38 protein-coding genes and 1 tRNA gene (1 of these 39 only partly in view) are annotated in these 45,020 nt (G+C 62.8%); 21 read left to right on the plus strand and 18 right to left on the minus strand.

Annotated features, from left to right (window positions below; genetic code table 11):
- Together AC1DZU_RS27000 and AC1DZU_RS27005 are read right to left on the minus strand one after the other, a co-directional pair.
- Positions 1-179, minus strand: the 5' end (the start) of a protein-coding gene (locus tag AC1DZU_RS27000) for an O-antigen ligase family protein (RefSeq protein WP_477289704.1). Its footprint begins 1,147 nt before the window's first position; the window shows 179 of its 1,326 coding nt (coding positions 1-179); its start codon is at positions 177-179; its stop codon lies beyond the left edge, outside the window.
- Entirely contained in the window at positions 148-1,146 is a 999-nt protein-coding gene (locus tag AC1DZU_RS27005; protein ID WP_477289705.1) for a glycosyltransferase family 2 protein, read from the minus strand. Before AC1DZU_RS27005 ends, AC1DZU_RS27000 begins: the two co-directional genes overlap by 32 nt.
- 171 nt (positions 1,147-1,317) lie before the next feature.
- On the opposite strand from AC1DZU_RS27005, the gene AC1DZU_RS27010 reads away from it, so the two are divergent.
- From AC1DZU_RS27010 to AC1DZU_RS27020, 3 genes are read left to right on the plus strand one after another with little or no spacing between them, the layout of a single operon-like run.
- Complete coding sequence (locus AC1DZU_RS27010; protein ID WP_477289706.1) at positions 1,318-2,490, plus strand: glycosyltransferase family 4 protein; 1,173 nt, start codon at positions 1,318-1,320, stop codon at positions 2,488-2,490.
- Positions 2,487-3,281, plus strand: coding sequence for a WecB/TagA/CpsF family glycosyltransferase (locus tag AC1DZU_RS27015; RefSeq protein WP_477289707.1), 795 nt, complete (start codon positions 2,487-2,489; stop codon positions 3,279-3,281). Before AC1DZU_RS27010 ends, AC1DZU_RS27015 begins: the two co-directional genes overlap by 4 nt.
- Positions 3,278-4,201 carry a DUF6492 family protein gene (locus tag AC1DZU_RS27020; RefSeq protein WP_477289708.1) on the plus strand — a complete coding sequence of 308 codons (924 nt, stop codon included), beginning with the start codon at positions 3,278-3,280 and terminating at the stop codon, positions 4,199-4,201. Before AC1DZU_RS27015 ends, AC1DZU_RS27020 begins: the two co-directional genes overlap by 4 nt.
- Before the next feature lie 62 nt (positions 4,202-4,263).
- On the opposite strand, the gene AC1DZU_RS27025 is transcribed toward AC1DZU_RS27020, so the two are convergent.
- A complete protein-coding gene (locus AC1DZU_RS27025; RefSeq protein ID WP_477289709.1) occupies positions 4,264-5,562 on the minus strand; it encodes a lipopolysaccharide biosynthesis protein in 1,299 nt (432 codons plus the stop codon).
- A 200-nt stretch (positions 5,563-5,762) separates the two neighbouring features.
- On the opposite strand from AC1DZU_RS27025, the gene AC1DZU_RS27030 reads away from it, so the two are divergent.
- From AC1DZU_RS27030 to AC1DZU_RS27045, 4 genes are all read left to right on the plus strand, one after another.
- A complete protein-coding gene (locus AC1DZU_RS27030) occupies positions 5,763-8,438 on the plus strand; it encodes a Wzz/FepE/Etk N-terminal domain-containing protein (RefSeq protein ID WP_477289710.1) in 2,676 nt (891 codons plus the stop codon).
- Positions 8,439-8,683: 245 nt separating this feature from the next.
- Entirely contained in the window at positions 8,684-9,583 is a 900-nt protein-coding gene (folD, locus tag AC1DZU_RS27035) for a bifunctional methylenetetrahydrofolate dehydrogenase/methenyltetrahydrofolate cyclohydrolase FolD (RefSeq protein WP_095088586.1), read from the plus strand.
- Positions 9,584-9,639: 56 nt separating this feature from the next.
- Positions 9,640-10,602 carry a GlxA family transcriptional regulator gene (locus AC1DZU_RS27040; protein ID WP_013530232.1) on the plus strand — a complete coding sequence of 321 codons (963 nt, stop codon included), beginning with the start codon at positions 9,640-9,642 and terminating at the stop codon, positions 10,600-10,602.
- A gap of 126 nt (positions 10,603-10,728) precedes the next feature.
- Entirely contained in the window at positions 10,729-12,399 is a 1,671-nt protein-coding gene (locus AC1DZU_RS27045) for a vWA domain-containing protein (protein WP_477289711.1), read from the plus strand.
- A 71-nt stretch (positions 12,400-12,470) separates the two neighbouring features.
- Here AC1DZU_RS27045 and edd read toward each other — a convergent pair whose 3' ends face one another.
- The 3 genes from edd to zwf all read right to left on the minus strand — a co-directional run bounded on the left by edd (position 12,471) and on the right by zwf (position 16,533).
- Positions 12,471-14,294 (minus strand): phosphogluconate dehydratase, encoded by a 1,824-nt coding sequence (gene edd, locus AC1DZU_RS27050; RefSeq protein ID WP_477289712.1) that lies wholly within the window; start codon positions 14,292-14,294, stop codon positions 12,471-12,473.
- A gap of 71 nt (positions 14,295-14,365) precedes the next feature.
- Entirely contained in the window at positions 14,366-15,082 is a 717-nt protein-coding gene (gene pgl / locus AC1DZU_RS27055; RefSeq protein WP_477289713.1) for a 6-phosphogluconolactonase, read from the minus strand.
- Positions 15,064-16,533, minus strand: coding sequence for a glucose-6-phosphate dehydrogenase (zwf, locus tag AC1DZU_RS27060; protein WP_477289714.1), 1,470 nt, complete (start codon positions 16,531-16,533; stop codon positions 15,064-15,066). The genes pgl and zwf overlap by 19 nt, the downstream gene beginning before the upstream one ends.
- Positions 16,534-16,859: 326 nt before the next feature.
- Between zwf and AC1DZU_RS27065 the strand changes: the two genes are divergently transcribed.
- Complete coding sequence (locus tag AC1DZU_RS27065) at positions 16,860-17,606, plus strand: SDR family oxidoreductase (RefSeq protein ID WP_477289715.1); 747 nt, start codon at positions 16,860-16,862, stop codon at positions 17,604-17,606.
- A 58-nt stretch (positions 17,607-17,664) separates the two neighbouring features.
- Here the strand turns inward: AC1DZU_RS27065 and AC1DZU_RS27070 are convergent, their stop codons facing one another.
- The 3 genes from AC1DZU_RS27070 to AC1DZU_RS27080 all read right to left on the minus strand — a co-directional run bounded on the left by AC1DZU_RS27070 (position 17,665) and on the right by AC1DZU_RS27080 (position 21,708).
- Positions 17,665-18,531, minus strand: coding sequence for an SH3 domain-containing protein (locus tag AC1DZU_RS27070; protein ID WP_477289716.1), 867 nt, complete (start codon positions 18,529-18,531; stop codon positions 17,665-17,667).
- A 362-nt stretch (positions 18,532-18,893) separates the two neighbouring features.
- A complete protein-coding gene (locus tag AC1DZU_RS27075) occupies positions 18,894-20,180 on the minus strand; it encodes an NAD(P)/FAD-dependent oxidoreductase (RefSeq protein WP_477289717.1) in 1,287 nt (428 codons plus the stop codon).
- Positions 20,181-20,271: 91 nt separating this feature from the next.
- On the minus strand, positions 20,272-21,708 hold the full coding sequence (locus AC1DZU_RS27080; RefSeq protein WP_477289718.1) for a glutamine synthetase family protein: 1,437 nt from the start codon (positions 21,706-21,708) through the stop codon (positions 20,272-20,274).
- A 164-nt stretch (positions 21,709-21,872) separates the two neighbouring features.
- Here AC1DZU_RS27080 and AC1DZU_RS27085 point away from each other — a divergent pair, with 164 nt between their 5' ends.
- Positions 21,873-22,589, plus strand: coding sequence for an HAD family hydrolase (locus tag AC1DZU_RS27085; protein WP_477289719.1), 717 nt, complete (start codon positions 21,873-21,875; stop codon positions 22,587-22,589).
- Positions 22,590-22,691: 102 nt separating this feature from the next.
- On the opposite strand, the gene AC1DZU_RS27090 is transcribed toward AC1DZU_RS27085, so the two are convergent.
- The 3 genes from AC1DZU_RS27090 to aceA form a co-directional block, all read right to left on the minus strand.
- Entirely contained in the window at positions 22,692-23,144 is a 453-nt protein-coding gene (locus AC1DZU_RS27090; protein WP_477289720.1) for an ANTAR domain-containing protein, read from the minus strand.
- A 229-nt stretch (positions 23,145-23,373) separates the two neighbouring features.
- Positions 23,374-23,616, minus strand: coding sequence for an SMc00767 family acetate metabolism repressor (locus AC1DZU_RS27095; protein ID WP_095088567.1), 243 nt, complete (start codon positions 23,614-23,616; stop codon positions 23,374-23,376).
- A 58-nt stretch (positions 23,617-23,674) separates the two neighbouring features.
- A complete protein-coding gene (gene aceA / locus AC1DZU_RS27100) occupies positions 23,675-24,964 on the minus strand; it encodes an isocitrate lyase (protein ID WP_477289721.1) in 1,290 nt (429 codons plus the stop codon).
- 237 nt (positions 24,965-25,201) lie between these two features.
- Here aceA and AC1DZU_RS27105 point away from each other — a divergent pair, with 237 nt between their 5' ends.
- The 6 genes from AC1DZU_RS27105 (at position 25,202) to AC1DZU_RS27130 (ending at position 32,213) form a co-directional block, all read left to right on the plus strand.
- Positions 25,202-26,644, plus strand: a complete 1,443-nt coding sequence (locus AC1DZU_RS27105) for a helix-turn-helix domain-containing protein (RefSeq protein WP_477289722.1) — start codon at positions 25,202-25,204, stop codon at positions 26,642-26,644.
- Between the two features lie 150 nt (positions 26,645-26,794).
- Positions 26,795-27,748 carry a DMT family transporter gene (locus AC1DZU_RS27110; protein WP_477289723.1) on the plus strand — a complete coding sequence of 318 codons (954 nt, stop codon included), beginning with the start codon at positions 26,795-26,797 and terminating at the stop codon, positions 27,746-27,748.
- A 350-nt stretch (positions 27,749-28,098) separates the two neighbouring features.
- Positions 28,099-29,196, plus strand: a complete 1,098-nt coding sequence (locus tag AC1DZU_RS27115) for a polyamine ABC transporter substrate-binding protein (protein WP_477289724.1) — start codon at positions 28,099-28,101, stop codon at positions 29,194-29,196.
- Between the two features lie 81 nt (positions 29,197-29,277).
- Entirely contained in the window at positions 29,278-30,417 is a 1,140-nt protein-coding gene (locus AC1DZU_RS27120) for an ABC transporter ATP-binding protein (RefSeq protein WP_477289725.1), read from the plus strand.
- 9 nt (positions 30,418-30,426) lie between these two features.
- Entirely contained in the window at positions 30,427-31,398 is a 972-nt protein-coding gene (locus AC1DZU_RS27125; RefSeq protein WP_477289726.1) for an ABC transporter permease subunit, read from the plus strand.
- A complete protein-coding gene (locus tag AC1DZU_RS27130; protein WP_095088554.1) occupies positions 31,395-32,213 on the plus strand; it encodes an ABC transporter permease in 819 nt (272 codons plus the stop codon). The genes AC1DZU_RS27125 and AC1DZU_RS27130 overlap by 4 nt, the downstream gene beginning before the upstream one ends.
- A gap of 95 nt (positions 32,214-32,308) precedes the next feature.
- Here AC1DZU_RS27130 and AC1DZU_RS27135 read toward each other — a convergent pair whose 3' ends face one another.
- Positions 32,309-34,162 carry an AsmA family protein gene (locus AC1DZU_RS27135; RefSeq protein ID WP_477289727.1) on the minus strand — a complete coding sequence of 618 codons (1,854 nt, stop codon included), beginning with the start codon at positions 34,160-34,162 and terminating at the stop codon, positions 32,309-32,311.
- A 200-nt stretch (positions 34,163-34,362) separates the two neighbouring features.
- Between AC1DZU_RS27135 and AC1DZU_RS27140 the strand changes: the two genes are divergently transcribed.
- Complete coding sequence (locus AC1DZU_RS27140; protein WP_477289728.1) at positions 34,363-36,321, plus strand: acetoacetate--CoA ligase; 1,959 nt, start codon at positions 34,363-34,365, stop codon at positions 36,319-36,321.
- 355 nt (positions 36,322-36,676) lie between these two features.
- On the opposite strand, the gene AC1DZU_RS27145 is transcribed toward AC1DZU_RS27140, so the two are convergent.
- Positions 36,677-40,651 carry a PAS domain S-box protein gene (locus AC1DZU_RS27145; protein WP_477289729.1) on the minus strand — a complete coding sequence of 1,325 codons (3,975 nt, stop codon included), beginning with the start codon at positions 40,649-40,651 and terminating at the stop codon, positions 36,677-36,679.
- 247 nt (positions 40,652-40,898) lie between these two features.
- On the opposite strand from AC1DZU_RS27145, the gene AC1DZU_RS27150 reads away from it, so the two are divergent.
- From AC1DZU_RS27150 to AC1DZU_RS27160, 3 genes are all read left to right on the plus strand, one after another.
- Positions 40,899-41,357 carry a phasin gene (locus AC1DZU_RS27150; protein WP_095088547.1) on the plus strand — a complete coding sequence of 153 codons (459 nt, stop codon included), beginning with the start codon at positions 40,899-40,901 and terminating at the stop codon, positions 41,355-41,357.
- A 347-nt stretch (positions 41,358-41,704) separates the two neighbouring features.
- A tRNA-His gene (locus tag AC1DZU_RS27155) sits at positions 41,705-41,781 on the plus strand.
- A 142-nt stretch (positions 41,782-41,923) separates the two neighbouring features.
- Positions 41,924-42,187: a hypothetical protein gene (locus AC1DZU_RS27160; protein WP_477289730.1), complete on the plus strand. Its 264-nt coding sequence runs from the start codon at positions 41,924-41,926 to the stop codon at positions 42,185-42,187.
- Between the two features lie 48 nt (positions 42,188-42,235).
- Here AC1DZU_RS27160 and AC1DZU_RS27165 read toward each other — a convergent pair whose 3' ends face one another.
- The 4 genes from AC1DZU_RS27165 to AC1DZU_RS27180 are packed head-to-tail and all read right to left on the minus strand — an operon-like array spanning position 42,236 to position 43,534.
- Positions 42,236-42,490, minus strand: a complete 255-nt coding sequence (locus tag AC1DZU_RS27165) for a hypothetical protein (protein ID WP_477289731.1) — start codon at positions 42,488-42,490, stop codon at positions 42,236-42,238.
- Positions 42,491-42,499: 9 nt separating this feature from the next.
- Positions 42,500-42,718 (minus strand): hypothetical protein, encoded by a 219-nt coding sequence (locus AC1DZU_RS27170; protein WP_477289732.1) that lies wholly within the window; start codon positions 42,716-42,718, stop codon positions 42,500-42,502.
- 43 nt (positions 42,719-42,761) lie between these two features.
- Entirely contained in the window at positions 42,762-42,887 is a 126-nt protein-coding gene (locus AC1DZU_RS27175; protein WP_477289733.1) for a hypothetical protein, read from the minus strand.
- Positions 42,884-43,534, minus strand: coding sequence for a hypothetical protein (locus tag AC1DZU_RS27180; RefSeq protein ID WP_477289734.1), 651 nt, complete (start codon positions 43,532-43,534; stop codon positions 42,884-42,886). Before AC1DZU_RS27180 ends, AC1DZU_RS27175 begins: the two co-directional genes overlap by 4 nt.
- Before the next feature lie 416 nt (positions 43,535-43,950).
- Between AC1DZU_RS27180 and AC1DZU_RS27185 the strand changes: the two genes are divergently transcribed.
- Positions 43,951-44,151, plus strand: coding sequence for a hypothetical protein (locus AC1DZU_RS27185; protein ID WP_477289735.1), 201 nt, complete (start codon positions 43,951-43,953; stop codon positions 44,149-44,151).
- A gap of 183 nt (positions 44,152-44,334) precedes the next feature.
- Positions 44,335-44,592, plus strand: coding sequence for a hypothetical protein (locus tag AC1DZU_RS27190; protein ID WP_477289736.1), 258 nt, complete (start codon positions 44,335-44,337; stop codon positions 44,590-44,592).
- Positions 44,593-45,020 lie beyond the last annotated feature (428 nt).

Below are 45,020 nucleotides of genomic sequence, written 5' to 3' on the forward strand. Positions count from 1 at the left end.
TGGTTGACGATGTCGCCGCCTTCGCCGGTCAGTTCGGCGCCGGCCGGCTGGAACGGGCGGAAGGACACCATGATGACGGTGAACAGCAGTGCTGCGATCGCGGTCGCCACGCCTTCGCGCGTGAACGCGGCGCTGAGCGGCGCGCGCTCAGTTTTTCTCAGGCTGGCGGTATTGCTCATTGGCATATCCGAATTCGGCCAGCACGCGGCCCAGCGCCACATGGACGGGGTAGATGGCTATCGCCGGCGATCCTGTCCGCGCCAGCCGGAGCATGCCGCGAAACGGCGAGGCGGCAAGCAGCGCCAGGCTCTTCAGCAACACCATGGCGCCGGCCAGCGGCGTGCCGGCGCGTTTCTTCTTTTCGACCAGTGTCGAGATCACGCCATTGCGCAGGCTGCGGGCACGGACCCAGTCGGCCTCGAGGCGCCGGGCCGGAACGGTTTCATGCACTTGTCCCTCGGCGCACCAGCCCAGCACGAAGCCTCTCTGTGCGGACCGGCTGAGAAAATCGGAATCACCGCCGCCCATGAAGTTGAATTTCAGATCGAGAAAGGGCGGACCCATGGCGATCAGAACGTTGCGTCCGACCAAAAGATTGCCGGACGAATAGAGCGCCGGCACGCGTCCGGTTTCCCGGTAGGGCGGCGCGAACACCGGATGCTCGGCCCATTTCGCATGGGCCGGGTCGGCAAAGTCGGGCACCTGCGGACCGCCGACGATATCGGCGCCGAGCGTTTCGGCTGCTCCGCACATCCGTTCTAGCCATTGCGGATCGGCGATCTCGTCATCATCGATGACCAGCAGATGCCTGAAGTTGGGGAATTGCAGGATCGCTGTCTGCCAGCCGGCATTGTAGGCGCTGCAATTGCCGCGCTGATGGGCGATGATGACCAGACCTGAAATATCGCCGCGCTCGAACAGCGGCACCGCCGCCTTGGCGCCGGCGCGCGCTTCGGTTTCGTTTTCCATCACGATGACGGCAAAGCGCCTGCCGGTTTGCTGCGCGCGCAGCGACGCCAGCGTTTCCAGCACCTGCTCGGGCCGCTTGAAGGTCGGCAAGGTGACGACGACTTCGACAGCCTCGACGTCAAGCCGGGGCGAGCGCCCCGCGATCGATACCGAACCGTCCGATGGCAAAGGGATCATCCGTGTCCAGCCAAATGGTGAGTTGGGTTCTGGTAGCACCACGGTGATAAGGTTTCGTTAATCACCTTGCACGGAGAAGCCTGCCAGGCAGCGGCTTTCGCTCGTTGATTGTGCTCGCTTAATCAAGGGTTCACCGCACTTTGCTACCGGCTACACCACAGGATAGGTGAGATGCATCTGCTGTTCGCCACATCGATCGTGCCCGACGGCGCTCTTGCCTCGGGCTATGAGATCGCCAACGCTGCAATCATCGCCGCTTTGCGGCGCGCTGGCGCGCGCGTCACCGTCATCGGCTTCACCTGGCCGGGAAAACCCGCAGCCGATCCCGAAAACACCGTGGTGCTGGGTGCAATCGACGTGCGCACGGACACAGCCTCTGCACAACAAAAGTTGGCCTGGGTCGGCAAGGCGCTGATCTCGGGCCTCACCTTCGCCTCGGTCAAGCTGCGCGCAGTGCCCGACAGCGACGTCCTCGCCGCGGTCGCACGCGCCGGTCCGTTCGACGGCTACGTGCTGAATTCCGTGCAGTTCGCCGGCGCCTTCGAAAAGTTGTTCGCCGACCAGCCCTCGATCTTCGTCGCCCACAATGTCGAGCATCTTTCGGCGCAGGAGAATGCCGCTGCCGCCGGCAGCCTCTTCCAGCGCCTGCTGTTTCGCCGCGAGGCGAAGTTGCTCGAGACCATGGAAGAGCGTCTCTGCCGCGGCGCGCGCTTCATCTTCACGCTGGCCGAGGAAGACCGCGCTGCACTCGGTGTCGCCTCCGACGACCGCTCGGCGGTGCTGCCTTTGGTGACGGGAGCGCAGGCGCCGACCGAGGAAGCTTTGCGCCGCATCGACTGCGAGGCAGCGCTGATCGGCACCTGGACCTGGCAGCCGAACCGCATCGGCCTGGACTGGTTCCTGGGCAAGGTGGTGCCGCATCTGCGGCCCGGTTTCCGCATCCGCATCGCCGGCAGCATGCCTTCGGGCGTCACGTCGAAGCATCCCGGTGTCGAATTCGTCGGCCGTGTGCCGGATGCGCAGGCTTTCGTGCGCAGTGCTGCCGTCATCCCGCTGATCAGCACCGCTGGCAGCGGCGTCCAGTTGAAGACCATCGAGACCTTCGAACTCGGCCTGCCCTCCGTCGCCACCAGCCGCTCGCTGCGCGGCATCGATCATCGCCCGGCCAATTGCGTCGTCACCGACGATCCGGCGGATTTTGCCCGGGCCCTGGAGGCCGCGGCAGCTGTCATCCACGATGTCGACGGCAGCGCTTTCCGTCGGTCGCAGGTCAGGGCGCTCGATGCCGCCATCCGGCTCGGCCTCGAAAAGCTCGGGCCGGTCAGGCAGGAGGCGTTTGCATGAACATGCATGCCGCCCGCACCCCGTCGGGGCTCGACACCTCGAAGACGATCCTCGGTATCCCGGTGCTCGCCATCCGCTGGAACGATGCGGTCGGCCTGCTGAACCGCCTGATTGCCGAGCGGCGCTTCACCAAGGTCAGTTTCCTCAACGCCCACAACGCCAACCTCGCCTCCACCGACCCGGTCTTTGCCGACGCGCTCGATGATTTCCTCATCCTGCCCGACGGCATCGGTGTCGATCTGGCGGCGAAACTTCTTTATGGGGCGCCGTTTCCGGACAATCTCAACGGCACCGATTTCGTCCCCGCCTTCCTGCAGGCCGCGACGACGCCCCTGACGGTCGGGCTGCTCGGCGCGACGCGCGTCAACGCCGAAGCGGCGTCAGCCAAGCTTGCAGCACTTGCCGTGCAACACAGGTTCGTGGTCATCCATGACGGCTATTTCTCGCCTGCCGAGGAGGCGGGAATCGTCGATCGGATCGAAGAATTGCGGCCGGACGTGTTGCTCGTCGCCATGGGCGTGCCGCGCCAGGAATTGTGGATCGCACGCCATATCGACGCGCGTCACTGCACGCTGCCGATCGCCGTCGGCGCATTGCTCGATTTCCTCAGCGGCGCGGTGCCGCGGGCGCCCTTGTGGATGCGCCGGCTGCGGCTCGAATGGTTGTTTCGGTTGTCCGTCGAACCCGGTCGCTTGTGGCGCCGCTACGTGGTCGGCAATCCCTTGTTCCTACTGCGCGTCGTCAGGCAGAAACTCTCGCGCACACCGGAAGCTGCGGGAGACATCCATTGAACAGCCGGTTCGTCCCAGGCGCCGCGATCGAGCCAAGCTCGCTTCGGCAGGTACCGACGGCGGCAATAGTGACGGCAAGCTATGCGCCGGATTTCGAGCGTTGCCGGCTGTTATGCGAAACGCTTGACCGCCACGTCTCGGGCGCGGCGCACCACTATATCCTTGTCGAACATCGCGATATCAAGCTTTTCCGTCACTTGGAGAACGGCCGTCGCAGCATCGTCGATGAGCGGGAATTGCTGCCGCGTTGGCTGCATGCCTTCGACGATCCGCTCAGCCTGTTTCGCCGGCGTGTCTGGCTCAGCCTGAAGACGCAGCCGTTGCGCGGCTGGCACGTGCAGCAATTGCGCCGTATCGCGATTGCCGCGCACGCCAGCGAAGACGTCCTGATCTTCTGCGATTCCGACGTCGCCTTCCTCAAACCTTTCGACTGCGGCACCTTCTGGCGCGACGGCAAGGCGCGGCTGTTCCGCCGCGACGGGGTGCTGGCGGACGAGGGGCATGAGGAGCATCGCATCTGGTCGCGCAACGCCGGTGCGGCACTCGGTATCGACCCGTCCCGGACATCGGTCCATGACTATATCTCGACGCTGATCGCGTGGCGGCGTGACACCGTGCTGGCCATGTGCGGCGAGATCGAGAAGGTCCATGCGCGTGGATGGGTCGAGGTTGTCGGCTCGGCGCGCAAGTTCTCCGAATGCATGATCTACGGCCGCTATGTCGACGATCTGCTGGAGGGTGCCGGCCACTTCCACGCTTCGGAGGAGTTCTGCCGCGTCCACTGGACCGGGCAAGCGCTGTCGGACGACGAGTTCCGCCGCTTCGTCGCCGCCATGGCGCCTGAGCAGGTGGCGATCGGCATGCAGTCTTTCATCGGCACCGATATCGGCCGCATCCGCCGTCTGATCGGGCTTGACTAGAGCATGATCCCGAAAAGTGGGAACCGGTTTTTGGAAAAGATCATGCTTGAACGAAGTAGGTCCTAGACCGGCTTTGCCGGCTTGCGCATCGCCGAATAGGTAAGCAGCGTCGAGGCAAGATACAGAAGCAGGAAGACGACGTTCAGCGACAACACCAGGTTCGGTGTGTCGAGGATGGTTGTCAGCACATAGGTCAGCAGCACCGCCTTCAGCCCGGCAAGCAGGCCGAGATTGAGCGCTCGCACCAGCGTCTGGCCGCGGGCGAACAGCAGCTCGGCCTGGTATTCCACCAGATTGCGCAGTCCCGGGACGCAGATCGCCAGCGCCACCAGGGGAGCGGCTTCGGCGACGTTCTTGCCGAGCGCATTGGGGAAGAAATGCAGAACGATGCCAAGCGTCAACAGCGCCAGTGTCGAGACCGCGAACACCCCGCCTTCGATGCCACTCTTGACCGCCAGCCGCGACAGCAGGTCCGGCGCGCGCATCATGCGCTGCACCAGCATCATCGAGAAGGTGCGGATCGGAATGGCCGTCAGGTCGACCAGCCGCATGATGATGGCGTAGATACCGGCCAGATGCGGTCCGCCGATCGCCAGGACCAGCAGCTTGTCGAACTCCATCTGCAGATAAAACAGCACTTCGGCCCCAGCCACGTAGATGGAGTCGGCCAACCGCCGGAGATAAAGCTCGATGCGCAGCCGCAAGCGCTGGCGCGGGTAGAAGAAACCGAAGGCGATCACCAGCGAGGCGGCATTGGCACCGATGTAGAACCACGACCATATCCAGACGCTGTGTTGCGCCCAGAACATGAACAGCACCGCGCCGAGCGCCCGCAGCGCCGTCGCCAGGATTGCCAGCAGCGCGGCGCGGCCGAACTTGCCCAGGCCATTGTTGACGATCAGCGCCACCTCCACCGGCCGCCACAACAGCGCTTCGGCAAAGACGATCGCAGCAAACACCGACAGCGGCACGGTGTCGGCGAAGAAGATCAGGTAGACGCCGAACGAGGCCGCGGCCAGCAGCGGCAGCGACAGCAGGCCGAGCAGCAGGAAGCCCGCGGTGAAGGTGCCGATCAGATTGGGGCGGATGGTGGCCGTGCGATAGAGCGCCGAGATGAAACCGAAGGCGAGGATGCGCGACAGCATGACGCCGGCCGCCGATGCGGTGGCAAACATGCCGAACTCGGAAATCGACAGCGTGTTGGCCAGCGCGATGAAATAGGCGAGTGAGAACACCAGTCGCCCGCCGGCGCCGCTGATCGCCGAGAAATAGTCGCGCAGCAGCCCCCGTCGTTCGGCCAAAAAAGTGCCGATCCGGGCGAGGGTTGGCCGCCTTTGCGGTATGTCACTGGCTTGCGTCATATCTCCAGGGAGAGCTTAGGTCGGAAAACTTAACGTGCCGTTCTGGAGCCCAGGGGCGTGTTGAAAAATAGGTGCTGGCGGAGGGAGAAACGGCGGCTTCGGCGGGCGAAAATTAACCTTTTGTTTTCCATGCCTGTTTAGCGTGGTTTAACGAATGGCGAAGCGCCGTTTGCAGGCCGCCAAGGGTAAAGCTCCAGACGATGGTCGACAGGGAAAACCGTGAAGACTGGAAGCGCGAGCGTTCGCTGCTGGCGCTTGGCAAGGCTGTGCGCGGCGACGACGAACCCGACGCCTCCCTGGTCTCGATCGGGGACCGGGCGAACCCGTCATGGCGCGAGGATGCCGCCACGCGCCATCGTCTCGCCCGGTCACAGCGCGAAGCGCGGACGAACCCTTCGCAGCGCGAGGCGCTGTCGAACCCGAAGCTGTCGGATGCCGTTGCAACAGATGGATATCAGGCTGGCTATGAGCCAGCTTCGTCTGCGCAGGTGCCGCCTGAAGGCGGTAGATCCGCCGACGATTATTCAGCAACCAGGTCGGCATCATCGCGCTACGCGCAAACCACGTCACGGACTGCTGAAACCGCAGGCACCACCTATCGCCCCGATCGCACATCCGAACCTTACCATTCAGGCGACGCGCGGGCGTCCCACAACGACGGCGCGGACAGCCAGCAATGGAAGCCGCTGATCGATCCGATGCAGGTCGTCCGCGGCGTTGGCAAGTCGAAGCTGCTGATCGTGGCGACGACGATACTGGGTGCCGGGCTCGGCATCGCCATCGCGCTGTCGACGCCGAAGAAATACGAAGCCACCACGGAACTGATCGTCGATCCGCGCGACCTGAAGCTCACCGACCGCGACCTCACCCAGTCGGTCGTCGCCTCCGACGCCACGCTGGCCATCGTCGAAAACCAGGTCCGGGTGCTGACGTCCGGCACCGTTTTGAACAAGGTCGTCGACAAGCTCAATCTCGTCAACGACCCGGAATTCAATGGGCAGGGCAGTGGCGGCCTCAACGTCATGTCGCTCATCCGCTCCATCCTGTCACGTCACGACGGGCCGGGCGGTGTCGACGAGACCCGCCGCCGGGCGCTTACTGTCGGCAATCTGGGCGAAAGCCTTTCGGTCGAGCGTGGCGGCAAGACCTTCGTCATCACCGTCAGCGCCACCACGCAGAATGGCGAGAAATCGGCTCTCATCGCCAACACGATGACGGATGTCTTCCTGCAGACTTTCGGTCAGATCCAGTCCGATACCGCCGGCCGCGCCACCGACGAACTGACGGCCAGACTTGATGAATTGCGCAAGGGCGTCGAGGCGGCGGAACGCAAGGTCGAGGATTTCAGGGCCACGCACGACCTCGTCGACGCGCAGGGCCACCTCATCAGCGACGACGAGATGCTGAAGCTCAACGAGCAGCTGTCGGTTGCACGCGCCCGCACGCTGGAACTCAATGCCCGGGCCGCTTCGGCGCGTTCGGTCGACGTCAACTCGGTTCTCACCGGCACCTTGCCGGAGGAGATCAACTCCAACACGATGAGCGATCTGCGTTCGCAGTATGCGTCGCTCAAGCAGGAGGCTGATCGCGCCGCGATCCGGTTTGGTCCGCGGCATCCCGAACTCCAGGCGCTCAATGCCCAGCTTGCCGGCGCACGCGACCGCATCGCCGCGGAACTACGTCGCATCGGCTCGTCGCTGCAGGTCGACCTCAAGCGCGCGGTCCAGCTCGAACAGGATCTCGCCTCTCGGCTGGCGCAGCTGAAGGTCCGCAGCGGCGACGTCAACAGCGACCTGGTCTCGATGCGCGAACTGGAGCGCGAGGCCACCGCCAAGCGTTCCGTCTATGAACAGTATCTGCTGCGCGCCAAGGAGACCGGCGAGCAGAAGGACATCAACACCGCCAACATCAATGTGATCTCGAAGGCCTTCGCGCCGCTCGAGCCGAACGGGCCGTCGCGGGTCGTGGTGGCGCTTGCCGGCCTGTTGCTGGGCTTTGCCTCCGGCGTTGGCCTTGGCGCCATGCGTGGCGCCTATGAGAGCTTGCGTGACACCGCGACATCGCGCTCGCGCCGCGACCGCAGCATGGACGAACGCCGGACGCCTTACGAAGACAAGACATATCAGGCAGCACCGCCACCAAAGCCGCCAGCACCGCAGCCAGCGGCACCGCCACCAGCACCGCCCCCGCCACCGCCTGCACCACCCCCGCCTGTTCAGCAGGTTGACATCACGCCGACCGAAGGTCCCGGTCGCATCAATGCGTTGCTGTCGAAGCTGCGCAAGGCGATGTCCCGCAAGCAGTCCCCGCAGGACACCATCGATACCGATGAATGGGTCTCACCCTTTGCCGATGGGAAGCCAACAGAAGATTTGACGCACCCCGCCTATTCCCAGTCGGCAGCGGCCTTTGCGCCTCTGCAGCCGGCTGCCGCAACAGCCTATCCGCCGCCACCTTTCCGGCCCGGCGGCCACGTTCCCTATCCGCAACAGGCGGCGCAGCCGCCATTGCCTCCCCGCATGGTGCCGCAGCGACCGTATTCGGGTCCGCAGGCGTATCCCTATGGGCAGCCGATAGGCCTTCCGCAGGCGCAGCACTGGCAGGTGCCACAGCAGCCGGGCTATCCCTATCCGCAGCCCATGCCCCATGGCGGGCAGATGTCTTATCCGCCCCAGCCCGCTTCCGCGCCTCATCCGCAACAGCCCACCGCGCCGCAGCAGGCAGCTCAGCCTGACGAGCCATCGGTGGAGGCGCCCCAGGCGGCGGAGGATGTCGAACGGCAAGCCCCGATCGACGAAATCCGCGCCAGCCTGCGCGAATTCCGCGAAGCCGTCCGCGAACTTACCGAGACCCGCGCGCGCCGCCGCTACTTCTGAGCCACAAAATAAGTCGCGCTGCCGAACAAAAACATGCCGGTTTCGCGTAAACGGCATGGGACGGCGCTTTGACGGGATTGCGTGTTGGAATTTTCGTGAAAATGCCGCGCTGCATAGTGCCGAGGGCACGCTTCCGAGTTTGATCGGGGCGCGTGGTTTCGCGGCATGCGTCAGACAAGGATCCAGGGTGCCGCATTCATGTTTTCGATGCGGCCGTTTGGGCGGAACGGTGTTGAGGGTGGACCATGGCCGAAGTGATTGATGGGAAGAGCGTCGCCGAAGACGTGGTGCGGACGGTCAAGACCCTGACGGCCGAACTTGTCGCGAAAGGCAAGGCCAAGCCCGGTCTTGCCGTGGTCATCGTCGGTGAAGATCCGGCCAGCCAGGTCTATGTCGCTTCCAAGTCGCGCACCGCCAAGGAATGCGGCTTTCATTCCGTCCAGCACACGCTGCCGGCCGAAACCTCCGAGCCGGCATTGCTGAAGATCATCGGCGATCTCAACGCCGATCCGGCCATCAACGGCATCCTGGTGCAGCTTCCGCTGCCCGCCCATATCGACGCCGGCAAGATCATCCAGACCATCGCGCCGGAAAAGGATGTCGATGGCTTCCATTTCATCAATGTCGGCAAGCTCGGCACCGGCGAACTCGAGACCGCCTTCGTGCCTTGCACGCCGGCCGGCTCGATGCTTTTGATCGAGCGTGTGCGCGGCAAGGACCTGTCCGGCCTCAACGCGGTCGTCGTCGGCCGCTCCAACATCGTCGGCAAGCCGATGGCCAACCTCCTGCTTGCCGCCAACTGCACCGTCACCATCGCCCACAGCCGCACCAGGGACCTGCCGGCGCTTGCCCGCACCGCCGACATTCTCGTCGCGGCGGTCGGTCGGCCGGAGATGATCAAGGGTGATTGGGTGAAGCCTGGCGCCACGGTCATCGATGTCGGCATCAACCGCATTCCGGCGCCGGAAAAGGGCGAGGGCAAGTCGCGCCTCGTCGGCGATGTCGCTTATGCCGAAGCGGCGAAGGCCGCCGGCGCCATTACGCCGGTGCCCGGTGGTGTCGGCCCGATGACCATTGCCATGCTGATGGCCAATACGTTAGCCTCAGCCTACCTTGCGGCCGGATTGAAACGGCCGTCCTTCTGACCCGCCAGAAAGCCGCAGCTTTGCCGAACCCAACTGTTCCTGTAGAACGGCCGGTCATGACGGATCCCGTTCAAGGCGGCCGGCAGTTCGCTTTCCTGCTGGTCGACAAGTTCTCGATGTTCTCGCTGGCCGCGGCGATCGATACGTTCCGGTCGGCGAACCGGTTGCTTGGCCGCGACTTCTATGGCTGGACGACCGTCTCCGCGGATGGCGATCCGGTGATGGCCTCCAATGGCCTGCCGCTGAAGATCGACTATGCCGTTGCCGACCTGCCTCCGGTCGACATCCTCTTCGTCTCGGTCGGACTGACGACGGAATTTCCCGGCAAGAGCAAGGTGCTGGCGGCTCTGCGCAGCTGGGGCCGGCGCGGCAACGCGCTCGGTGCGCTGTCGGTCGGCTCCTACCTGCTTGCCGAGGCCGGCCAGCTCGAAGGCTATCGCTGCACCATCCATTGGGAAAACCGCGCCGGCTTCGTCGAACGGTTCCCCGACATCAACTGCACGGGCAACGTCTTCGAGATCGACCGCAAGCGCTACACATGCGCCGGCGGCACCACATCGATCGACCTGATGCTGGAGATCGTGCGCGGCGATTTCGGCTCCAACCTTGCCAATGGAGTCGCCAACCAGTTCCAGCACGAGCGCATCCGCTCGGCCGGCGACCGCCAGCGTGTCGGGCCGGAACGCGACCTCACCGGCAAGTCGGAGAAGCTCAGGCGCATCGTCGAACTGATGGCCGACCACCTCGATGAGCCGCTGTCGGCGGTGCAGTTGGCCAAATCCGCCGGCCTTTCGGTGCGCCAGGTCGAGCGCCTGTTCCTGCGCCATCTCAGCGTCACGCCGGGCCGTTATTATATGCGACTGCGGCTCGAGCGGGCGCGCGAATTGCTGCGCCAGACCAACATGCCGATCCTCGATGTGGCGATCGCCACGGGCTTCACCTCGCATTCCTATTTTGCCCAGAGCTACCGGCTGCAATTCGGTAGGCCGCCCTCGGAAGAGCGCCGCACGACCTACTGAGCGGAGATTTTCGCTTCCGCTCAAAAGTTTGACATTCCGTCCCCTCCTAGCCGCGCCCGGCCTTGTGTCCTGACGCCGCGTCAAATAGCTTCCCGCCCGGATCGGGGCGGATTTGAGGAGATTTCGATGGCGGGATTTGCACGGAGCGTCGCTGCGGCGATCCTCCTTTTGTCGATGACGACGTTCGGCTTTGCCGCAAACAAGGTCATCATCATTCTCGATGCCTCCGGTTCCATGTGGGCGCAGATCGACGGCAAGCCCAAGCTCGAAATCGCCCGTGAATCGCTGAGAACCGTGCTTCAGTCGGTTCCCGCTGACGATGAAATCGGCTTCATGGCCTATGGCCATCGCGAAAAAGGCAGTTGCGACGACATCCAGCTGATCGTGCCACCACAGGCAGGCTCGGCAAGCGCCATCTCGGCCGCCGCCGACAGCCTGAAATTCCTCGGCAAGACACCGCTGACCGCCGCGGTCAAGCAGGCGGCCGAAGCGTTGAAATACACCGAGGACAAGGCGACCGTCGTCCTCATCACCGACGGGCTGGAAACATGCGGCGGCGACCCCTGCGCGCTTGGCAAGGAACTCGAGGCGTCCGGCGTCGATTTCACCGCTGACGTCGTCGGCTTCGGCCTCACCGCCGACGAAGGCAAGCAGATCGCCTGCCTCGCCGACAACACCGGCGGCAAGTACATCCAGGCTTCCGATGAGAAGGCGTTGCAGGAGGCGCTGGTCGAGACGGTGGCGGCACCAACGCCAGCACCCGCTCCTGAGCCCGCTCCCGCGCCCGCCCCGGCGCCTGCGCCGGAGCCTGCGAAACCGGAATTCAACTTCCAGCCGACGGTGGTGATGGCCGAAGGTGGCCAGCCGATCACCGACGGCAACGCCTGGGAGATCTACAAGGCGAACTCCGACGGCTCGCGCGGCGATTCCGTGACCACCGAGTATGGCGCCTACAACGGCAATCTCGAGCCCGGCGACTATATCGTCGTCGCACGCGACGACGAGGCCAAGGTGGAGCAGAAGTTCAAGATCGAGGCCGGCCAGGTCTACAAGCCGCTTTTCACACTGAACGCCGGCACCATGCTCATTCATCCGCGGCCGAGCCAGGGCGCCGACATCAGTGACGAGGCCCATGTCGACTTCACCTATCCCGGCGGCAACACCACCCACTATGGCGACACCAAGATCATCGTGCCGGCGGGTGAGCAGAAGGTCACGGTCCAGATCGGCAGCGGCTCGGTGGTTGAGACCATCCAGCTGACCGCCGGGCAGACGATCGAAAAGGACGTCATCGTCGGCGTCGGGCACGTCGTGTTCAACGCTTATTATGTCACCGGCGGCGACAAGGCCGACAGTTCAGGCCTCGGCTTCCAGATCGTCAAGGCGAAGAAGAAGATCGACGGTTCACGCGACGATGTCGAGCATTCATATGGACCGGACAGCAAGTTCTGGCTGCCGCCGGACGACTATGTCGCGCTCACCACGCTTGATCTCGCGACCGTCGAGCAGCCGTTCAGCGTCAAGGTCGGCGACAATCAGGACATCAAGGTGCCGCTCGGTGCCGGCGTTCTGGCCATGTCGGCTCCCGGCGCCTACTCGATCGAGGTCCTGTCGCCGAAAAAGGACATCCAGGGCAATCGCAAGGCGCTTGGCCTGAGCTATGGCGACGCCTGGCAGCAGACCATTCCGGCCGGCGATTACGTGGTCGTCCGGCACATGTCCGATGGAGGCCATGACAAGGAAATGCCGGTGACGGTCAAGGCTGGCGAGCGTACCGAGATCACCGTTACGCCATGACTGCTGTCTGACCGGTAGCAAAAAAGGGCGGCTATCAGCCGCCCTTTTTCATCGACAGGACGATGATTTCGTCACGCCGTGCCGAAGGCGCTGGCGCCGTGGTCGGCACGGCCGACCAGTTGGCGGAAGCCGGCAAACAGCTCGCGGCCGAAACCGAATTCATTGCCGATGAGGTCGGCATCCGCCGTACGGCGCAGTGCAAACTCGCCGGCCGGCACCAGCACTTCCAGCGTTCCCGCGTCGGCGTCGAGCCGGATGATGTCGCCATCATGGATCCTGGCGATCGGTCCATCCTCGACTGCTTCCGGCGTGACATGGATGGCGGCCGGCACCTTGCCGGAGGCGCCCGACATGCGCCCGTCGGTGACCAGCGCCACGCGCTGGCCGCGGTCCTGCAGGATGCCGAGCACCGTGGTCAGCTTGTGCAGTTCCGGCATGCCGTTGGCCTTCGGCCCCTGGAAGCGGATGACGGCGATGAAATCACCGGTCAGCGTGCCTGCCTTGAACGCCTCGTTCAGCCCTTGCTGGCTGTCGAAGACCTTGGCCGGCGCCTCGATGATGCGCCGCTCCGGCTTTACCGCCGAGGTCTTGATGACGGCATGGCCGAGATTGCCAGACAGCACCTTCAGACCGCCGGTTGCCTGGAACGCCTTTTTGAACGGCGCCAGCACCTTCTCGTCACCGCTTTCGCGCGGCGAGGCTTCGCGCACCACGCCGCCGTCGGCGCCGAGCTTGGCCTCGACCGCATAGGGCCGCAGGCCTTCGCCCCACACCGTCTGCACATCCTCGTGGAGGATGCCTTCGTCGAGCAGTTCGCGGATCAGGAAGCCGAGCCCACCCGCCGCGTGGAAGTGGTTCACATCGGCGAGACCATTCGGGTAAACCCGCGCCAGCAGCGGCACGGCCTCCGACAGGTCGGAAATGTCCTGCCAGGTGATGGTGATGCCGGCCGCCGCCGCCATGGCGATCAGGTGGATGGTGTGATTGGTCGAGCCGCCTGTAGCATGCAGGCCGACGACGCCGTTGACGATCGAACGCTCGTCGATCATCCGGCCGACCGGCGTATAGGCATTGCCGAGCGCGGTGATCGCCAGCGCCCGCTTCGTCGCCTCGCGGGTCAAGGCCTCACGCAGCGGCGTGCCGGGATTGACGAAGGAGGCGCCCGGCGTGTGCAGGCCCATGATCTCCATCAGCATCTGGTTGGAATTGGCCGTGCCGTAGAAGGTGCAAGTTCCCGGGCCGTGATAGGACTTGGACTCGGCCTCCAGCAGTTCGGCACGTCCCGCCTTGCCCTCGGCATAGAGCTGGCGGACCTTGGCCTTTTCGTCGTTCGGCAGGCCGGTGGTCATCGGCCCGGCCGGAATGAACACCGCCGGCAGATGGCCGAAGGTGAGTGCGGCGATCACCAACCCTGGCACGATCTTGTCGCAGACGCCGAGATAGACGGCGGCGTCGAACATGTTGTGCGACAGGCCGATCGCCGCGGCCATGGCGATCACATCGCGCGAAAACAGCGACAGCTCCATGCCGGGCTGGCCCTGCGTGACGCCATCGCACATTGCCGGCACGCCGCCGGCCACCTGGGCGATGCCGCCGGCCTCGCGCGCCGCGTCCTTGATCAGCGCCGGAAAGGTCTCGAACGGCTGATGCGCCGACAGCATGTCGTTGTAGGAGGTGATGATACCGAGGTTCGGCACCGTGTCCGCACCCAGCGCCAGCTTTTCCGAGGGGCTGCACACCGCAAAGCCGTGGGCGAGGTTGCCGCAGGATAGAACGGCCCGGTTGGCGGTGCGGTTCGACGCTTCGGCGATGCGGCCGAGGTAGCGCTCGCGGCCTGGTCTGGAACGCTGGCGGATGCGTTCGGTGATGGCTTCGATGTCGCGTCTGGCGGTCATGGTGTCGGTCCTTTCAGGCGAGGTCCCGGAACACAATCCGGCTGTCTGCCGGGACCCTCAGCACGTTCAAATCAGGGCGCCCAGAAAACCTCTACAGGCTTGGGTGCGGCATCGAGCACGGCGCGGATGGGCTTTCGCGGTCCAGGCGCGACCGCGCTGGCGAAAGCGGTGCGCTTGTCCTCGCCTTCGATGTGCAGCGCGATGAAGCCGGCATCGACAATGCGCGCCAGCGACAAGGTCAGCCGCGGCTCGACGGCGCTCGCCGCACGAACCGGCAGCACGATCCTGTCGGAGGACGGGTCGAGCAGCTTTGCCAGATCATCGGCATCAGGAAAGAAAGAGGCGGTGTGGCCGTCCGGTCCCATGCCGAGCACGACGACATCGAGCGGCCAGGGCAATGACTGCAGCGCTGCGTTGTCGGACGCCGCCGCATCCTCGATGCCGACGGCTTCGTGATAGAGCGGTACGAACCGTGCCGCTTTTGCCGCGTTCTGCAAGAGATTGGCGGCCACCAGCCCGGCATTGGAGCGCGGCGAGGAGGCCGGCACGAAACGCTCGTCGACCAGCGTCACAATCACCTTGTCCCAGGCGATGGGTATCACCGAAAGGGCGGCGAAGAATTTGGCCGGTGTGGTGCCGCCGGAGACGGCGAGCAACCCTGTGCCGCGCTCGGCGATTGCCTTGGTCAGGCGCCCGGCGACATGTCCGGCAAGGGCGGCCGCCAGCTCCTGGCGCCCGGCGAAGCCGTTCCAGCTATAGGCGACGCTGTTCAATTGCTCTCGTGCCATGTCCGCCCGTCACGTTCGATCAGTGCAATGGAGGCTGACGGTCCCCAGGTGCCCGCTGTGTAGCCCTGCGCTTCCTGTCTGGCGCTTTCCCAGGCGTTCTGGATCGGGTCGATCCATTTCCACGCCGCCTCGACTTCGTCGCGACGCATGAACAGGGTCTGGTTGCCACGGATGACGTCCATGATCAGCCGTTCATAGGCGTCCGGCGCGCGGCCGTCGAAGGATTGCGCGAAGCTCATGTCGAGCGAGATCTGGCGCAGCCGCATGCCGCCCGGACCCGGATCCTTGATCATGATGAACTGCTTGACGCCTTCGTCCGGCTGCAGTCGGATGACCAGTTGGTTGGCGAAGATCGGCCCGGCGCTGTCGCCGAAGATCGAATGCGGGATCGGCTTGAACTCGATGACGATTTCCGAAACCCGCGTCGCCAGCCGCTTGCCAGTCCGCAGGTAAAACGGAACGCCCGCCCAGCGCCAGGTGCCGATCTCGGCCTTGATGGCGACGAAGGTCTCGGTGTTGCTGTCGTGGGCAAGCTCCTCGACATAGCCCTTCACAGCTCCGCTGGCCGAGGCGCCGGCGCGATACTGGCCACGCACAGTGTGCTTCGGCGCCTCGTTGCCGTTGATGCGCTTAAGTGCCCTAAGCACCTTCAGCTTTTCGTCGCGCACCGCGTCGGCGTCCATCGACGATGGCGCTTCCATGGCAACAAGACACAGCAGCTGCAGCATATGGTTCTGCACCATGTCGCGCAGCGCGCCGGCCTTGTCGTAATAGGTGACGCGGTCTTCCAGACCCACGGTCTCGGCCACGGTGATCTGCACGTGGTCGATATGGGCGGAATTCCACAGCGGCTCGTAGAGCGCGTTGGCAAAGCGTAGCGCCATCAGGTTCTGCACCGTCTCCTTGCCGAGATAGTGGTCGATGCGGAAGATCTGGCTTTCGTGGAAATCGTCGCCGACCAGGTCGTTGAGTGCTCGCGCCGAGGCGAGGTCGCGGCCGATCGGCTTCTCCAGCACGATGCGCGAGTTCGGCGTGATCAGCTTGTGCTCTTTCAGCTTGTGCGAGATATCGCCGAACAGCGCCGGCGCCACCGCCAGGTAGAAAGCACGGATGCGGTCGCTATCGCCGATCGCCTTCTTCAGCTTGTCGAAGCCGGCGCCGGTCGTTGCATCGGCCGAGACGTAGGAAAGGCGGGCGAGGAATGTCTTCAGTTCCTTGGCGTCGATGTCGGCAGCCTTGACGTGGTCCGAGATCGCCTGTTTGGCGAAGGCCTGGAATTCCTCGTCGGTCATCTTCGAACGCGACGTGCCGATGATGCGCGTCGGCTCGGAGAACTGATGGTCGCGCTGGCGATAGTAGAGCGACGGCAGAAGCTTGCGTTCCGACAGGTCGCCGGTGCCGCCGAAAATGATAAAGTCGAAAGGATCGACGGGGATGATCTGGCTGGTCATGGTCTGTCCGCTCTGACGCCGGTCGCTGTGACGCGGCTGATATAATCTAATCGATTTAAATTTTCCAGTGCCATGGTGTCACATCTGAGTGTTGCGCCTGCCTCTTGACAGCCCGATACCTCGGAGGCTTGTCGACAGGCGCGGCCCCGGAAGCCTTCGCAGTTGCAGCATAGAGCGGGATCGAAGCGAAAGCCAAAGGAGAAATCGGCGATGACCGCACATCTTTCGACCAACACGGCTAGAAGTCGTGGCCCGGTCAGAAGCCGCGGCTTTGCATGTGCCGCGGGCACTCCGGTCGAACGTCACCAATCATGAGCGGGAAAAGCATGCGTCTGGAAAACAAGGTTGCCGTCATCACCGGTGCTGCGGCGGGCTTTGGCGAGGGCATCGCCAGGCGCTTTGCCGGGGAAGGCGCCAGGGTCGTCGTCGCCGACCTCAACGCCAAGGGCGCGGAGCGTGTCGCCAGCGAGATCGGTGAGGCGGCGATCTGGACCCAGACCGATGTTTCGCTGCGGTCCGAGTTCGACGAGATGGTCTATGCCGCCAAGAGCGCCTTCGGCCGTATCGACATCATGGTCAACAATGCCGGCTACACCCATCGCAACGGCGACATGCTCAACGTCGACGAGGAAACCTTCGACCTGATCACCGCCGTCAACATGAAGGCGATCTATCACGCCGCACGTGCCGTGGTGCCGATCATGGATCGGCAAGGCGGCGGCGTTATCCTGACCACGGCTTCGACCGCCGGTCTGCGGCCGCGGCCCGGCCTCACCTGGTACAATGCCTCGAAGGGCTGGGCGATTACCGCCACCAAGTCGATGGCGGTGGAACTGGCGCCGAAGAACATCCGTGTCAACTGCCTCTGCCCGGTTGCCGGCGAGACCGGCATGCTGGAGAAGTTCATGGGCGCCGACACGCCTGAAATCCGCGAGAAGTTCCGCGCGTCGATCCCGCTCGGCCGGCTTTCGACACCACTCGATATCGCCAACGCCGCACTTTGGCTGGCGTCGGATGAAGCCGCCTTCATCACCGGTGTGGCGCTGGAGGTCGACGGCGGACGCTGCATCTGAGAGCGCCGACGCAAATCAAAATGCTGCACGGCGTTTCGGCGGCGGATCGAGACAGGCGTCAGGCGCCGGTCTTGATGTAGGTCTTGTAAATCCAGCCGGTCTTGCCGTTGTAGGTGATCTGACACCACTTCTTGCAACTCATCACTTGCACCGAGCTTTTGGCTGGCACGGTGAGGATAGCAGCGGCATTTTTCTTCGGGCCGCTGCGCATGGTCACGGCCCTTAGGATCTGTCCTGTTCCGGCGGCCTCGACCTTGCGTGGCTTCGCCTTGGCCTGGCTGTCGTCGCCTTCCGCCGCCGCGAGCTGCTCTGACGGCACTTGCGGCTGCACCGCCGGGATGGCTGCGGTTTTCGCGCCATCGGGACGGCTAGCTGCCGGCGGAGTGGGTGCGGCAACCTTGGCAAGTTCGCTGGCAGCATCGCTATCTGCTACCGGTTGCGCGAATGCCACCGCGGCTTTGCCCGGTGCTTGTTCAGCCTGGTTCGCCACCTTGCCGGGAGCAGGCGTACTGGCAGCAGATGCGGCCTTCGACTGCGAACCGGTCCAACGCGGATCATTGGCTGGCAGTGCCGGAATGGTGGCTTGCGCGGCCGCCACGGCTGGTAAAATCTTGTCCGATTTGGGCGCCGCCTGCGGCACGGCTGATGCAGCCACTGCTGCTCCCCCCGGAGCGATTTTCGTCGTTTTCACCGGAATGGTTGGAATGGTTTGCTCGGGGCTCGCCGCCGCTTGCCTGTCATTGGCCGGCAGCGCCAGCCATAGCGCCACCGCGGCGACTCCAAGCAGTGCGGCTGTGCCGATCGCGGCGATCACCAGATGCGAATTCGAGCGGACCTCCTGCCAGAAGGACGGCCGCATGTCATATCCGAACTGCATGGCAAAGCGCCGACGTTCCGGCGTACCGAAACTGAAGGGCTCTCTCACTCTTGCCACCTCCATAAGCGGGCCGATGTTCTTCCGATCAAATGCCAAGAACCTGGCGCCAGATCTGCATCAGTCCCAAGAATCAAAGCGGGCAAGCCCGCAGAATTCCCCGTCAGTAACCCACAACCGGCATCTTTATATCGCTGATTGTGGCATCACTACGCCCTCATTAGGGATTCTGCTCCTTTGGAGGGGATTCTGCAATGTGCCGTTACGGCAACAAATATTACAACAATATTACATAGATGAGAGCGGTCCGGTCCGTCTGGAGCACGATCCCGAAAAGTGGCATCCGGTTTTTCGCTGGAGATCACGCTCTAAAAAACCGACAGCGTCCCAATTGCACCGGAACACAACAGCTTCTAGATCCTGTCGCGCAACGCGAACCAGTTGAGCGCCAGGAACAGCAGCGGCGCGCGGAAGCGCCGGCCACCGGGGAATGGCGGGATCTTCAGATCCTCGATCAGCTTCAGCCGGTCGCGGTTGCCGGCGACGGTTTCGGCATAGAGCTTGCCGAAGAAGTTCGACAACATGACGCCGTGGCCGGAATAGCCGCCGGCCGAGATCACATTGGGCATCACTTCGCGCACGAACGGCTTGCGCGGCACCGTGATGCCGACATAGCCGCCCCAGCCATGCGTGATCTCGACATCCCTGAGTGCCGGATAGAGTTCGACGATCTGACGCCGGATGTGGATGTGGATATCCTTCGGATCGTTGACGCCATAGACTTCGCGTCCGCCGAACAGTAGCCGCCCGTCCTTCGATCTGCGGAAATAGCGCACGACGAAGCGGGAATCGTCGACCGCCTCGCCGCCCGGCAGCACTGTCGAGTCCGCGCCCAGCGGCACCGTCGCGCCGATGAACGAACCGATCGGCATGATGTGCGCGGCACTCACCGGTTCGAGCGCGCCGCCATAGGCGTTGACCGCGATCAGGCATTTCTGCGCTGTCAGCGTGCCTCTCGGTGTCGAAACCTTGACCTGGCCGCCACTGGAAATGATTGCGGTCGATGGCGTCTCCTCGAACAGCTGCGCGCCGGCCTGTGCCGCCACCCGCGCGGTGCCGATCACCAGCTTCATCGGGTGGATGTGGCCGGTGCCGGTGTCGCGCGTGCCGCCGAAATAGGCGGTCGAGCCCAGCCGCTCCGCCGTCTCCTTGGCATCCATGAACGAGATATGCGGGTAGGAAAAACGGCTCGCCATGATATCGGCATGCGCCTTGTAGTCGTCGACATAGCGCGGCTTGTGCGCCACGGAGAGCTGGCCCGGCATGTAGTCGATATCGATCTGGTTGGCGGCGGCGAACTCGAGGAGATGCGCCTTCGCCTCTTCGGCAAGGTCGAACAGCGCCTTGGCGCGGGAGAAACCGTATTCGGCTTCCAGGTCCTCAACCCAGGCGCGCTGGCCGGTGCCGAGCTGCCCGCCATTGCGCCCAGAGGCACCATCGCCGAAGCGGCAGGCTTCAATCAGCACGACATTCGTGCCCGCCTTGGCAAGGTGAGCAGCCGCCGACAAGCCGGTGAAACCGCCGCCGATGATGACGATGTCACATGTCTTGTCGCCATCCAGCGCCGGATATTCCGGCCGTGGGCCGGCGCTGTCCTCATACCAGGAACGGCCGGGAGAAATCGGGGATTGGTAGGGCATGATGGAGGAAAGACTCGGTGATTCAGAAGGAGGAGGTGAAAAGCAAATAGCGAATAGCGAATAGAAAAATATCGGGCACCTTCGCTACTCCCTACACATTCAGCAACAGATACTCCCGCTCCCACGGACTGATCACTTCCATGAAGGTCTCGAATTCCGCTCGCTTGATCGCGGCATAGGTCGCGGCAAAGGACTTGCCCAGCAGTGCGCAAAGTTCCTCATCGCCCTCGAACAGGTCGACGGCTTCGAGCAGGCTGCGCGGCAGGTCGATCTCCGCCGCGTTGGCGGTGGTCAGCACGGGAGGCTCGGCCTTGATCTTGTTGGTGATTCCGATCAGCCCGCAGGCAAGCGATGCCGCCAGCGCCAAATAGGGATTGGCATCGGAGGAGGGGATGCGGTTTTCGACGCGCCGCGCCGCCGGATCCGAGCGCGGCACGCGGAACGCCGTGGTGCGGTTGTCGTAGCCCCATTTGTTGTTGACCGGGGCCGACGCCGCCTGTGTCAGCCGGCGGTAGGAATTGACATAGGGCGCGAACATCACCAGCGCGTTCGGCACATGCTTCTGCATGCCGCCGATGAAATGGAAGAAGTCTTCGGTTTCCGAGCCGTCCTCCGCCGAAAAGATGTTCTTTCCGGTCTTCTTGTCGATGATCGACTGGTGGATATGCATGGCCGAGCCGGGCTGCCCCTGAATGGGCTTGGCCATGAAGGTGGCATAGATCTCATGTTTGAGCGCGGCCTCGCGAATGGTGCGCTTGAACATGAACACCTGGTCGGCCAGTTCGATCGGGTCGCCGTGGCGCAGGTTGATTTCGAGCTGACCGGCGCCCTCTTCATGGATCAGTGTGTCGATCTCCAGGCCTTGACCCTCGGAGAAATGGTAGATGTCGTCGATCAGTTCATCGAACTCGTTGACGCCGGCGATCGAATAGCCGGCGCCGCCGCCGATCGCGCGCCCCGAACGGCCGACCGGTGGCGTCAGCGGATAGTCCGGATCGGGGTTCTTGCGCACCAGATAGAACTCGATCTCGGGCGCCACCACCGGCTTCAGCCCGAGTTTGTCGTAGGCGGCAAGCACGCGCTTGAGCACATTGCGCGGGGTGAATTCGACCGAGCGTCCGTCCTGGTGGACGAGGTCGCAGATGACAGCGGCCGTCGGGTCTTCTTCCCAGGGCACCACCGTCAGCGTCGACAGATCCGGCATCAGCTTGAGGTCGCCATCGTCTTCCGGATAGTGGAAGCCGTTGCCATCCTCGGGGTAGCCGCCGGAAATCGTCGTCATGAAGACAGCCGATGGCAGTGCCAGCGAGGTGTTGGAGGTGAATTTCTTCGACGGCATCATCTTGCCGCGTGCGACGCCGGCCTGATCAGGGGTGATGCACTCGATGTCCTCGATGCCGCGCCATTCCAGCCAGGCGCTGGCTTCCTTCCAGTTCTTGACGCCACGTTGGTTTTTCACGAAGGCAGGCGTACGCGCCCGTCCTCCGCGGCTCGACGGACGGACTTCCTTTTTTGCAGGCGGCATCATTCACCAGATTGGGTTGCGGATTGCGGAGTATAGCCGTGCGCCCCTGTGGAAGGGAAGGGGAGCCACGCCGGGCGTTGGTCGACACGGTTGAAAATCACGCCAATCGGCCTAGTTTCGGCCGCTTCAATTCCCAATCGAGACCCCAATCCCAATCGAGACTTTGCATGTCACACGACAACAAACTGACGACGATCGGCTTCGATGCCGACGACACGCTCTGGCAAAACGAGCAGTTCTTCCGCATGACGGAAAAGCGCTTTGCCGCCATGCTTGCCGACCATGGCGAAGCCGGGCACATCTCGGCGCGATTGCTGGAGGCCGAAAGACGCAACCTTGCCGTCTATGGCTTCGGCATCAAGGGATTCACGCTGTCGATGATCGAAACGGCGATCGAGGTCACGCAAGGCCGTGTGCCGGCTTCGGTGATTTCAGAAATTCTCGATGCCGGCCGCGAGATGCTGAGCCATCCGATCGAGGCTCTGCCGCATGCGCGCGAAGCTGTCGAGAAGCTTGCCGGCGCGTTCCGCCTGGTGCTGATCACCAAGGGCGACCTCTTCGACCAGGAGCGAAAGCTGGCTGGCTCGGGCCTCGGAGACCTGTTCGACGCGGTCGAGATCGTCAGCGACAAGAGTGCCGCTACCTATGCCCGCCTGTTCAACCGCCACGGCGATGGTCCGGCAAGAAGCATGATGGTCGGCAATTCGCTGAAGTCGGATGTGGTGCCGGCCATCGAGGCGGGCGGTTGGGGTGTCCATGTCCCGCATGAACTGACCTGGGTGCTGGAGCATGTCGAGGCCCCGGTGGCCGAGCCACGCTTCCGCGAGATATCCGATCTCGGACAACTGCCCGGACTGGTCGAAAGCATTGTCAATTCGGGCTGATCTCAAGCAATTCCAGGAAAAGTGTGAAGCGGTTTTCCGTCCGGAATTGCGTCAAGCAAAGAAATACAGTGGTTCTGCGATTCCATGAAACGATGAATCGCTTTAGCGGTTGATCAGGCGATCGATCACCGGCTGCAGCCGTTCGGGTGTGATCGGCTTGGCGACCACAACGTCGATGACGCTCGACAGGCCCAGGCTCTCCGGCGTGCCATTCTTGGTTGAAAGCAGGATCACTGCCGGGAGCGACTTGCCGGAGGCCCGCCGCAACGCGTCGATGCTGGACATCAGATTGTCGCAGTCCTTGTTGTCGGTGCCACCGTCAAGGACAACCGCACCGGGAATGAGGGAGCGCAAGATCTTAGCCGCCATGTCGGGAGATTCCGAGATTGGCTTGAGCCCGGATCGCTCGACGATCTTCGAAATCACCACGCGATTGATTGGCGATCTGCAGACGACGAGCACTTGCGATGGATCGCGGACCGTCTCTGTGTTCGAGTCGCGGGCAACAAAATTCAGGTGTCTTGGAGTCTCGCCTTCACGATTCACTGGGCACACAAGTCGGCCAAGAAGCTCGCCCCTATTTCAATGCAGAGTTGAATCTGGAGCGCAATTGGCGTGAGATCGCCGCCTATGTCAAGTTGAAATAAAAGGCCCCGAAATCATCCCTGGGAACAGTGAATTTCAAGCAACGCTACTGTACTCAACTGTCCACAGGTGGGCTTCATAAAAAGAATTTCACCTGCGCAGAGACTGCGCAGGTGAAGGGTCGGTTGCGCGAGTTCGATCAGCTGTGGCTCTGCTGCGTGACGATCACCGGGATCAAGAGATCGCCCCAGTTTCCGTCGCCGCCATGATGCCGTGCCGAGCGCACGAGCTCCACCGAGACGCCGGCCTCGACTGCCTTCATCACCGACTGGTTGAGGCGGTGCAGATCATTGGCGAGCATGCGGATCGTCGCTTGCTGGTCGACGGTCATCGTCGTGGCCTGTTCTTCGGCGCGTTCCTTGACACGGCTTATCGATGCCATTGGTCTTCTCCTTGTGTTCCAAGCCCTGTTGGGCGTTTCCTCTGTGTTGTTCTGTTTGCTATTCGGCGGCCGGCTTGAATTGCGCGTGCTCGGTCGATTCATGCATGGCGGTGGTCGACGACTGGCCGCCGGTGATCGCCATCGACACGGCGTCGAAATAGCCGGTGCCGACCTCGCGCTGATGCTTGGTCGCCGTGTAGCCATTGGCCTCCGCCGCGAACTCAGCCTCCTGCAACTCGGAATAGGCCGCCATCTGCCGTGTCTTGTAGCCGCGCGCCAGTTCGAACATGCCGTAGTTGAGCTGGTGGAAGCCGGCGAGCGTGATGAACTGGAACTTGTAGCCCATCGCGCCAAGCTCCTTCTGGAACCTGGCGATTGTCGCGTCGTCGAGGTTCTTCTTCCAGTTGAACGATGGCGAGCAATTGTAGGCGAGCAGCTTGTCGGGGTGATGCTTGCGCACCCCCTCGGCGAACTTCCTGGCCTGCGCCAGGTCCGGCTTGGAAGTCTCGCACCAGATCAGGTCCGCGTGAGGCGCATAGGCGACGGCGCGGGCAATGCAGGGCTCGATGCCGTTCCTGACGTTGTAGAAGCCTTCCACGGTGCGCCCGGCGCCGTAGTCGACGAAAGGCTGGTCGCGTTCGTCGATGTCGGACGTCAGCAGCTTGGCGGCTTCCGCATCGGTGCGCGCGACGACCAGGGTCGGTGTGCCCATCACGTCCGCCGCCAGGCGCGCGGCGTTGAGGTTGCGGATGTGCGCCGCAGTCGGGATCAGCACCTTGCCACCGAGATGGCCGCACTTCTTTTCCGACGCCAGCTGATCCTCGTAGTGAACGCCGGCCGCGCCCGCCTCGATGAAGGCCTTCATGATCTCGAAGGCGTTGAGCGGCCCGCCGAAACCGGCTTCCGCATCAGCGACGATCGGCGCGAACCAGGTCTCGACCGAAAGCCCGTTGCCTTCCGAGGTTTCGATCTGGTCGGCGCGCTGCAGCGTACGGTTGATGCGCTTGACCAGTTCGGGCGCTGCGTTGGCCGGATAAAGCGACTGATCCGGATACATCGCGCCAGCGGTGTTGGCGTCGGCGGCAACCTGCCAGCCCGACAGGTAGATCGCCTTCAGCCCGGCGCGCACCTGCTGCATCGCCTGGTTGCCGGACATGGCGCCGAGTGCGTTGACGAAGTCCTCCTCGTGGATGAGCTTCCACAGCCGGTTGGCGCCCATTTCCGCAAGGCTCTGGCGGATCTGAACCGAACCACGCAGCCGCTTCACATCCTCCGGAGAATAGGGCCGTTCGATGCCGTCGAAACGACCTTCCGGCGCCGAGGGGACGAGATTGTAAAAGTCAGTCATTGGTCACTCCGAAGGATTGCTGCATCGTGTCCGGGCACCGATCATCTGCGCACCGGAATATGACTGAATTTACATTGCAGCGCGAAATGGGCCAGTAAAATCAGCGAATTTGGACGAACATAAGGGAAAATCTGTGTTGTGTTTGACAGAGAGCCCTTGTAAATTTGTCATGATTGTAAAAGGCTGGATGCATGACGGTCCCTGCGAAGTTATGTAAATTCTTGTCAAGGATAGTCGATGGCTGACCAGAAAATCTTTGCCGGACCGCGCATCCGACGCATCCGCAACGCCAAGGGCCTGACGCAGACGGCAATGGCCGAGGGGCTCGGCATCTCGCCGTCCTATCTCAACCTGATCGAGCGCAACCAGCGGCCGCTGACGGTGCAATTGATCCTCAAGCTGGCGTCCGTCTACAAGGTCGATCCGCACGAACTGCAGGGCGAGGCAAGGGGGTCCATCGCCGCCTTGAAGGAAGTGTTCACGGATCCTCTGCTGGTCGGCGAGCTACCGGGAGATCAGGAACTGATCGAGCTTGCCGAGGCGGCGCCCAACGCGTCCGCAGCGGTGGTAAAACTGTTCCGCGCCTATCGCGAGCAGGCCGAGCGCCTGTCCGACCTCAACGAGCTCCTGGCGCGCGAAGGTCGCGCGACGGCACTTTCCGGCGCCCGCCTGCCGATCGACGAGGTGCACGAGATTTTCGAGCGCCGGCCGAACCATTTCGAGGCACTCGAGGAAGAGGCTGCGGCGTTCACCTCGGTGCTCGATCCCGGCGACGATCTGTTCGGCGCGTTGAAGGCCTGGCTGAAGCGCGAATACGGCATCGTGGTCAAGGTGCTGCCGGTTGCCACCATGCCGAACTGGCGCCGCCGTTATGATCGCCACTCTCAGCGCCTGTTCCTGTCCGAACGGCTGTCGCCGTTCGACCAACTGCGCGAAGTAGCGATGGAGGCCTGCCTGATCCGCATGACGGTCGCGGTCGCCGGCGAGATCCAGGCGCTCAAATTGACCACCGACGAGGCCCGCCGTCTCGCCCGTTTCGAACTCGGCCGCTATGCGGCGCATGCGCTGATGATGCCCTACCAGGCCTTTCACGCGGCTGCCGTGCGCGCCCGCTATGATATCGACGTTCTGCGTTCGCGTTTCGGCGTCTCGTTCGAACAGGCGGCGAACCGGCTGACCATGCTGCAGCGGCAGGGCGTTCAGGGCGTGCCGTTCTTCATGCTGGAGGTCGACAATGCCGGCAACCGCTTCCGCAAGGCCGGCAGCCAGGGCTTTCCGCAAAGCCGCTTCGGCGGCGGCTGTCCCAAGCTGCCCGTGCATGTCGCTTTCACCCAGCCCGGCCAGATCTTCGTCGAGGCGGTGGAAATGCCCGACGGCGCCGAGTTCCTGTGCATCGCCCGCACACTGGAAGGTCCGCAAGGCGCCTTCTCCGAGCGTCCGCGCCGCACGGCGCTGCTGCTTGGGTGCGACATCGGCTTTCGCGATGACATCGTCTATGGCGCGGCACTTCCCGGCGCGGCAGCTACCACGAAGGCGGGCAGCGTCACGGCGACGCCGGTCGGGCCCGCCTGCCGGCTTTGCGAACGCGTCGGCTGTCTGGCGCGCGCCGAGCCGCCGGTGACGCGTCCGCTCGGCCTCGACGAGATGGTGACCGGCCTGAGCGCCTTCGACTTTCAGTAACGCCGGGCGCCAGTGACGCCGGACTGGGTGCCACAATTGTCGTCGGTCACTGGCTCACCCCCGGCCTTCGCCTTTGCGTTACGCGAACGGAGTATCTTTTTGTCGTCCCTTGCGCATCGTCCCGTCCACAAAAGCCCGACAGTCGCGCCCATGACCGACACAGCACCATCACCGAGCGTTGTTTTGTCGACCGTCTCGCCGCGCGAGGAACGCGTCGGCATGCTTTTGGTGTTTCTGTCGGCGCTGATATGGAGTTTCGGCGGCACCATTGCCCGCTTCATCACCGTCGGCGACAGCTGGACGGTTATTTTCTGGCGCTCCGTCTGGGCAGCGGCCTCCCTGATCTGCTTCATGGTCTGGCGCGACGGTTGGCGCGGCACGCTGAAATTGTTCCGCGACATGGGTCTGCCCGGCCTGGCCGTCGGGGTCTGCTTCGCCACTGCATCGGCCGCGTTCGTCGTCGCACTTGCCTACACCACCGTCGCCAACATCCTGCTGATGCAGGCCGGCGTGCCGCTTCTGGCTGCGCTGTTTGCCTGGGCGTTGTTTCGCGAAAGGGTGACAGTCGCGACCTGGCTGGCGATTGCCGCCGTCATCACCGGTGTCGCCATCATGGTGTCGGAATCGCTTGATGGCGCCGTCTCGCCGATAGGCGACGGGCTGGCGCTCTTGATTGCTGTCATGTTCTCGATCGCCACCGTCATCACCCGGCGGTTCTCCGGCGTGCGCATGACGCCGGCGACCTGCGTCGGCACCATGCTTGCGGCGGGCTTTGCCGCCTCGCAGGCATCGACATTCGCCGTGTCGGCCAGTGACATGGGCTTTCTCTTTGCCTTCGGCGTTATCAATCTCGGTCTTGGCCTTGCCTTCTTCGCCACCGGAGCGCGGCTGATTCCGGCGGCCGTCGCCGCACTGATCGGCACGTTCGAGCCGATCCTCGGCCCGATATGGGTCTGGTTGGTCCATTCCGAGGTGCCGTCGGGGCGCACCATCATCGGCGGCGCGGTGGTGGTGACGGCGCTGCTCGTCCATATCGGGCTTGAATTCAAGCGCCAGGCACGACCCGAGCGTGCGGGGGTCACAGGGGTGCCATCGCCTAATTGATGCGGCGTGCAAGCTTTGCCATTGACAAATTCGCTGCCGCGCGGGCAGGCTGAGACTACGCAACAACAAGACAGGCGTATCTTGCCAAGTCTCCCTGCCGGTCAGATCGAGACCGGACCACATCGTCGTATCTCTGCCCCCGCCACGGCGAAAGCCTTTGACGGTATCCGCACGCCTCCCAGGCAGCGACAGGGACACAAACCCACCACCCGCCGCTCATCGAACCGCCCGCATGCTGTCCGCAGTTGGCGCTTGTTGCTTCCTGGAAAGCTCAATAGTCTGAAACAAATGCCCGGCCGCGCGGGGTCCGCGACGAGCCGGCGAAGGAACACTCATCAAAGGAGAATAGCATGATCCGCAAAGCGCTGTGGCTTTCGGCGACATCGGTATTTCTGACGCTCTTCACTGTTGGCGGCCATGCCGAAGACCGTGTCATCAATGTCTTCAACTGGTCGGATTATATCGATAGCTCCGTCATCGAGGACTTCACCAAGCAGACCGGCATCAAGGTCGTCTACGACACATTCGATTCCAACGAGATCCTCGAAACCAAGCTGCTTGCGGGCGGCAGCGGCTATGACGTCGTCGTGCCCAGCGGCAATTTCCTTGCCCGCCAGATCCAGGCCGGCGTCTTCCAGAAACTCGACAAGTCGAAGCTGCCGAACATCTCCAACATGTGGGACGTCATTTCGGAGCGCACCGCCAAGTACGATCCCGGCAACGAATATTCGGTCAACTACATGTGGGGCACCGTCGGCATCGGCTATAACGTCAAGAAAGTGCAGACCGCGCTCGGCACCGACAAGATCGACAGCTGGGATGTGTTCTTCAATCCCGACAGTCTCGCCAAGCTGAAGGATTGCGGCGTCTATGTGCTGGATTCGCCGGCCGACATCATTCCGGCGGCGCTGAAATATGTCGGCCTCGACCCCAACAGCACCTCGCCCGACGACATTGCTAAGGCCGAGGAAGCCCTGATGAAGGTCCGCCCCTTCATCAGGAAATTCCACTCGTCCGAATATATTAACGCCTTGGCCAACGGCGACATCTGCCTGGCTATCGGCTTCTCCGGGGACGTCTTCCAGGCCCGCAACCGCGCCCAGGAGGCCAAGCAGGGTGTCGAGATCGGCTATTCCGTGCCGAAGGAAGGCGCCCAGATATGGTTCGACCAGATGGCGATCCCCGCTGATGCGCCGCATGTCGCCGAGGCGCATGAATTCATCAACTACATGATGAAGCCGGAAGTCATCGCCAAGTCTTCAAACTTCGTGCTCTACGCCAACGGCAACAAGGCTTCGCAGCAGTTCGTCGACAAGGCGATCCTGGACGATCCGTCAATCTACCCGGACGAAGCGACGGTGCAGAAGCTCTATACGGTCCAGCCGTACGATCCCAAGGCCCAGCGCGTCATCACGCGCACCTGGACCAAGATCGTCACCGGCCAATAAGCAATCTGATTGGTCCCGGCAGTCACCTGCCGGGACCAATTCTTTCCGGGGCAAGAAGCAAAAATCAGGACGGAGTGGGACATGAAATCGCTTGGCAGCATCCGCAGGGATTTTGCGCCGTGGAACGACCCGAACGCCAAGCCATACATCCAGTTCGACAATGTCACCAAGAAGTTCGGTGACTTCACCGCCGTCAACAATCTGTCGCTGACCATCTTCGAGCGCGAGTTCTTCGCCCTGCTCGGCGCGTCGGGCTGCGGAAAGTCGACGCTGCTCAGGATGCTCGCAGGCTTCGAGGAGCCGACAGCCGGCCGCATCCTGCTCGACGGCCAGGATCTGCGCGGCATTCCGCCTTATCGGAGGCCGGTCAACATGATGTTCCAGTCCTATGCGCTGTTCCCGCATATGACGGTCGAGAATAACATCGCCTTTGGCCTCAAGCAGGACGGCATGCCGAAGCCCGAGATCGCGTCTCGCGTCGCCGAGATGCTGAAGCTGGTCAAGCTCGAGCAGTTCGCCAAGCGCAAGCCGCATCAATTGTCCGGTGGCCAGCGCCAGCGCGTCGCGCTCGCCCGCTCGGTTGCCAAGCGGCCCAAGGTGCTGTTGCTCGACGAGCCGCTCGGCGCGCTGGACAAGAAGCTGCGCGAGGAAACACAGTTCGAATTGATGGACCTGCAGCAGAATCTCGGCCTGACCTTCGTCGTCGTCACCCACGACCAGGAAGAAGCGATGACCATGGCCGACCGCATCGCCATCATCGACAAGGGCGAGGTGATGCAGGTGGCGACGCCCGCCGAAGTCTATGAAGCCCCGACATCGCGCTTTGTCGCCCATTTCGTCGGCAACGTGAACATGTTCGAGGGCAAGGTCGCCGAGCAGACCGCAAACACGACACGCATCGCGGGTTCGAGCGGAGCCCAGATCGTCGTCGACAACGCCGCCAAGACGGCTGCAGGCGCCGATATCGTGTTCGCCATCAGGCCGGAGAAGATCAAGATTTCGTCTAAAAAGCCGGCCGATGCAGTGAATGCACTTGAAGGTAAAGTCTATGACATCGCCTATCTCGGCGACATGACCGTTTTTCACGTCAGGCTGGATGACGGGCAGATGGTGCGGGCCAGCACCATGAACGCGGCCCGCATCACAGAGGATCCGCTGAGCTGGAACGACCGCGCCTGGGTTTCTTTCCGGCCCGACGCCGGCGTCGTGCTGACGCGGTAGGGGGCGGTCATGTCGAACGCCGCCGCCACCGCCGCATCAGCCCCGGCAACCAATGCCGACAAGTCCATCCTGGCCAGGCTGGGAGCGGCTTTCGTCGGCCGCCTGGTCATCATCATCCCTTATGTCTGGCTGCTTTTTTTCTTCCTCATTCCCTTCATCATCGTCTTCAAGATTTCGTTGTCGCAGACGGCGATCGCCATGCCCCCCTACACGCCGGTGCTCGACTTCAAGGACGGCATCTCCGGGTTCTTCGCCGGCTTTGGCGCGCTCAGCTTCGACAACTACGCCTGGCTGACGCAGGATGCCCTCTATTTCAACGCCTATGTAACAAGCGTCATCATCGCCGCGATCTCGACGGTCCTGACGCTGATCGTCGGCTACCCGATCGCCTATGGCATGGCGCGCGCGCCGGCAACGATCCGTCCGACATTGCTGATGCTGGTGATCCTGCCGTTCTGGACCTCGTTCCTGATCCGCGTCTATGCCTGGATCGGCATCCTCAAGCCCGAGGGGCTGCTCAACCAGCTGCTGCTTGCCACAGGCATCATCAGCCAGCCCCTGATCATCCTCAACACCTACACGGCAATCTTCATCGGTATCGTCTATTCCTACCTGCCGTTCATGGTGCTGCCGCTCTATTCGTCGCTTGAAAAGATGGACTATTCGCTGATCGAGGCCGCCAAGGATCTTGGCTGCCCGCCGACCAGCGCGTTCTGGAAGATCACCTTTCCGCTGTCGCTGCCGGGCGTCATCGCCGGCTGTCTGCTGGTGTTCATCCCCGCCGTTGGCGAGTTCGTCATTCCCGATTTGCTTGGTGGATCGCAGACGCTGATGATCGGCAAGACGCTGTGGAACGAGTTCTTCGCCAATCGTGACTGGCCGGTGTCGTCGGCCGTGGCCGTCATCCTTCTGCTGCTTTTGACCGTGCCGATCATGTTCTTCCAGCAGGCCCAGGCGCGCGCCCAGGAGCAGGACAAATGAACACCACCTGGAGCCGCTTCAACGTCACCTCGATCGTGCTGGGCTTTGCCTTCTTGTACCTGCCGATCGTCCTGCTCATTGTCTTCTCCTTCAACGAGTCGAAACTGGTTACCGTCTGGGGCGGTTTCTCGACCAAATGGTACGTTTCGCTGTTCCACAATCAGGGCCTGATGGACGCCACCTGGGTCACGGCCCGCGTCGGCGTCATTTCGGCCACGGTTGCGACCGTGCTCGGCACGCTGGCGGCGCTCACCTTGACCCGCTACACGCGGTTCAGGGGCAGGTTGCTGTTTTCAGGCATGGTCTTTGCGCCGCTTGTCATGCCTGAAGTCATCACCGGCCTGTCGCTGCTGCTGCTGTTTGTCGCCGTCGGTCTCGACCGCGGCTTCTTGACCGTCACGCTCGCCCACATCACGCTCACCATGTGCTTCGTCGCCGTCGTCGTGCAGTCGCGCCTGGTCAGCTTCGACCGCTCCCTGGAAGAAGCTGCGATGGATCTGGGCGCAACGCCGGTGAAGACCTTCTTCCAGATCACGCTGCCGGTCATCATGCCGGCGATCGTGTCCGGCTGGATGCTGGCCTTCACGCTTTCGCTCGACGATCTGGTCATCGCCAGCTTCACCTCAGGGCCTGGCGCAACAACCCTGCCAATGAAGATCTACAGCCAGGTGCGTCTCGGCGTGACACCGGAGATCAACGCCGCTTGCACCATCCTGATCGCCGTTGTCGCGGTCGGCGTCATCATCGCCTCGGTCGCCAACAAGCGGCGTGAGGTGCAGCGCCAACTCGACGAGCGGGCGGCACAACGCGGCTGAAGCAATTCCAGGAAAAAGTGTGGCTGCGGTTTTCCCCGGAAAAACGCGTAGCGCTTTCCCTGGGGAATTGCGTCAGGACAAAGCGGGGCTAACGTCTATTCCCCTGAAACGCCGCGGCTGATCGGGGAGATGAACGGCGTGGTCCACGTCCCGCCGACGAAGAACGATGCTTGGTTGGGGCCTTGCTGGCCGTTGGCCTGCGTTCCCGCCTGGTCCGGCTGGATGATTCCGCCGGACAGGGCCAGTCCTCGTCCGGCGTAGGACGCGATCCCGGACAGCCAGAGCTTGTATTTCGCCGAATTGGCTTCGGCCTTGTCGATCCGCGCCACGCCCTTCGTAATGCTGGCCTTGATCTCGGCACCGTCGATCGGCAGTGTTCCGTCGGAGACGTCGTCGAGCGCGAAGAAGCCGCCTTGTTCGGTATGCTTGAGGAAGGCGGGCAGGTTGAGCTTGTTCAACGCACCCGGTCCGAAGGTTGCAGTGACCGAGCCGTCGGCATTGTCGAAGATGGAATCCCAGGTTCTGCCCGGGCCCTTGAGGATAACCGAGACCGTTCCAGTGCCGACCGGAACCAGCCGCGTCATTCCCGCCGCCGTACCGAAGGCACCGCCGTCGATGTCGGACGCCAGCAACCGGATCTCGACCTGCGAGCCTTCCGGCTTGCGGTCGAAGCGAAGGCTGCTCTGGATGTTGCCGCCAAAGGCCGAGGCATCCGAAATATCGAAGACGGAAAGACCATCCTTGACCTGTGCGGTGGCGGCGACGTCGGCGAGTTGGATCGGCCCCGCCGTGGCGTGCGCTGCCGACAGCCTGAGATCGAGATTGATCTTGTCGGCGAAACTTGTGTCGATGTCGCCGGGTTCCGCCCCTCCGGTCGGCGCCAGTGGCGTGAAGGCCGACAGAAACGATCTGAGGTCGAGCGTGTCGAAGGCGAGCGTGCCGGAGATCACCGGCTGCGCCTCGCCCAGCGAGAGATCCAGCGCACCCATTCCTGGATTGTTGTCCAGCGCGATCGCGGTGTTGTCGAATTTGACGCGCCCTGCCGTCGCTGTGATCTTGCTCGAAATGCTGACCGAGCCGATCGCAGCACTCGGCGCGATACCGGCCTGCGACCATTCCAGGACACGCCGCAGCGAAGGTGCCGAGAATTTCGCCTGGCCGTCGAAATAGGCGTTTTCGGACATGCTGGCCGTGCCGTCGAACGAGAAGGTCGCGGGTGCCGCCTTGAAGGACAGCGTGAGCGGTGCCGTACCGCCGGCAAACAGCACAAGCGGTTTCGGCGAGGCGACGTCCAGCGCGACGCTTTCGCCACGCCAGATCCCTGTTGCCGACAGCGTCGCATTGCTGTTCATCGCCGCCCAATTCGCCTGGCCGGACAGGCTGCTTAGGATCTCGACGTCCTTGCCGGCGATGGACGCGACCATGCGGCCGTCGCGGAACTCCACCGTGCCGAACGTGTCGGCCGGCAGCTTGTCGAGGTTGGGCTTGGCGGGATCGGCATTGACCACGCCGCGCGCCGTGTCGATGGAACGCGTGATGCGCCCGCCGGTCGGGACGGCAGGCAGGAAAAAGCCGGCCGGTGTTCGCTCAACCCGGATCGTCGGCCGCACCAGCCGCGCTGTCGAAAACTCCACGTCGCCGCGCAAGGCCGCCATGGCGGAAAGGTCAACCTCGACCCGCTCGGCCTCGACCACCGGCGGCGCCTCGGTGTCGGTCCATTGCGAAAGCGTCACATCGGTCAGGATCGCGCGGAATTTCGGCCAGACCTCGATGCGCGGCGAGCCGTCGATGGCGACCCGGAAGCCGCTCCACGCACTCATCTCCCAGGCGATGCGGTCGCGCACGATCCGGGTGGAGGCGATCAACGGCAGCGCGGCAACGACCAGCGCGATGACGAGCACGGCAGTGCCGATCGCCCATATTCCGCGCCGGATCAAAGATGATGGCATATCGCCCCGTATGTTTCCATTCCGACAAAAATCGCCTGACGGGTGTAACCCCAGTCGTCACTACGACTTAGGGCTGAGGCATTTCAAGTCTTTATGGCCCGGCGATGGCATTTGCGCACATCTGGTCTCACTGACCGAACAAAATCTTGCTCTGCTGCGCTGCGATATGCATAAGCGGTGGCGACCGCGGAGGAACGATCATGGCTGCCGAAGTACCGCTCTGGACCCCGACGCAAGACCAGATTGATGCAGCACCCTTGACTGCTTTCATGAAGGCCGCGGCAGTGAAAGCCGGCGTAGCGTTTTCTTCGTATTCGGAGCTTCACCGCTGGTCGGTCGAGGACCGCGAAGGGTTCTGGAACCTGGTCTGGGACTTCGGCGGCATCGTCGGCGACAAGGGCAAGACCGTGCTTGTCGACGGCGACCGGATGCCTGGTGCTTCCTTCTTCCCCGACGCGACCCTGAATTTCGCCGAGAATCTGCTGAAGAAGACCGGCGCTGGTGAGGCAATCGTGTTTCGCGGCGAGGACAAGGTCGAGCGCCGGCTGTCATGGAACGAGCTGCAGGCGCTGACGTCGCGGCTGCAGCAGCTTTTCCTGTCGCTCAAGGTGAAGAGGGGCGATCGCATCGCGGCGATGATGCCCAACATGCCGGAGACCGTTGCCGCCATGCTGGCTGCCGCCTCGATCGGCGCTGTCTGGTCGTCCTGCTCTCCCGATTTCGGCGAGCAGGGCGTGCTCGACCGCTTTGGCCAGATCGAGCCGGTCGTCTTCATCGCGCCCGATGGCTACTGGTACAATGGCAAGGCGATCGAGGTCGCCGACAAGATCGCAGCGGTTGCGGCCAAGCTTGGCACGGTGCGCAAGGTTCTGGTCGTCGACTATCTCGGCACCTCGAGCGATGTCGCGGATATCATCGACAAGGCCGTGGCGCTGGAAGAGGCGCTTTCGCCTTTCGCCGTCAAGCCAGTCACCTTCGAGCGGCTGCCGTTCGCGCATCCGCTCTACATCCTGTTCTCGTCGGGAACGACCGGCATTCCCAAATGCATCGTCCATTCGGCCGGCGGCACGCTGATCCAGCATGTCAAGGAACATCGGCTGCATGCGGGTCTCGCCGACGGCAATCGCTTCTTCTACTTCACCACTTGCGGCTGGATGATGTGGAACTGGCTGGTGTCGGGGCTCGCGTCGGGCGCGACGCTGCTGCTTTATGACGGCTCTCCGTTCTACCCAAACGGCAATGTACTGTTCGACTTCGCCGATGCCGAGAAGATGACCTTTTTCGGCACCTCAGCCAAGTTCATCGATTCCGTGCGCAAGGCCGGTCTCAAGCCGATCCGCACGCATGATCTTTCGAGTGTGCGGGCGATTTCTTCCACCGGGTCGCCGCTGTCACCGGAGGATTTCCGCTTCGTCTATGACGGCATCAGCAAGGACGTGCATCTGGCGTCGGTGTCCGGCGGCACCGACATCGTCTCCTGCTTCGTGCTCGGCGTGCCGACGCAACCGGTGTGGACTGGCGAGATCCAGGGACCTGGCCTTGGCCTTGCCGTCGATGTCTGGGACGACGACGGCAAGCCGATCAGCCAGGAGAAGGGCGAGCTTGTCTGCACCAAGGCATTTCCGTCGATGCCGATCGGCTTCTGGAACGATCCCGAGGGCAAGAAATACCAGGCAGCCTATTTCGAGCGTTTCGACAATGTCTGGTGCCATGGCGATTTCGCCGAATGGACCGTGCATGGCGGCATGATCATCCACGGCCGCTCCGACGCGACGCTTAATCCGGGCGGCGTGCGCATCGGCACGGCGGAGATCTACAACCAGGTCGAACAGATGCCGGAGATTCTGGAAGCGCTTTGCATCGGCCAGGATTTCGACAACGACGTGCGCGTCGTGCTGTTCGTGCGGCTCGCAGCCGGCGTCAAACTGGATGACGATCTGGAAAAGCGCATCCGCTCTAAGATCCGCAGCGGGGCGAGCCCGCGTCACGTACCAGCCAAGATCGTCGCCGTCACCGACATCCCGCGCACCAAGTCCGGCAAGATCACCGAGCTTGCGGTCCGCGACGTCGTCCACGGCCGTGCCATCAAGAACAAGGAGGCGCTCGCCAACCCCGAGGCGCTGGAGCTGTTCAGGAACCTGCCGCAGTTGGCCGAGTGATCGGGCAGGCATGGTTAACCAAATATGTCGCGAGAATTTACCTAGATTTCATGAGTGGTACACATTCGTAAACTTTCCGCTGCGCCGGTAAGGAGTTGTTAAGGCCCGGCGTCGATAGTCGGACGTAACTTGAGGGAGAAATCCCGTTCCTCTGCCCCCGGAGGATCTGAATTCGCTCAAGCCCCGTTGTGACAGCAATCCCATCTCTTAAGGCGTCCTCTTGGGCGCCTTTTCTTTTTGCTGATGCATGTCGCCCAAAAGTTGGTCCAGGTTTTGGGAGAACGACATGCATATGCGCATCGCCTGAATCCGATCACGCCATGCGCTTGAGGCCGGACTGCTTTCCGGAATTGCTCTATTCGGCGAGCACGCGGGTCGACGGAAACGCGACCTCGACCAGGGTGCCTTCACCCGGTGTCGAGTTGATGGTGAATCGGGCGCGGTTGGCTTCCACCATCGCCTTGGTCAGCGGGAGTCCAAGCCCCGTGCCGTCGCCACGTCCGCGCTTCAACGCGTTGATCTGCTTGAACGGCTTCAGTGCCTGCTCGATCTCGGCGTGGCTCATGCCGATGCCGGTGTCGCGCACCCGCATGACGACGTCGCCCGATGTCTCATAGGCGGTCGAGACGATCACCTGGCCGCCGGCCTGGGTGTAGCGAATGGCATTCGACAGGATGTTGAGCGCGATCTGGCGCACGCTGCGCAGGTCGGCCACCACTTCCGGCAGCCGCGACGCGAAGCTGGAGCGGATGATGACGCGCTCGCGGTTGGCCTGCGGCTGCATCATCGCCACCGTCTCGGCCAGCGTGTCGTTGAGCGACACTGCCTCGTATGCCATCTCCTGCTGGCCGGCCTCGATCTTCGAGATATCGAGCAGGTCGTTGACGAGGTCGAGCACATGGTTGCCGGAGCGATTGATGTCGCGCAGATAGTCGCGGTAGCGGTCATTGGCGACCGGCCCGAACTTCTCGTCGACCATCAGTTCGGAAAAGCCGATGATGGCGTTGAGCGGCGTGCGGATCTCGTGGCTGATGCGGGCGAGGAAATCGGTCTTTTGCGAGGACGCACGCTCGGCCACCGCGCGTGCCTGGGTCAGGTCCTCTTCGGCCCGTTTCCACTGCGTGATGTCACGCACGACGGCACAGAAGCCGCTGTCGTTGGGCAGCCGGCCGATGGTCATGAACAGCGGGATGAAGCGGCCCTGCGCCTCGCGCCCGATCACCTCGCGGCCGTCATTCATGACGCTCGCCACGCCGGGCTCGGACAGTCCGTTGAGATAATCGCGCGCCGCGCGCTGGCTTTCTATCGCAAACAGCGAGGCGAACGGTTTGCCGGTCACTTCGTCGCTGTCGAAACCGAACAGCGCTTCGGCCGGCCGGCTGATCGAGCGGATGGTGCCGTCACGGCCGATCAGCACGACCCCGTCGGTGGCGGTGTCGATGATGGTGCGCATCTCGGCGATGCGTGCCTTGAGCTCGGGAATGTCGGGCTGCGTCTGCTCGTCGCCAACCACATGCAGGGCCGCCGGCGCGTCGTCTTCGCCGGTGCGGCGCACGACCAGCATCAATGCCTTGCCGTCACGCCAGGGGACGGAGCGCAGGATAGCCTCGATCGGGAATTCCTGCCGATCGCGCGTCTTCAGTCGCAAGGCGCGATCGGTGCCGTCGGAGGTGCCATCGTGGGCGTAGGGGTCGGCAAACAGCGCGCCGAGGCCGCCGGCATCCGCCAGGTCGTCGAGCGCCTCATAGCCGGTCAGGTTGAGGAATTCCTCGTTCGCATAGTGCAACTGGTCGCCGGAATGGATGAGCAGCGGCACGGGCAGTTTGCTGAGAAGCGAGGTATCGGGAGCCTTGTGTTCATCTCCGGCCGAAAAGGCCGACGGCACGAACCCTTCGACCTTGAGCGGCGGCACATTAAGGCGTGGGCGCGCGATGCGTGCTGCGGCGCCGCTTGCGCCGGCAGTTTCCGCGACGGACGCAACCGCTTGCTGGTCAGACGCCGCGGCTTCCTTGTCGGGCTGCGCCCAATCTTCACTATCCTCGGCATCGCGAAAATCCGCCGATGTCATGCTGTCGTCATCGACGGCGCCATGTGTCGCATCGGCAGAAGCCGGCTTTTCACCGGTGGCGACGGGCTTGTTGATCTCTGGTTGCGCCGCAACAGGTTCGGAAACCGGGGCCTCGTCACTGCTGTCCGCGACAGGGCCGCGTTCGTCGTCACGGTCGGCATAGTCGAGCAGAGAGCCCGGCACGGTGTCGGAGGGTGCCTCATGACCCGCTTCGTCCGGGTGACCGCCGTCAAGCCGCGCCAGATCCGCTTCGTCCTCGGCATCGACATCCGTCTCGGACGGCTCGACCGGCATCGTTTCGGTCTCTGGCTCATCGCCGGCAAGCGTCGGCTCTTCGTGCGAGGCCACATCCGGTGTTGACGGAATCTCGCCGACTGCCGGCGCCTTCGTCTCCGCCGTCGGTACCTCCGTCGCGGCTTCGGCAGGTGTCGCGACCGCCTGTCCCCTGGGATTGTCGAGGCTGGGCTTCTCGGCCTCCGGCGGCTCGACCGGGGAACTGTCCTTCTTCAGCCTTTCGCCGATCTCGCGGAACGCGCTTCGCTCCAGCGTCGACAGGCCCTTGTCGTTGGCTGGCTGGCGATGTTCGGCCAGCCGGATCACCTTGTCGGCAAAGCGCCGCTCCGGTTTCGGCACGATGGTCAGCGCCGGCACCTCGCCCTGGAACGGGTCCGATGCCTTCGGCTCCTCGAACTTGGGCTCCTGGGCTTTCGACGCTTCAGCCTTGGGCTGTTCAGGCACGGGTTCGACGGCTTGCGGCTCCGGCATCTCCGGGGCCTTGCCGTTGGGCACCAGGGCCATGCCGATGGCTTCCGGATCGACGACCGCGTCACTGGCCCGGGCAACACCGAAGCCACGGAAGCCTTCAAAAGCACGGCTGCGGCCATAGACAGGCAGCGCCGCGAGGTCGACAGGGATCTTCAGATCGGATCCGGCGACCGGCCACAGCACGGAGCGGCCGGACCAGGTATCGCGCCGTTCCAGCAAGCCGGCGATCTCGCCGGAGGGATCGAGGCCGAAAGTGGCCGCCACATCCCTGAAGCGTCGGCCGATCACGTCGGCGGCCGGCTTGCCGACGATGTCGGCGAATTCCGGAGACAGTGTGCTGAACTTGCCTTCGGCATCGGTGCGCCAGACGAAGCGCAGTGGCGCCGCCGCCCGGTCGATCGACCGCGCGACCGGGCGTTCGACAGGGGCCTTGGTCTCGCGCTGCGTCGGATTTTCCGCACCCTCCACGACGGCGGCAGGGGGCTCAACCGGCTCGGCTGCAGCGGCCCGGTCGGCCTGTTGCCTGTCTTCCTCACCGGCATTGAAGTACCAGTGATCATGCTGCGCTGGCGTAGTGCCGGCAGTCGCCGGGTCGTTATCCGCCGCCTTCGCAGGCTGCCCCGCTGGATCGGCATTCTCAGACGCTGCCGGCATCGGGATAATCTCGGCGGCTTCCGGAACGCTCGGTTCGTCCACGGCTGGGTGTTCGATGCCGATTGCAGGTCTGTTGTCCTGGTCCGGTTCCGACTGGGCAATCGCGCTTACCGCAGCCGCGCTTTCGACCTGGGCTGGCGGTTGCGTGTCCGCGACGCTGTCGTCGGCAGCGGACGTGTCGTCGAGTTGGTCCTCGTCGATCACCACCAGTAGATGCCGTTCCTCGGTCAATCTTGCCAGCCCTGCCGGATAGGAGGTCGCGCCGCCGGGAACGAGGCGCTTGACGATGCGGTCGCTCTCATCCGCGACGTCGGCAACCAGCGCCGCCAGCGTCTCCGGCAAGATGCCCAGTGCCGAAAATCCTTCCGAGGCGGCCTCGACGTTTCCCTTGGCATCGACAAAGGCGATGAAATGGCCGTCTTCGGTAAGGCCGCCGATGGCGCGAGCGGCGATTTCGCCGGCGCTACGCGAGCCCGTCTGCGCCGCCGGCACGGTCAGCATGATCGCCTTTTCGGCGTCCGGCATGGTCACGGCACTGGCCAGGAAGCCGACGGCACGGCTGGTCAAGCCGGTTGCCAGCCGCACCGTGATGGCGCGGTCGCCGCCAATCTCGGGAAATCCACTGGTCGCCATGATCTGCCGTCTGGCGATCAGCGGCAGTTGCGCGGAAGCGCCGATGATCGCCTCGATGTCGGGATAGCCGAACACTGCGGCCCCTGGCCCATTGGCCCAGATCACCTGCTCCAGATCCGTTGAAAGAATCGCGACCGCGTCGCCGGCGGCAAAGCGCTGGCGGACTGCGTCGAGCACGGCGACGTCGAGGAAGGAATATTCGGACGGCATGCGCTTGGCGAACCCTCACGGAGCGGCAAATTGCGGTTAACGCTTTGTTAATAAAAGCCGGCGGCGCGAAGGTCCACAAGCCAGAACGTGCAAAGGCTGGAATCTGGCCTCTTGGTTAACGGCCCGAAGAAATTTATGGTGCACTGCAACAAAGATATTGCAATGCACAAAATTTGCCTTTATATTGCCATCATACATGAACGAGACGGCTTTCTGTCAAAGCCGCTGACGCTGAAAAGGATGGAAAATGTCCAGGACCAAAACTGCCGACACGATCGAAAACGTTGAATTCCCGAGCTTCGACGCTTCCAAGGCCACCGACCAGATGCGCGCTTTCGCCGAAAAGGGGGTTGAGCAGTCGAAGGAAGCCTATGCCAAGCTGAAGACCGGTGCCGAGGAGACCCAGAAGGCTCTGGAGTCGACCTACGAGACCGCCAAGACCGTTTCCAGCGACCTGTCGCTCAAGACCATCTCCGCTCTCCGCGCCAATGCTGAGGCTGGTTTCTCGCACCTCGAAGCCCTGATCGGCGCCAAGTCGCTGTCGGAAGTCGTCGAGCTGCAGACCGCCTTCCTGCGCAAGCGCGTCGAAATGACCGTCGAGCAGGCCAAGGACTTCCAGACCGTCGCCTCCAAGGCGGCCGAGGATGTCTCCAAGCCGATCAAGACCGCCTTCGAGAAGGCGATGAAGGAAATCAAGGTTGCCTAACATTTGCGCATGATCTGAGGATGCAACAAAAGGTCGCATTTTCTTAAAAACGATCAGGCGTATGATGGTAGCCATCAAGGAATACCCGGCGGGTGGAACCTCCTCCCTCTGCTCCCGGGGTGACCAGCCAGCACCTCCTCCCGCTGGCTCGTAACAGGAAAAGGCCGGCACCTCCTCCCGCCGGCCTTTTTCTTTGTCCGGCGAAAAGTCGATGCTGTTTGTGGGGAAGCGACCTTTGCCTAGCAAAAGTCTTGAATTAAGATCCATTAGCCCGTAAGGACGCATCGCCGAACGACGGAGCGGATCACGGAAAGCGCGCTTTCCACCTGGTCCGGCTCGGTGAACGTGCCGTTGTAGCTCAGATGGTTAGAGCGCCGGATTGTGGATCCGGAGGTCGCTGGTTCGATCCCAGCCAACGGTACCATCGGATTTCTCAATTAAATCAAGACGTTGATGGACAGGGCAGGGCGCCAAATTGGCCCTTTCGCGTCATGTTGCAACCCACTACCGTTGATTTCCAAGGGTTTCCTGCGGCTATCGGCAACTCCGCGCGACATGGATGCGACATGGCCAACATCAAAAAGTTCCCTGTGACCCACGCGCAGCGCGAATTGAACAGACGAGGCAAGATGAGCCTCAACTGCATCGTTAGCGATCGATGGATCCGCGTCGGCGACCCGGCACGCGGCTCTCCGGAGATCGGAACACCGATAGAGATCGACATCATGAGGGCGTACAGCCCCTCAACGGGCGGCGATCATAAGCTGTGCAGCATGATCATTACCGTGGATCAACTGCGCGCACTGCTTGAAGAGATAGACAGGCGATAAGCCCGCCACCGTGAGGCAGCGGGCTTGATCGCTTCGTGTACGGAATGATTAGAGGCCTTGACCTCCCTCGATAAAGCCGGGGAAGTCATAGTCGCTGGCGTCGAGTTCCCGCTCGTCGATGGCCTCCCGCTCGTCGTCGCCTTCACGATCATCCATGAAGCGCTGGTCAGAGCCGGCGTGGTAAGGTTCAAGGTTCTCGTCGCCGTCGATCTCGTCGAGCAGCGCGAGCAGGTTCTCGATCGTCGTTTCTATCCGTAGGCGTAGGGTCGGCGTCATGCCGATGAATACGGTCTGGTGCCTCATGACCGCACCTTATCGACATAAGAGGCAGGTCTCGCGCGGCGGTCCGACCACCCGCCCCAGGACGTTGACCGTTTGCCCAATGTCGGCCTTGGTATAGGTGATGCCTAGATGGACGCGGAACGCTTCATCCGGAGCGCCAGGTCGCACGAACCTTCCGTTTTGGTCCTTGCCGGTTTTGTACCAGCGCGCCAGAAACGGCTCGCCATCGATCAATTGCCAGACGATCAAACAGTCATCTTCGAGTTCGGCAAACGGGTCGACGGTCAGCAGTTCATTGGCATAATGGGTTACCCATGAAGTTGCCGCCGATTACGTCGGTATAGGCCATGATCTCGAAACAGAGCTTGCCGGCCTTCGTGGGGTCAAGCACCTTCGCCAATGTGACGGGCGCGGTCATGAGGCACCGCCTTTCCCGACGATACGGGCGATGTCGGCCATGATGTATTCGAAGTTGTCGTGGCCATCGAACTCCCACACCCGATGCACCCGCGTCTTGGCGGCAAGGTCATCGAGCGTTTCGGCAGCGCTGAACATGACGCGGTCTGCGGCCTTGTTGGTGCGGCCCAACTGGCGCTCATAGCCGCGGTCGATCTTGGTGAAGCCGGTACGGCGTCGGATCGTCCAGTCGGCTTTGTTGTAAACGCGCGAGGCCTCGTCGTATTCACCCGCGTCTGGCGATTTCCAGTCGCGCAGTTCCGCGATAGTCAGATTGCTGAACGCCTCGATTTCCTCCTGAGTACGTTCCCGCCTAACCGGCTTCACCAGCTTGGCGCACTCATCGAAATACCGCCGTTCGGCGGCGCCATGCTCCGGCTCCATGGCGCGGAGCTTGCTCCATTCGGCTTGGAAGGCGGCTTCCAGCTCGGCCATCTTGCTGACTAGGGCAGCCGGCGCAGGTTTGACCGTAGAGGCCATGGCGGCGGCTGCGAAAGCCAGGCCTGCCCCGGTCAGGTTGAGCAGGCGCCGGCGGGAAAATCTTCCAATCTGCATTACCTCGGTAGCAGGCGAAGCTTCGCCGGCCGCCGGAACATGGGTGTTCGGCATTGGTATCTCCTAATGGTGATATTTACACCATTAACGGTAATGCCATACCCTATTTGCTGTCAATGACATTTGGTGATAAAAACACCATATGAAGCCAGTTCAATGCCGCATGGGGCGTGCAGCCCTCAATTGGAGCACTCTCGACCTTGCCAAAGCGGCCGGTGTTGGAGGGAACACCGTCAACCGTTTTGAAGCCGGCCAGGACGCTCGGGTAAGCAGCGTCGACAAGATGCGCGTTGCACTCGAATCTGCAGGCGTCGAGTTCATCCCCGAGAATGGCGGCGGCGCTGGAGTGAGGTTGAGGAAATGAAACGGCCTTCCCTCACAAGGCTGTCAAAGCACCCTTCTGTATTGCTTGCCACCGCGTGCCGGGTCTGATTACCTTTGATTGTTTTCAAACCGGGAGGGTCACTTTCATGTTTCTAAAACTCACTCAAAGTGGGGGGACTAATATCCTCTTGAACTCAGACAAAATAATCGGGATACAACCGACAACAAATGCAGCTGTTACCGTGGTCTATCTGACCGGAATAGGCGCAGCCTCGAAAGAGACCGCCGTCAAGGTCACCGAAACAATACAGCAAATATCCGATCTGCTGCAGGCCGCCCATGTCTAAGGGCCGCGGCTAGAAGGGTCGCCAAAACCAAGTATCGTGTGTTTCTCACTAGGCCCGTGCCTTCCAAGCCGGCCATCCTTTCATGGCTGAAATCTTCAAGCGCTACTCCCTTTGGGGAGCCGACTTGCGTTTACGCTCAACTGGCGCAAAACTTTCAAGTCTTGGTCCGGGGGAAAACGCCAAATGACTCTTCCAACTCAAGAGCAACTTAATGAGCTGCGCATCCTGAATGATGCGAAAGAAGTTGAGCGTAGCAGCCCGCCCCCCGACGCAACGCAACAAACGGAAGCGGAGTTGAAGGTTGTCCGGTTGGCAAGGGAATTGACGGACGCCCTACAAGCGGCAAGAGAATTGGGCGTGCCTATGGTCATTCAGGTTGATGACATACATCTCGGCAAACGGCTGCTTACGCAGGTTCTAGCCAGGGTGCTGGTCGATTGAGGCTTTTTGCACCGCTACAGCTTCGGCTTCGGCGTGATCTCCTCGATCCTCACTTTGTCGCCGATCTCTTTCGCTAGGGCGAACGCCTTTTCCTTGTCCTTGGTGGTCAGCACGGTGCGCTAATGCGGCTTGTCGAACACGCTTACGATGCAGGTCCTTACAGGCTTGTCGCGTAGGCGTTCGGCCTTGTGATGCCGCGCCGGCGCGTGTTTTGATTTAGCGCAAGGACGGTGGGGGTCAGCCGGGAGCAGGGATAGTGGCTGGGATGTTGGAGCGCTCCTGCTGCCGTCCTGAGGAGATTGTCATGAAATCCATATCGAGGAGAGCAGTGCTCGGGCTTGCTGCCGCAATGCTCATGGCCGGCAGTGCCGGCGCCGTCAAGGCTGCTGCGATTGTCCAGGTCTCCCTGTGGGACAAGGGCGCGAGTA

The sequence above is a fragment of the Mesorhizobium sp. P2_A12 genome (genome assembly GCF_056405075.1).

What these genes read in the sequence shown, in the direction of transcription:
- AC1DZU_RS27065 (WP_477289715.1), top strand. Translation starts at nt 16,860, where the DNA reads ATGCGTCTGGAAAACAAGGTTGCCGTCATCACCGGTGCTGCGGCGGGC.
- AC1DZU_RS27145 (WP_477289729.1), bottom strand. Translation starts at nt 40,651, where the DNA reads ATGCCGTCCGAATATTCCTTCCTCGACGTCGCCGTGCTCGACGCAGTC.
- AC1DZU_RS27010 (WP_477289706.1), top strand. Translation starts at nt 1,318, where the DNA reads ATGCATCTGCTGTTCGCCACATCGATCGTGCCCGACGGCGCTCTTGCC.
- AC1DZU_RS27015 (WP_477289707.1), top strand. Translation starts at nt 2,487, where the DNA reads ATGAACATGCATGCCGCCCGCACCCCGTCGGGGCTCGACACCTCGAAG.
- aceA (WP_477289721.1), bottom strand. Translation starts at nt 24,964, where the DNA reads ATGACTGACTTTTACAATCTCGTCCCCTCGGCGCCGGAAGGTCGTTTC.
- edd (WP_477289712.1), bottom strand. Translation starts at nt 14,294, where the DNA reads ATGACCGCCAGACGCGACATCGAAGCCATCACCGAACGCATCCGCCAG.
- AC1DZU_RS27175 (WP_477289733.1), bottom strand. Translation starts at nt 42,887, where the DNA reads ATGACCGCGCCCGTCACATTGGCGAAGGTGCTTGACCCCACGAAGGCC.
- AC1DZU_RS27150 (WP_095088547.1), top strand. Translation starts at nt 40,899, where the DNA reads ATGTCCAGGACCAAAACTGCCGACACGATCGAAAACGTTGAATTCCCG.
- AC1DZU_RS27125 (WP_477289726.1), top strand. Translation starts at nt 30,427, where the DNA reads ATGTCGAACGCCGCCGCCACCGCCGCATCAGCCCCGGCAACCAATGCC.
- AC1DZU_RS27005 (WP_477289705.1), bottom strand. Translation starts at nt 1,146, where the DNA reads ATGATCCCTTTGCCATCGGACGGTTCGGTATCGATCGCGGGGCGCTCG.
- AC1DZU_RS27045 (WP_477289711.1), top strand. Translation starts at nt 10,729, where the DNA reads ATGGCGGGATTTGCACGGAGCGTCGCTGCGGCGATCCTCCTTTTGTCG.
- AC1DZU_RS27085 (WP_477289719.1), top strand. Translation starts at nt 21,873, where the DNA reads ATGTCACACGACAACAAACTGACGACGATCGGCTTCGATGCCGACGAC.
- AC1DZU_RS27190 (WP_477289736.1), top strand. Translation starts at nt 44,335, where the DNA reads ATGACTCTTCCAACTCAAGAGCAACTTAATGAGCTGCGCATCCTGAAT.
- AC1DZU_RS27130 (WP_095088554.1), top strand. Translation starts at nt 31,395, where the DNA reads ATGAACACCACCTGGAGCCGCTTCAACGTCACCTCGATCGTGCTGGGC.
- AC1DZU_RS27095 (WP_095088567.1), bottom strand. Translation starts at nt 23,616, where the DNA reads ATGGCATCGATAAGCCGTGTCAAGGAACGCGCCGAAGAACAGGCCACG.
- AC1DZU_RS27115 (WP_477289724.1), top strand. Translation starts at nt 28,099, where the DNA reads ATGATCCGCAAAGCGCTGTGGCTTTCGGCGACATCGGTATTTCTGACG.
- AC1DZU_RS27140 (WP_477289728.1), top strand. Translation starts at nt 34,363, where the DNA reads ATGGCTGCCGAAGTACCGCTCTGGACCCCGACGCAAGACCAGATTGAT.
- AC1DZU_RS27105 (WP_477289722.1), top strand. Translation starts at nt 25,202, where the DNA reads ATGGCTGACCAGAAAATCTTTGCCGGACCGCGCATCCGACGCATCCGC.
- AC1DZU_RS27160 (WP_477289730.1), top strand. Translation starts at nt 41,924, where the DNA reads ATGGCCAACATCAAAAAGTTCCCTGTGACCCACGCGCAGCGCGAATTG.
- AC1DZU_RS27165 (WP_477289731.1), bottom strand. Translation starts at nt 42,490, where the DNA reads ATGAGGCACCAGACCGTATTCATCGGCATGACGCCGACCCTACGCCTA.
- AC1DZU_RS27180 (WP_477289734.1), bottom strand. Translation starts at nt 43,534, where the DNA reads ATGCCGAACACCCATGTTCCGGCGGCCGGCGAAGCTTCGCCTGCTACC.
- AC1DZU_RS27185 (WP_477289735.1), top strand. Translation starts at nt 43,951, where the DNA reads ATGTTTCTAAAACTCACTCAAAGTGGGGGGACTAATATCCTCTTGAAC.
- AC1DZU_RS27135 (WP_477289727.1), bottom strand. Translation starts at nt 34,162, where the DNA reads ATGCCATCATCTTTGATCCGGCGCGGAATATGGGCGATCGGCACTGCC.
- AC1DZU_RS27030 (WP_477289710.1), top strand. Translation starts at nt 5,763, where the DNA reads ATGGTCGACAGGGAAAACCGTGAAGACTGGAAGCGCGAGCGTTCGCTG.
- AC1DZU_RS27040 (WP_013530232.1), top strand. Translation starts at nt 9,640, where the DNA reads ATGACGGATCCCGTTCAAGGCGGCCGGCAGTTCGCTTTCCTGCTGGTC.
- AC1DZU_RS27110 (WP_477289723.1), top strand. Translation starts at nt 26,795, where the DNA reads ATGACCGACACAGCACCATCACCGAGCGTTGTTTTGTCGACCGTCTCG.
- AC1DZU_RS27025 (WP_477289709.1), bottom strand. Translation starts at nt 5,562, where the DNA reads ATGACGCAAGCCAGTGACATACCGCAAAGGCGGCCAACCCTCGCCCGG.
- AC1DZU_RS27120 (WP_477289725.1), top strand. Translation starts at nt 29,278, where the DNA reads ATGAAATCGCTTGGCAGCATCCGCAGGGATTTTGCGCCGTGGAACGAC.
- AC1DZU_RS27080 (WP_477289718.1), bottom strand. Translation starts at nt 21,708, where the DNA reads ATGATGCCGCCTGCAAAAAAGGAAGTCCGTCCGTCGAGCCGCGGAGGA.
- pgl (WP_477289713.1), bottom strand. Translation starts at nt 15,082, where the DNA reads ATGGCACGAGAGCAATTGAACAGCGTCGCCTATAGCTGGAACGGCTTC.
- folD (WP_095088586.1), top strand. Translation starts at nt 8,684, where the DNA reads ATGGCCGAAGTGATTGATGGGAAGAGCGTCGCCGAAGACGTGGTGCGG.
- AC1DZU_RS27075 (WP_477289717.1), bottom strand. Translation starts at nt 20,180, where the DNA reads ATGCCCTACCAATCCCCGATTTCTCCCGGCCGTTCCTGGTATGAGGAC.
- zwf (WP_477289714.1), bottom strand. Translation starts at nt 16,533, where the DNA reads ATGACCAGCCAGATCATCCCCGTCGATCCTTTCGACTTTATCATTTTC.